Here is a 48,803-nt window from a genome sequence, read left to right on the forward strand (position 1 = left end):
AACGGACATCCATGTCCTTGCGGCGCTCTCGCGGCATCCATGCCGCTCGACCCACTCCGCGCCGCCTGCGTTCGGCCTGCACCCAAGTCGCGTTCGGCGGCGTCTGATCCATGGTGCTTGAAGAGCAACGGCATCTGGCTGGAGCTAACGCTCTTCGCAGGTTCGCAGATTTTTCTGACACACCTCAATTTCCCTGTGGGAGCGAATTTATTCGCGAAAGATGTTCAGGCGACAAAGATGCATCGTTTGTCCTCCCGATTCGCGAATGAATTCGCTCCTACAGCTCTAGCGCATGTGTCGCCTCAGGGCTGGGCAGTTAATCCTCGCAAAAAGACTGTGCTGTAGGACCTTTCCGAAATGCGACGCGAACGTGCGTTCAGCGGTCGCTCTGCCCTGTATTAGTGCGGCAAATAGGGTAGGCTACGCGCCATTTTGCAGGTCTGGCCCTCATAAGGGGCTACGGCATGCGGCGGGTCTGTCTCAGAAGGATGGGCCGCATTTCCCTCGACCCTTTGGGAAATCCTCTTCTTAATTCCGATTCAGCAGTGTGGTTTCTTTGATGAAAGTGTTGAAAGGTCAGGACATCCTGGCATTGGGTTTCATGACGTTTGCGTTGTTCGTGGGTGCTGGCAATATCATTTTCCCCCCTATCGTTGGCTTGCAGGCCGGTCCTCATGTGTGGATGGCGGCGCTGGGCTTTCTCGTCACGGCTGTTGGCCTGCCAGTGGTCACGGTGATTGCGCTGGCCAAGGTGGGCGGCGCGATGGACACGCTGAGCAGTCCCATCGGCAAAGTGGCCGGGACGATTCTCGCGGCGGTCTGTTATCTGTCGGTGGGTCCTTTGTTCGCCACCCCGCGCACTGCGACGGTGTCGTTCGAAGTGGGGCTGGCGCCGTTGACCGGCGAAAGCCCGCTGGCGCTCTTCCTTTATAGCCTCGTGTATTTCCTGCTGGTGTTCTGGGTCTCGCTGTACCCCGGCCGTTTGCTGGACACGGTCGGGCGTTTTCTGGCGCCGTTGAAAATCGTCGCCCTGGCCGTGCTGGGCATCGCTGCGTTCGCCTTGCCTGCGGGTGAGGTCGGGACGGCACAGCCTGCGTATGTGGCGGCGCCGTTCTCCCAAGGGTTCATCAATGGTTACCTGACCATGGACACCCTCGGTGCGCTGGTCTTTGGCATTGTCATCGTCAACGCGATCCGCTCCCGTGGCGTCGAATCGCCACGGCTGATCACCCGCTACGCGATCATCGCGGGTTTGATCGCCGGGGTAGGGCTGGCGCTGGTGTACATCAGCCTGTTCCGTCTGGGTTCCGGCAGTCATGCCGTCGCCGCGACGGCCACCAACGGCGCCGCAGTGCTCCACGCTTACGTTCAGCACACCTTCGGTTCGCTGGGCAGTGGTTTCCTGGCGGTACTGATTTCGCTGGCCTGTCTGGTCACGGCGGTGGGGCTGACCTGTGCCTGCGCCGAGTATTTCAGCCGCGTGTTGCCGCTGTCTTACAAAACCCTGGTGATCCTGCTGGCCGCGTTCTCGCTGCTCGTGTCGAACCTCGGCCTGACCAAACTGATCCAGTTCTCCATCCCGGTTCTGACGGCGATCTATCCACCGTGCATCGCATTGGTAGCCTTGAGCTTCTGCAAGGATTTCTGGCAGGCGCAGGGGCGTGTCGTTGCGCCGGTGATGTTGGTGTCGTTGTTGTTCGGGATGATCGATGCGATCAAGGGGTCGGGACTGGGTGACTACCTGCCTGACGCGGTGGCTCATCTGCCGTTGAGCGAGCAGGGGTTGGCGTGGTTGATTCCATCGCTGATCACGTTGTTCGGTGCGTTCGTGATCGACCGTGTGCTCGGCAAGCCCAGCGAAGCGCTGGCGTAAAGGGAAGGGCAGCACAGGCGCTGAGCCGCCGGGTTGCCCACTTTCTCGAAATAAAAATAAAGCCCGCTAAATGCGGGCTTTATTTTTTGGAAACTTTGGAACTTACGGCTTAGTTGGTGCAGGCGTTTGCTGGTTGGTCTCTTTGGCGCGCTCTTGAGCGGCTTCGGCATTCTTCTGCGCAGCTTCCTGACTTTCTTTGGCGGCGTCGTTCACTTTGTCCTGAGCCTTCTGCATCGACTCTTGAGACTGCTGGGCTGCCTTGTTGGCATCCTGTTGTTTATCCTCGGATTTTTTGTCGCAGGCGGCGAGGCCCAAGGTGGCAGAAAGCATGAGGGCAATGGCTAAAGTCTTACGCATGGGGTGTTTCTCCTTATTGAATATCTACGAGCCTTCGAACGCATGCTTATAACGTTAGTTCCATTATTGAGCAGGATTAATGAATGCCTGTTTCAGTCACGTTACGGCGCGTCTACACCACGCAGGTTAATCGTTTATGCTGCGTTATTCCCGGCGCTTCACGCAGAAACCCATTCACTCATGACACGTGAAGATTGTGATTCCCTGCCTCACAGGCTCTTGAAATCCCCCACCCAGCCCCCACCTTGATGACAACCCGTCGTCCAGCCCCCGGCAGACGCTTTGGACGGCCACCCCTATTTGTATGGACTGATTGGAGTTTGATGACCATGAGTGTGGAAACTCAAAAGGAAACCCTGGGCTTCCAGACCGAGGTGAAGCAGCTGCTGCACCTCATGATCCATTCGTTGTACTCGAACAAGGAGATCTTCCTCCGCGAGCTGATTTCCAACGCCTCCGACGCCGTGGACAAGCTGCGCTTCGAAGCGCTGTCCAGTCCGGAGTTGCTGGAAGGTGGCGCCGAGCTGAAAATCCGTGTGAGCTTCGACAAGGACGCGCAAACCGTCACCCTCGAAGACAACGGCATTGGCATGAACCGCGACGATGTGATCACCCACCTGGGCACCATCGCCAAATCCGGCACCGCTGATTTCATGAAGAACCTGACCGGTGATCAGAAGAAAGACTCGCACCTGATCGGTCAGTTCGGCGTGGGCTTCTATTCGGCCTTCATCGTCGCCGATAAGGTGGACGTGTACAGCCGTCGTGCCGGTACGCCTGCCAGCGAAGGCGTGCACTGGTCTTCGAAAGGCGAGGGCGACTTTGAAGTGGCCACCGTCGAGAAGGCCGATCGTGGCACCCGTATCGTGCTGCACCTCAAACCGGCCGAAAACGAATTCGCTGACGGCTATCGTCTGCGCAACATCATCAAGAAGTACTCCGACCACATCGCCCTGCCGATCGAATTGCCGAAAGAGCAGAACGCCGTGGAAGGCGAGCCTGCCCCAGCGGAAGAATGGGAAACCGTCAACCGCGCCAGCGCCCTGTGGACCCGTCCTCGCACCGAGGTGAAGGACGAGGAATACCAGGAGTTCTACAAGCACATTGCCCACGATTTCGAGAACCCGCTGAGCTGGAGCCACAACAAGGTCGAAGGCAAGCTTGAGTACAACTCGCTGTTGTACGTCCCGGCCCGTGCGCCCTTCGACCTGTATCAGCGTGAAGCGCCGCGTGGTCTGAAGTTGTACGTGCAGCGCGTGTTCGTCATGGATCAGGCCGAGTCGTTCCTGCCGCTGTACCTGCGCTTCATCAAGGGTGTGGTGGACTCCAACGACCTGTCGCTGAACGTGTCTCGTGAAATTCTGCAGAAAGACCCGATCATCGATTCGATGAAGTCCGCACTGACCAAGCGCGTGCTGGACATGCTGGAAAAACTGGCGAAGAACCAGCCGGAAGAATACAAAGGCTTCTGGAAAAACTTCGGTCAGGTGATGAAAGAAGGCCCCGCCGAAGACTTCGCCAACAAAGAGAAGATCGCCGGCCTGCTGCGTTTCGCCGCGACTTCCGACGAGAATGGCGAGCAGAGCGTGTCGCTGGCTGACTACTTGGCACGCGCCAAGGAAGGTCAGGACAAGATTTACTACCTCACTGGCGAAAGCTATGCGCAGGTCAAGAACAGCCCGCACCTGGAAGTCTTCCGCAAGAAAGGCATCGAAGTGCTGCTGCTGACCGACCGCATCGACGAGTGGCTGATGAGCTACCTGAGCGACTTCGACGGCAAGGGTTTTGTCGACGTCGCCCGTGGCGATCTGGACCTGGGCAAGCTGGACTCGGAAGAGGACAAGAAGGCTCAGGAAGAAGTCGCCAAGGACAAGGAAGGTTTGATCGAGCGCCTGAAAGCCGCCTTGGGTGACGCCGTCAGCGAGGTGCGCGTTTCTCACCGCCTGACCGATTCGCCTGCGATTCTGGCCATCGGCGAGCAGGACCTTGGCCTGCAGATGCGCCAGATCCTGGAAGCCAGCGGTCAGAAAGTGCCAGACTCCAAGCCGATCTTCGAATTCAACCCGACTCATCCATTGATCGGCAAGCTGGACAACGAACAGAGCGAAGACCGCTTCAGCGAGTTGTCGCACATCCTGTTCGACCAGGCGGCACTGGCCGCGGGCGACAGCTTGAAAGACCCGGCGGCGTATGTGCGTCGTTTGAACAAGTTGTTGGTCGAGCTCTCGGTCTAACCTCGAAACCCGTCAAAACCCGCTTCGGCGGGTTTTGTCATTTGATTCCCCCACATTCTCAACAGCAGGAGTCAGCAATGAGCAACGTTACTGTGCAGTCCGTGGTGTATCAGATTGACGGCCAGAATTACGAAAGTCGTCTGGTGTTCAGCGAGGGCGCAAAAGCGGCTCCGGGTTTGGTCATGGCGCCAAACTGGATGGGCATCAGTGAAGACGCCGAGCAGATCGCCAAGCAAGTGGCCAGCAAGGGTTATGTGGTGTTGTTGGCTGACCTGTACGGGCAGGGCGTGCGTCCGACCAATGCCGATCAGGCGATCGCCGCGATGGGACCGCTGAAGGCTGATCGCACGCTGTTGAACAAGCGCATGCAGGCCGCGTTGGATCAATTGACCGCTCAATCCACGGCTGCCGTGGACACGGGCCGTCTGGCGACCTTCGGCTTCTGCTTCGGCGGTTGCTGTGCGCTGGAACTGGCGCGCACTGGCGCTCCGTTGAAGGCTGCGGTGTCGTTCCACGGCACGCTGGACACTACTAACCCGGCCGATGCCAAGAACATCAAAGGCAAAGTGCTGGTGCTGCACGGCGCGTCCGACCCATTGGTGCCAAAAGAGCAGCTGCCTGCCTTCGAAGCGGAAATGAATGCGGCCAACGTCGACTGGCAATTGCTGAGTTACGGCGGCGCGTTCCACTCGTTCACCGATCCGCACGCTAACAACCCGGGCGTCCAGATGTACAACCCGACCGTGTCGAAGCGCGCGTTTACCGCGATGCACAACCTGCTGGATGAGGTCTTCCAACAGCAGCCTTAAGCTTCAAGCTTCAAGCTTCAAGCTGCAAGTCAGATGGGCGCCGCTCCGACTTGCAGCTTGTAGCTCCCAACTGCTTTTATCTGCTCTTGGGGAGCTCTATCCGCGCCACTTCCCCTGGCACGGTTGGCCAATCTCCCGCTGCCCATTTTGCTCTCGCCTGATCGATCAACGCAGGGTCGCTGGCGACGAAGTTCCAGTTCATTCGCCGTGGCCCATCCAGCGGCGCGCCGCCGATCAGAACCGCGTGGGATTCACTGTTCGCGCACAGGGTCGGCTCGGTTCCCGGTTCCAGCACCACCAGCGTGTTAGGCGCCACCGGTTCGCCATCCAGCGCCATGTCCCCTTCAATCACGTACAACGCCCGCTGCTCATGGTCGGCCGGGATCAGCAGGGTCGTGGCTGTCTGCATGGTCAGCTCGGCATACAGCGTCGATGACAGCACGGGTACGGGCGAGGTGAGGCAGAAACCGGTGCCCGCAATCATCCGGATGGCGATGCCCATGCCGTCATTCACGGGCAGGCTGTCAGCCGGGTGATGACTGTAGTGGCCGACACCCTGCTCATGTTCCTTGGGCGAGGCGAGCCAGACTTGCAAGCCGTGCAGCCGCGAGCCGCTGTCGTGCAGCGCCTGCGGCGTGCGTTCGATGTGGGCGATGGCGCGACCTGCCGTCATCCAGCTGACATCGCCGGGCTTCACGTGTTGATCGCTGCCAAGGCTGTCCTTGTGATGAACCTCGCCCTCGAAGAGGTAGGTCAGGGTCGACAGGCCGATGTGAGGGTGCTGGCGGATGTCCATGCCGGTGCCAGGCGCGTAGGTCGTTTCCAGCATGTGATCAAAAAACACGAAGGGGCCGACGCTGCGGCATTGCGCAGAGGGCAGGGGGCGGAGGATCGGCTGGCCTTCGACGTCTTCTGCGCGGGGTGTGATGGTCAACATGTCAGGGCTCTCGATGAACGTGGAAACAGAGTACGCAGCATAAACCGTGGCGTCTGGATCGTCTGTGCTTCGGCAGAAGCGCTTGCGCATGAAAAAGGCGCCTCGAAAGGCGCCTTGTTCACATGCGGGGATCGGCTCGAATTACTTGCCGGTCCAGCGCTTCATGACCAGCGTGGCGTTGGTGCCGCCGAAGCCGAAGCTGTTGCTCATGACCAGGTTCAGCTCCGTGTTTTCACGGGTCTTGGTCAGGATCGGCAGGTCAGCGACAGCCGGGTCCAGCTCGTCGATGTTCGCCGAACCGGCCATGAAGTTGCCTTCCATCATCAGCATGCAGTAGATCGCTTCGTGAACGCCTGCGGCGCCCAGGGAGTGACCCGACAGGCTCTTGGTGGAGCTGATGGCCGGCGCGTCGGTGCCGAACACTTCACGCACGCCTTTCATTTCCGCGACGTCGCCGACCGGAGTCGAGGTGCCGTGGGTGTTCAGGTAGTCGATCTTGCCGTCAACGGTGGCCAGCGCCTGCTGCATGCAGCGGATGGCGCCTTCGCCGCTTGGGGCGACCATGTCGTAGCCGTCGGAGGTCGCGCCGTAACCGACCAGTTCCGCGTAGATTGTCGCGCCGCGAGCTAGAGCGTGTTCCAGCTCCTCGACCACGACCATGCCGCCGCCGCCCGCGATCACAAAACCGTCACGGTCTGCATCGTAGGCGCGGGAGGACTTTTCAGGGGTTTCGTTGCGCTTGGTCGACAGGGCGTTCATGGCATCGAACAGGAACGATTGGCTCCAGTGTTCTTCTTCACCACCACCGGCGAAAACGACATCCTGTTTGCCCAGCTGGATCTGTTCCATGGCTGCGCCGATGCAATGCGCGCTGGTGGCGCAGGCGGAAGCGATGGAATAGTTCAGGCCCTTGATCTTGAACGGCGTTGCCAGGCAAGCCGAAACGGTGCTGCTCATGGTGCGGGTCACGCGGTACGGACCGACGCGCTTGACGCCTTTTTCGCGCAGGATGTCCAACGCTTCCATCTGGTTCAGGGTCGAAGCGCCACCGGAACCGGCGATCAGGCCGGTGCGCGGGTTGGACACTTGCTCTTCGGTCAGACCGGAATCCTTGATCGCGTCCTTCATCGCCAGGTAGGCGTACCCGGCAGCGTGGCCAACGAAGCGGACGACCTTGCGGTCGATCAATCGCTCAAGGTTTTTATCGACCGACACCGGCTCTTCGCCTGGCACGTTCAGATCGACGGAACCGGACACCTGGCTGCGCAGGCCCATTTCGGCATATTCCGGGTTGAAACGGATGCCAGGGCGGCTTGCACGCAGGTTGGCGGAAACGGTGTCTTTGTCATTGCCCAAGCAGGAAACAATGCCCAGACCAGTGATAACGACGCGGCGCATGCGAATACCCTTAGAAATTGTCAGTGGAGGTGAACACGCCGACCCGAAGGCCTTCGGCGGTGTAGATTTCGCGGCCGTCGACACTGACCGAACCGTCGGCGATGGCCAGGTTCAGCTTGCCTTTGAGGACGCGCTTGATGTGAATGTTGTAGGTGACCTTCTTGGCGGTCGGCAGGACTTGGCCGAAGAATTTCACTTCGCCCGAACCCAGCGCACGGCCACGGCCCGGCAGGCCTTGCCAGCCCAGGAAAAAACCGACCAGTTGCCACATGGCGTCGAGGCCCAGGCAGCCTGGCATCACCGGATCGCCTTCGAAGTGACAGCCGAAGAACCACAGGTCTGGAGTGATATCCAGTTCGGCGACCAATTCACCTTTGCCGAACTTGCCGCCTTCTTCACTGATATGAACGATGCGGTCCATCATCAGCATGTTAGGGGCGGGCAGTTGCGCGTTACCTGGGCCGAACAGCTCACCGCGACTGCAGCGCAGCAAGTCTTCCCGGGTAAAGGCGTTTTGTTTGGTCATGCGAGCTCCTCGATAATCCTGTGCGGCAGGGTGTGGCAGTTCTTACCCAATCTGGCCATGAGGGTTGATCCCCCGCTGGCAGCCTACTCATAGACTATTGCGTTGTGGTGAAAGTCACAGCACAGGCGAAATGAATGTACACCTGTGCACTGAAATTGTCCGTCCGCGCGTTGTCGCGGGTCGATCACGGCACACAAGACTGCCGCAATTTATCATTTATCGCCAGTCGCAGATGGCTTAATGGTCAGCCAGCGCTGTAAAACCTGCTGTAAATCAGCACGTTTGAAGGGTTTGGCCAGGTAATCGTTCATGCCGGATTGCAGACAAAGGTCCCGATCGCCGTGCCGGGCATTGGCAGTCAGCGCGATGATGGGCAGCGTGTCGAGGCCCGGAAGTTCACGAATCCGTCGTGTCGCTTCATAGCCGTCCATGACCGGCAGTCGGCAATCCATCAGGATCAGCGCGTATTTTTCCTTGCTGGCCATGCTGACCGCTTCGGCGCCATCGCCGGCCACACTCACCTCCAGGCCCAGGCTGCGCAACATGGCTTCGACCACGGTGCGATTGACCGGGTTGTCCTCGACCAGCAGGACGCAGCCGTCACGTTCCGCAGGCAAATCGCCCACGGTGCCAGCCAGCGGGGGTGGCTCTTCGTGATGCACCCGCTGCAAGGGAATTTGCAGGGTAAACACCGAGCCGATGCCTTCGCTGCTTTCGGCCTCCAGCGACCCGCCCATGCGCTCGGCCAGGTTTCGCGCGATGGGCAGGCCCAGGCCGGTGCCGCCGTAGCGTCGGGAGATCGAGTTGTCGGCTTGCTGAAAAGCGTCGAACATCGATTCCAGCAGTTGCGCGGAAATACCGATACCGCTGTCACGCACGGCGCAAGTAAAGAGGATGTGCTGGGCGTCCTGCTCGTGCCATGAAGTCTCGATCCGCACGCTGCCAAATTCGGTGAATTTCAGGGCGTTGCCGATCAGGTTCACCAGAATCTGCCGGATACGGGTCGGGTCGCCCTTGACCCGTAACAGATCAAGCCCCGACGACAAGTCGAGCTCCAGTGCCAGTCCTCGCTGTTGGGCGTTGTGGGCAAACGCCTGCACCGAGGTGGCGATCAGGTCGGCGAGACCGAAGGAAATGTTCTCCAATTCCAGGGCATCACGTTCGAAGCGAGAGAAATCGAGGATGTCATTGATGACCCGCAGCAGGTGCTCCGTGGACTCGGTGGCGAGGGACGCGTATTCAGCCTGCTCCTCGGTCATCTTTGTGGTTTCCATCAACTGCAACATGCCCAACACGCCATTCATGGGGGTGCGCAGTTCGTGGCTCATCATGGCCAGAAATTCCGATTTCGCACTGTTGGCCCGCTCAGCTTCTTCCCGGGTGCGGATCAGTTCATCCATGGCTTTTTTCTGTTCGCGGCTTGCCTTTTCCAGCCCCAGCGCCAGGTTGTTGATGTGCCGCGCCAGATCCCCCAGTTCGGCGTCATCCGCGACCGGCAACGGCGCGGTGTAGTCGCCATGCTGAATGGCTTTGACCGCGTCGCTCATGGCGCTGATTGGTTGGGACAGGCTCAGTGACAGGCGCCGCGCCAGGATGTAGGTAAACAGCAGGGCGAACAGCGCGAGGATGCCCGCTTTCAGAAGGATTTCCTGTTCGCGTACGTTGAACGCATCGCTGGACATGCCCACCAGCACGCGTCCGAGGTAGTCCTCGACCGGCACACTGGCGAGGTCGTCGGCATCGTCGAGGCGATCGCTTTCGTTCTTGATCCGCTGCAACCGGATAGGCGCCTGAAAGACTTCAATCTGCTGGGCGTGAAGGGTCTCGGCCGCCTGCTCCACGTGCACCAGCACCTTCCCGGCGCTGTCCTGAACTTCGAGAAAGCGCACATGGGGCGTGTTCATGGTGGCTTTCATCAGGCTTTCGAGCACGTCATCGTTGCCCACGATCACGCCGTACTCGGACGCAGGGGCGAGCTGATTGGCAATCAACTGTCCGGTGTGGGTCAGCTCCTGTCGCAAGTCCTGAATACGAACCACGGTAAAGAAGCTGATCAGCAGCAGGGTCAGCAGCAGGGCGGGGCCGAGGCTGAGTATCTGCGTGCGGGTGCTGATGTTCCAGCCACGTTGCGAGGTCACGGCCGGACTCCTGTGGTCATGCGTGTCGCCATCGAATGTACGGGGCCGGGATCGGGAAATGGGGTGGGGTCATGGGCTGATCTCATCGGAAAGCGCCCTAACGATAGCTCATCGGCGCCGCAGTGGAATTTTCATCCGGTGCGCGCATCTTAAACGAGCCGTAGGCGATTTCCTCATGAAGAGTAGGGCATCGGCTTATGTGATGCGTCGTGGTGTTTTGCCGCTGGTGGCGGGCACAGCGCTCCGTATAATGCTGGCATCGCCAGATTCGATGGCTCTAGATGGATGCTTTTATGACCCAACAGCAACCGATCGCAGTTCTGGGTGGCGGCAGCTTCGGGACGGCGGTGGCCAATCTGCTGGCCGGGAACGGTCACCGGGTTCTGCAATGGATGCGTGACCCTGAGCAGGCCGAGGCGATTCGCGTCAATCGCGAGAACCCGCGCTACCTCAAAGGCATCAAGGTGCTCGACGCGGTGGAGCCGGTGACGGACCTGAAGAGCGTGCTGAGCGCCTGCCAGTTGGTGTTCGTGGCGTTGCCTTCCAGCGCCTTGCGCAGCGTGTTGACGCCCCATGTGGACTTACTGACCGGCAAGATGCTGGTCAGCCTGACCAAGGGCATCGAGGCGCAGACCTTCAAACTGATGAGCGAAATCCTCGAAGACATCGCGCCGAAGTCGCGGATTGGCGTGCTGTCCGGGCCGAACCTCGCCCGCGAGATCGCCGAGCATGCGCTGACCGCCACGGTGGTCGCCAGTGAAGACGAAGACCTCTGTCAGCAGGTTCAGGCCGCCTTGCACGGCCGCACCTTCCGCGTCTACGCGAGCGCCGACCGTTTTGGCGTGGAACTGGGCGGGGCGCTGAAAAACGTCTACGCGATCATTTCCGGCATGGCCGTCGCCCTGGGCATGGGTGAAAACACCAAAAGCATGTTGATCACCCGCGCGCTGGCCGAGATGACCCGGTTTGCCGTCAGCCAGGGGGCCAACCCGATGACCTTCCTGGGGCTGGCGGGGGTCGGTGACCTGATCGTGACGTGCTCGTCCCCGAAAAGTCGCAATTATCAGGTGGGTTTCGCGCTCGGGCAGGGCTTGAGCCTCGATGAGGCCGTGACCCGTCTGGGCGAGGTGGCCGAGGGCGTGAACACGCTGAAAGTGCTCAAGGCCAAGGCGCAGGAGGTGCAGGTGTACATGCCGCTGGTCGCCGGTCTGCATGCGATTCTCTTTGAAGGGCGCACGCTGGAGCAGGTCATCGAACTGCTGATGCGCGCCGAACCCAAGACCGACGTCGATTTCATTTCGACCAGCGGTTTCAACTGATTCAACGGCCTTTCGCTTCTGGCCCCGTGGAGAACACCTTGAACGAATCCAAATTCAAGCAACACGAATCGATCCTGCTGCGCATCCTGTGGATGGTGGTGTTTCTGGTGGTCTGGCAGGTCGCCGAGCTGGTGCTCGCCGTCGTGGTGCTGGTGCAGTTGGCCTACCGCCTGTTTTACGGAGCGCCAAGCCTGAGCATGATGTCGTTTGGCGACAGCCTGAGTCAGTTTCTGGCGCAGATCGGCCGCTTTGGCACGTTCCACACCGACCAGAAACCCTGGCCGTTTGCCGACTGGCCCGCGCCCCGTGCGCCCGAAGGCGAAGCGCCGCACACCGTGCCTGCAGCCAGCCATCCGGTGCGAGACGAGGAACCTAAGCTATGAACCTGTGGATTCTGCGTCACGGCGAGGCCCAGTCCCGGGCGCGCACGGATGCCGAACGTGAATTGACCGCCAACGGCCGTGAAGAGGTGCTGGTCAGCGCCGCGCATCTGCTGGGTCAGCCGCTGCGCTGGATCATCGCCAGCCCCTATGTCCGCGCTCAGCAGACGGCCGAACTGGTGCGTCAGGCGTTGGGCTTCACTGACGCCGTGGTGACCGTGCCGTGGTTGACGCCGGACAGCGACCCGCGCAAGGTGCTGGAAAATCTGGATCTGTACGCGTCGGACGACGTGCTGCTGGTCAGTCATCAGCCTCTGGTGGGGTCGTTGATTGGTCTGGCGGTGCACGGCAATCTGCAGCAGGCCGAGCCGATGCACACTGCCAGTCTCGCTCAGCTGGACGGGGACTTTCCGTTGGCCGGGGCGATGAGTCTGCTGGGTGTTCGGCATCCGGTTTGACCCCAGAATAGTGCTGACGGCGGATGATTCTGTGGGAGCGAATTACGCTCGTCGAAACCTTGTGGTGCGCTTCAATACCGCCTCAAATAATAAGGAAATATCATGAGCCTATGGCGTGAAACCCCTAACCTCGACGCCCTCAATGCCATGCAGAAAAACACCATCGGTGAGCTGCTGGACATCCGCTTTGAGGCGTTCGACGATCATTCCCTGACGGCTAGCATGGCGGTCGATCATCGCACCCATCAGCCTTATGGCCTGTTGCACGGGGGCGCGTCGGTGGTGTTGGCGGAAACCGTCGGCTCTTCGGCGAGCTACCTGGCCATCGACACCAGCAAATATTACTGCGTCGGCATCGAGGTCAACGCCAACCACCTCCGTGGCTTGCGCAGCGGACGTGTGACCGCCGTGGCCCACCCGGTGCACATCGGCCGCATGACCCACGTCTGGGACATCCGCCTGACCAGCGACGACGGCAAGGCCAGCTGCATCTCCCGCCTGACCGTCGCGGTCGTTCCCCTTGGCGAGCAGCCGCCCGCTCGCTGAATCTTGAGCCGTTGACCGGACTGTCATCACCGATGGCACTTCCGGTCATTGCTGTGACAGGAAGCCGGTGCGCACAATTGCCCCCTGATCAAGGTTCACGGGATGCGCGGGCATGGCCCAACACGTTTTTTTCGCTCACGCCAATGGCTTTCCTTCGGCCACGTACGGCAAATTGTTCGCCGCGCTGGGGGATGACTATGAAATCACCCATCTGGCGCAGCATGCCCACGACCCGCGTTTTCCGGTGACCGACAACTGGACGACGTTGGTGGATGAGCTGATTCACCATTTGCAGGCGCAGTCGCAACCGGTCTGGGGCGTGGGGCATTCCCTCGGCGGCGTGCTGCACTACCACGCGGCCTTGCGCCATCCCGAGCTGTATCGCGGGGTGGTGATGCTTGATTCGCCGGTGCTCACGCGCTTCGACCAATGGATGATTCGCGCCGCCAAACGGTTCGGTTTCATCGACCGCATCACCCCGGCCGGCCGCACGCTGGGGCGTCGTGAAGTGTTCAGCGACCTCGATGCGGCCCGCCATTATTTCTCGGGCAAGACGCTGTTTCGTCGGTTCGATCCCGAGTGTTTCGAGGCCTACCTGCTTCATGGCCTGCAACCTCATGGCGAGCAGTTGCGGCTGCGTTTCGACCCGGCCATCGAGATGAGCATTTACCGTAGCGTGCCTCACACCAGCCCCGGCATCGCCCGGCATTTGCGGGTGCCGCTGGCGATGGTGCGCGGCGAGCAGAGCGACGTGGTGCGCCGTCACCATGCGTTGTCGGTGAAAAGCATGCGCGAAGGGGAGTATCTTTCGGTGCCCGGCGGGCATATGTTTCCGCTGGAACACCCCGAGGACACCGCGCAGATGCTCAAGAGCCTGTTTTCCCGCTGGGATGCCCGCGCACAATCCGCCCTTGACGTGGCCTCTCGTCAACGGGCCCACGCATGACCTGTTCTGTCGAAGAAGTCCGTCTGAGCCTGCCGCACATCGAATTGGCGGCGCACCTGTTCGGACCGCAGGACGGCGAGCCGGTCATCGCCCTGCACGGCTGGCTGGACAACGCCAACAGCTTCGCCCGTCTGGCGCCAAAGCTCAAAGGCCTGCGCATTCTGGCGCTGGACATGGCGGGTCATGGCCACTCCGATCATCGTCCGGCCGGCGCTGGTTATGGTCTGCCGGATTACGCCCACGACGTGTTGCAGGTCGCGCAGCAGATGGGCTGGGACACTTTCTCGCTGATGGGGCATTCGTTGGGCGCCATCGTCTCTGTGATCGTCGCGGGCTCTCTGCCTGACCGGGTCAACCGTCTGGCGCTGATCGACGGATTGATCCCGCCACTGGGCGAACCCGAGGCCGCAGCCGAGCGCATGGGCGCGGCATTGCAGGCGCAACTGACGCAATCGAGCAAGCGCAAGCCGGTCTACGCGGAGATGGACCGGGCCGTCGAAGCACGAATGAGGGGCGCAGTGGCGGTCAGTCGCGAAGCCGCCGAACTGTTGGCGCAACGTGGCTTGATGCCGGTGCCCGGGGGCTATACTTGGCGCAGCGACAGCCGCCTGACCCTGGCGTCGCCGATCCGTCTGACACGTTCGCAGGCATTGTCTTTCGTCAATGCCATCCGCTGTCCTGCGCAGTTGATCGTGGCCGAAGAGGGAATCCTCGCGCAAAACAAAACCTTGCTCGAAAGCGTGCCTTTCGAGGTGACTGTGCTGCCCGGTGGCCATCATCTGCACCTCAATGACGACGGGGGCGCCACCTCTGTTGCAGACTGTTTCAATCGGTTCTTCGCCGTTTCTTGACTTGCGACCCGCAACTGCCGAGGCTGGGCGGGTTGAAACAGGAGACTGCACGATGGACCACCGCCCACGCTCGACCCGTTCACCTTTCCCACCGCCGCACGCCTGTGCGGCGTTCGTTTGCCTTTCGATTCACCTGCGATGAGATCCCCTATGCGTCTATCCCGTGCGCTGGGGTTGCTGTTGTGCCTGAGCGGTCCTGTGACGATGGCCCACGCTGCCGATGTCGCGGGCAGTCAGGACTTTCCGAATCTGCCTCGCCCCACCGATGCCGAGATCGTCGATTACAAACCGGCGTCCGAGCTGGAGCGTGTGTTCCCCATGGGGTCGATTCGCAAGATCAGCGGCCAACTGCGCTTCGACGGACAGGTGGCTGCTCGCGGCACCACTACGTCCGTGACCTATCAACTCCCCGCCGAGCGTTCTGCTGACGAAGCGTTCACCGAAACTCGCGAGGCGCTGCAAAAACAGGGGGCGCAGTTGCTCTTCTGGTGTCAGGCGCGGGACTGTGGCGAAAGCAGCCTGTGGGCCAATGAAGTGTTCGGCAATGCCCGACTGTATGGTGCCGACAATGGCCAGGCCTATCTGCTGCTGCGCCTCAAGCCGGACAACGACACCCTCGTCGCGCTGTACAGCATCACCCGGGGCAACCGCCGGGCCATGCTCCATGTCGAAGAGTTTCAGGCCGGTGCGCCGTTGGGCGAGTTGCTGCCGACCTCCGCGACCTTGTTACGCGAACTGAAAAGCTCCGGCGATCTCGAATTGCCGATGCTCACCGATGCGCCGAAGGAGCCGTGGATCACCTTACTGTCCAGAGGCCTGAATCTGGACAGCACGTTGCGTGTGACGGTTTCCGGTCCCCAAGGCGAGGCCTGGCGCGAATCCTTGGTCGGCAAGGGCGTACGGGCAGCGCGTCTGGAGGCTGGCAATAAACCGACTCAGGGGCTGACCCTCGAACTCATCCGCTGAAGCGCGTTCTACACCCAGGCATGACGCCATGACGAGGCGGGCCGCGAGGTTCGCCGTTATGCTCAGGTCTGCGGACTTCTTTTCTATGGACTGAACCCATGCTCAATAATGATCGCCTGTTGGTGCAGATCCTGCTGCTGGCGCTGCTCGGCGCCTGCCTGTGGGTGATGGCGCCGTTTTGGTCGGCGCTGTTCTGGGGCGCGGTGCTGGCGTTTGCCAGTTGGCCGCTGATGCGTCTGCTCACCCGTGTGCTCAAGGGGCGCGAGTCGCTGGCGGCAGCCATCTTGACCCTCGGCTGGATGCTGTTGGTGGCTGCGCCGCTGGTGTGGCTGGGGTTTAACCTCGCCGATCACGTTCGCGACGCGACGGTGTTCATCAAGGATGTGCAGGTCGACGGGTTGCCCGATCCGCCGACGTGGCTGGTCAGCGTCCCGTTCGTGGGGGAACGGCTGGTCGGTTACTGGAACACCATCGATCAGCAGGGCGCGGCGCTCTTGGCGAGCATCAAGCCGTATCTGGGTCAGGTCGGCAATTGGCTGCTGGCCCGCAGTGCGCAGATCGGCGGCGGCATTCTTGAACTGACGCTGAGTATTGTCTTCGTGTTCTTTTTCTACCGCGACGGCCCGCGACTGGCGGCGTTCGTGTTGAGCCTGCTGGAGCGGCTGATCGGCGACAAGGCGCAGTATTACGTCGATCTGGTGGCGGGAACGGTGCAGCGGGTGGTCAACGGGGTGATCGGCACGGCAGCGGCCCAGGCGATTCTGGCGTTGATCGGCTTCCTCATCGCAGGTGTGCCGGGGGCGTTGGTGCTGGGGATCGGGACGTTCTTGCTGAGCCTTGTGCCGATGGGGCCGCCACTGATCTGGATTCCCGCCACGGCCTGGCTGGCATGGAAGGGCGAATACGGAATGGCGATTTTCCTTGGGCTGTGGGGCACGTTCATCGTCAGTGGCGTGGATAACGTGCTCAAGCCGTACTTGATCAGCCGAGGCGGCAACCTGCCGTTGGTGATCGTGCTTCTGGGCGTGTTCGGCGGCTTGCTGGCGTTCGGATTCATCGGCCTGTTCATCGGTCCGACCTTGTTGGCCGTGGCGTATAGCCTGTTGTTGGATTGGGTGGCGGACAGCCGGGCGCGTCAGTTGCCCAAGTAAGGTGTTGAGGTTTCAACGAAACTGCCGCCGGGCTTGGGTCTGGCGGTAGTGATCGGGCGCGTTCCGAGGCGTTTGGCCAGGCGACATGTCTTCATCGGCTGGTCTATTTTTCGCGAATGAATTCGCTCCCACAGGGAATAACTATCGCCTTAAAAATTTAAACCCTTGGCAGATCGACGACAGCCGTCAGCCCACCGCCGGGGGTTTCTTCTAGGCGCAGGTCACCACCCATGCGTCGGGCAGCTTCGCGGGCGATGGTCATGCCGATACCGACGCCACCGGAGTTGCGGTTGCGCGAGCCTTCGACGCGGTAGAACGGCTCGAACACGGCTTCGCGCAGGTTTTCCGGAATGCCCGGCCCTTGATCGACGACCCGAACCCGCAGCCGTTCGCTAGAATCCTCGATCACCACCCGCGCATGGCCGGCGTAGCGCAAGGCATTGTCGATCAGGTTGTGCAGGCACGAGCGCAGGGCCATCGGTTGGGACTTCAGCGGCTTGCAAGTGCCGCTCGCCTCGACATCATCGCCATTGTCCTGCGCGTTCTCGGTCAACGATTCGATCAGCGCCTGCACGTCGAAATATTGCAGGGCCTCGCTGGTGCGTTGTTCGTTGAGGTAGGTCAGGGTCGCGTCGAGCATGGCGATCATGTCGTTCAGGTCTTGGGTCATCTGACCGTGCAGCTTCGGCTCTTCGATCTGCTCGACCCGCAATTTCAGCCGCGCCAAGGGGGTGCGTAAATCGTGGGACACCGCGGCCAGCATGCGGCCCCGTTGCTGCACCTGATCGCGAATCCGCTCCTGCATCAGATTGAACGTGGCAGCCGCCTGCCGGGCTTCGCGGGGGCCGGTGATGGCCAGCGGCGGGCTGTCGAGGTTTTCGCTCAGGCGTTCGGCGGCGTCGCTGATGCGCTGCACCGGCCGACTCAGCGCCTTGGCGCCGAACCACGCGGCAATCACTAGCGTCACCAGTTGAAAAAACAGCGGAATCAGCGGAATGCCCAGAAACGGTGGGCGTCCCGGAGGGGGCGGTGGCGGGCGCAGGGCGTTAAGGGCCGAGGAGAATTCGCTTCTTTCCCCGGACGGTTCGGTGGGGTGGGCGTTCTGATAGCTCGACGGCGGGGGCGGCATGGCCGGACCGTAATGGTGAAACCAGATGAACGCCAACAGGTGCGCGAGGATGATCGCCAGCACCGCGCCACCGAACAGCCGGGCGAAGAGGGTGTCAGCCGAGCGAATCAACCAATCTCCCTGGCGTCGAACATATAGCCTTCGCCGCGTACGGTCTTGATCAGTTGCGGGGATTTCGGGTCGTCGCCGAGCTTCTGCCGCAAACGCGACACCAACAAATCGATGCTGCGATCAAACGCTTCGATGGAGCGGCCACGGGCGGCGTCCAGGAGTTGCTCGCGATTGAGCACCCGACGCGGACGTTCAAGAAACACGCGCAGCAGGCGGAATTCGGCGTTGGACAGCGGCACTACAAGGCCATCAGGGGCCGTCAGTTGGCGCAGGACGCTGTTCAGGCGCCAGTTGTCGAAGCGCAACGTGGTGCGCTCTTCGGTGCGGTCGTCCCGGACGCGGCGCAGGATGGTCTGGATACGCGCCACCAGTTCCCGGGGCTCGAACGGCTTGGCCATATAGTCGTCGGCGCCCAGTTCCAGGCCGATGATGCGGTCGGTGGGTTCGCAACGGGCGGTCAGCATCAGGATCGGAATGTCCGACGAACCGCGCAGCCAGCGGCAGAGGGACAGGCCATCTTCACCGGGAAGCATCAGGTCAAGGACCACGACGTCGTAGGTTTCTTCAGCCAGCGCCTGACGCATGGCGTTGCCGTCGGTGACACCGGTGCTCTGAATGTTGAAGCGGGCAAGGTAGTCGCACAGCAGCTCGCGGATTGGCACGTCGTCATCGACGATCAGGGCGCGAGTGTTCCAGCGCCGCTCTTCAGTCGGTGCGGTGGCGGTGTTGCTGTCAGGGGTCGTGTGCATGTTGCTGCCGCCATGTGATGCCGCCGGGAAGGGCCGCGAAATGAGGAACGACGCTGCCATGCTACTTCGCAGGCGAGCGGGGCGGAAGGGTGAGCGGCTGAGGTGTCGGCGGGTTGTCGTGAATGTATCAGGAAAGCTACAAGCCGTTGTGATGGGGGAGCGTCACGCCAATCCCTCTTTTAGCCGCCCGGCCGGGCCGCTAAAAGAGGGGGCATTCACGATCAGATGACCGCGAGGATCGCCTGGGTCACGGCTTCAATGTTGCGTTTGTTCAACGCCGCCACGCAGATACGGCCGGTGTCCAGCGCATAGATGCCGAACTCATTGCGCAGACGATGGACCTGCGGTGTGGTCAGGCCCGAGTACGAGAACATGCCACGCTGGCGCGCCACGAAGCTGAAGTCCTGACCCGCGGCGTTGTTCGCCAGACGTTGGGTCATTTCTTCGCGCATGCCTTTGATCCGCACACGCATTTCAGCCAGCTCGTCTTCCCACTTCTGACGCAACTCAGGGTTGTTCAGCACTGCGGCGACGATGGTCGCGCCGTGGGTCGGCGGGTTGGAGTAGTTGGTGCGGATGACACGCTTGACCTGCGACAGTACCCGCGAGGTCTCTTCTTGCGAATCGGTGACGATGGACAGCGCGCCGACACGCTCGCCGTACAGCGAAAACGACTTGGAGAACGAGCTGGAGGCGAAGAAGGTCAGGCCGGAATCGGCGAACAGACGCACAGCGGCGGCGTCTTCGTCGATGCCGTCGCCAAAGCCCTGATAGGCCATGTCGAGGAACGGCACGTGGCCCTTGGCTTTCAGCACGTCGAGGACTTTTTTCCAGTCTTCGAGGGTCAGGTCCACGCCGGTCGGGTTGTGGCAGCAGGCGTGCAGCACGACGATGGAGCCGGACGGCAGGTTCTGCAGGTCTTCCAGCATGCCTGCGCGATTCACGTCGTGGGTCGCGGCGTCGTAGTAGCGGTAGTTCTGCACCGGGAAACCGGCGGTTTCGAACAGCGCGCGGTGGTTTTCCCAGCTCGGGTCGCTGATGGCCACAACGGCGTTCGGCGACAGTTGCTTGAGGAAGTCAGCACCGATTTTCAGGGCGCCCGTGCCGCCAACGGCCTGCACGGTCACGACACGGCCCGAGGCCAGCAGTGGCGACTCGGCACCGAACAGCAGGGTTTGCACGGCCTTGTCGTAGGCGGCGATGCCGTCAATCGGCAGGTAGCCACGCGGGACGTGTTGAGCGACGCGAATTTCCTCTGCTTCGGCAACGGCACGCAGCAGCGGAATTTTCCCTTCTTCGTTGCTGTAAACGCCCACACCCAGGTTGACCTTGTTGGTACGGGTATCGGCGTTGAATGCTTCGTTGAGGCCCAGGATAGGATCGCGTGGTGCCATTTCGACAGCGGAAAACAGGCTCATTTTTGCAGGGGCTCTGAATGGGAGTGAATGGATTGCATCGCTCCGGCCGAGTGCACTAGAGCGGTGCGCAAACGGGGAGTCAGTATAGAGAGCATCGTGGACGGGGGCGACAGGCGGGGGGCGGTTTTTTCCGGGTTTTTCAGATTATTTTTGACCATTAGTCATGTCACGGGGACTAATGTCCTGATGATGGCTTGAAAGCTGGCGTTGGCGACTCCATTTGTAGTCCCATCACACCTTCATGTACGTCTTTTCTCCTGGCGAGATCAGCCGTCCGCGCTCATTACGCCTTGGCTCCGAATCTTCCTGCGAGCGAGGGCGAACACAGAGGTACGTCATGTCCGAGTTTCAACTCGTTACCCGTTTTGAGCCGGCCGGTGATCAACCGGAGGCGATTCGTCAGTTGGTAGAAGGCATCGACGCCGGTTTGTCGCACCAGACCCTGCTCGGGGTGACCGGTTCAGGCAAGACCTTCAGCATCGCCAACGTCATTCAGCAGGTGCAGCGCCCGACCATGGTGCTGGCGCCGAACAAGACCCTGGCCGCGCAGTTGTATGGCGAGTTCAAGGCGTTTTTTCCGAACAACGCCGTCGAATACTTCGTCTCTTATTACGACTACTACCAGCCCGAAGCCTACGTGCCGTCGTCGGACACCTTCATCGAGAAGGATGCGTCGATCAACGACCACATCGAGCAGATGCGTTTGTCCGCGACCAAGGCGCTGCTGGAGCGAAAGGACGCAATCATCGTCACCACGGTGTCGTGCATCTACGGCCTGGGCAGCCCGGAAACTTACTTGCGGATGGTGCTGCACGTCGATCGCGGCGACAAAATGGACCAGCGCGCCTTGCTGCGCCGTCTCGCCGACTTGCAATACACCCGCAATGACATGGACTTTGCTCGTGCGACCTTCCGCGTGCGCGGCGATGTGATTGATATCTTCCCGGCGGAATCCGACCTGGAAGCCATCCGCATCGAGCTGTTCGACGATGAGGTCGAGAGCCTGTCGGCCTTCGACCCGTTGACCGGCGAGGTGATCCGCAAGCTGCCGCGTTTCACCTTCTACCCGAAAAGCCACTACGTGACCCCGCGCGAAACGCTGCTGGACGCGATGGAAGGGATCAAGGTCGAGTTGCAGGAACGTCTGGAATATTTGCGCGGCGCGAACAAACTGGTGGAAGCGCAGCGGCTGGAGCAGCGCACTCGGTTCGACCTGGAAATGATCCTCGAACTCGGCTACTGCAACGGCATCGAGAACTATTCGCGCTACCTGTCGGGCCGTCCCGCCGGGGCGCCGCCGCCGACCCTCTACGACTACCTTCCGGCCGACGCGCTGCTGGTGATCGACGAATCCCACGTCAGCGTGCCCCAGGTCGGTGCGATGTACAAAGGCGACCGTTCGCGCAAGGAAACGCTGGTGGAATACGGCTTCCGGCTGCCGTCGGCGCTGGACAACCGGCCCATGCGCTTCGATGAATGGGAAGGTGTCAGTCCGCAGACCATTTTCGTCTCGGCGACCCCCGGTCCGTACGAAGGCGAGCACGCTGGCCGGACGGTCGAACAGGTGGTACGCCCCACCGGTCTGGTGGACCCGCAGATCGAGATCCGCCCCGCGCTGACTCAGGTCGACGATTTGCTGTCCGAGATTCACAAACGTGTGGCGGTGGAAGAGCGGGTGCTGGTCACCACGCTGACCAAGCGCATGTCCGAAGACCTCACCGATTACCTGGCTGACCACGGCGTGCGTGTGCGCTATCTGCACTCCGACATTGACACGGTGGAGCGGGTCGAGATTATCCGCGACCTGCGTTTGGGCACTTTCGACGTGTTGGTGGGGATCAACCTGCTGCGCGAAGGCCTGGACATGCCGGAAGTGTCGCTGGTGGCGATTCTCGACGCTGACAAAGAAGGCTTCCTGCGTTCCGAACGCTCGCTGATTCAGACCATTGGCCGTGCGGCGCGGAACCTCAACGGCCGGGCGATTCTTTACGCCGACAACATCACCGGCTCCATGGAACGGGCGATTGGCGAGACCGAGCGCCGTCGCGACAAGCAGATCGCGTTCAACCTGGCCAACGGCATCACCCCGAAAGGCGTGTTCAAGGACGTCGCCGACATCATGGAAGGCGCCACCGTGCCAGGCTCGCGCAGCAAGAAGCGTAAAGGCATGGCCAAGGCCGCCGAAGAAAACGCCAAGTACGAGGCCGAACTGCGCTCACCGAGCGAAATCACCAAACGCATTCGCCAGTTGGAAGAAAAGATGTATCAGCTCGCCCGCGACCTGGAATTCGAAGCCGCCGCACAGATGCGCGACGAAATCACCAAATTGCGGGAGCGGTTGTTGGCGGTTTGATTCACCGCATGGCTATTGGCTAAACGGCGATCACCTGTAGGAGCGAATTCATTCGCGAAAAATCGTTCAGGCGACAGGGATTTGTCGCCTGTACCGGCCCATCATCGGAATGCCATCCAGAATGCACCCGCCCCTGCAGCAGGGATGCGTGCGTTCAACCGACTGAGAACAAGAAAGGCCCCCATCGATGCAACGAACCACCGAACGCTTGATCCTCAGACCCCCCACCCGCGACGACCTCGCCAGCCTGTTCGCCATCTACGGCGACCCGGCGACTCACCAGTTCAACCCTTTCGGACCTTTGACCCAGCTTGATCAGGCGCAATCCCTGCTCGACGGTTGGCTGGCTCACTGGGAGGAAAAGGGCTATGGGCAATGGGCGATCTGCACGTGTGAGTCCCCCGATGAAGTGATCGGCTTCGGCGGCCTCGACGCCCGTCGTTATGGCGACGTTCTGCGGTTGAATCTGGGCTACCGCTTCGGCCCCAAGGCTTGGGGGAAGGGGTTCGCCACCGAACTCAGTCAGGCGGCGCTGGCGTTCGGGTTCGTTGAGCTACGAGTGCCCGAGGTCTACGCGGTGGTCAGACCCCTGCACCATGCGTCGATCCGCGTGCTGGAGAAGGTTGGCATGCACCGCATCGATACCCTCGACGACGTACCGGGGCAGGCGCCGAGCCTGGTGTATCGGTCGGCGCGGCCGGCCTGACACACCGTTGGCGGTTGACAGGGCTTCAGTCGTCGGACAGCTCGCAAAATCGCAGCCGATTGCCAAACGGGTCGGCGATTTCCATCACTTTGCCCCAGCCTTGTTCCTGAATGCCCGGTCGGGCGTGTTTGTAGCGTTTGGCGTTGAGTTCGGCGTGAAGGCTGTCGATGTCGTTTACCGGCACAAAGACCGTCGAACCCGGCGTGGCGTCGCCATGGTGGCCGGTCAGGTGAATCACCAGATCGCCTCGACGTGCTTGGGCATACAGCGGGAGGTCGTCTTCGAAGCGATGCTCCCATTCAATCTGAAAGCCGAGAAAGTCCACATAAAACGCCTTGGCCTGTTCTTCGGAAAAGATCCGCAACAGCGGAATGGCCCCTGAAATCTGCATGACACCCTGCTTCCTTGAAGGTTGAAGAGGGGCGATTCTAGCCCAATCGACGCGCCAGGCCAGCGTCGACTTTCCGACAGACAGCGGTGTTTGCGCAAACAGGTTGCCAAGCAACGGCACATTGCCATATGTATAGTGCCGTTATCACCGCTTCCGGGCATCGTCCATGAAATTCCTGTGCCCTTTGTGGTTGATGTGCTGCTGCCTGTTCGCGTCCTTGCACGCCAACGGCGCCGAGCAAACGCTGCGCGTTCTGGCCTGGCCGGGTTATGCCGACAGCGATCTGGTGAGCGTGTTCGAAAAGCGCTTCAAAGTGAAGGTCGAGGTCACGCTGGTGGGCAGCGACGAGGTGCTGCGCAGCAAATTGGCGGAAAATCATGGCGGCGATTTTGACGTCATCGCGGCCAACACGGCCGAGATTCATAACTACGCGAATCTGGGCCTGCTGCAGCCCGTGCACCCGGAACGGATCGCCAATACTGCGCGTCAGTTGCCGCGTTTTCGAGATTATTCCCGGCTGCCCGACATCATCGTGAAGGGCCAGACGTATGCCATCCCCTACCTGTGGTCTGACATGGGGCTGATTTACGACCGCAAGCAATTCAGCCAGCCGCCGGACTCGATCACCAGCATGTGGGACCCGCGATTTCAGGGGCGAGTGCTGGCGTTCAACACCAGTAACCACAATTTCTCCATCGCGAGCCTGGCGTTGGGCGGTGACCCGTTTCAGATCTCACCGGAAGATTTTCCGCGGGTTACCGACAAACTGATCGCCTTGCGCCGCAATGTGCTGACGTTTTACGCCCTGCCGGAAGAGGCTGCCGAGTTGTTCCGCAGCCATTCCGTGGCGTTGATATTTGCCAATTACGGTCGTCAGCAGCTCAAACAGCTGCGCGACGACGGCGCCGATGTCGGCTACGTCGTGCCGCGCGAGGGCGCGCTGGCGTGGCTCGATTGCTGGGCCATCAGCAGCGGGGCGCGGGACCCGGTACTGGCGGCGGCGTGGATCAATTACATGCTCGAACCTGAGGTCAGCCGCGTCATCACCGAGCGTCAGGACCTTTCCAACACCTTGCAGGAACCCAAGGACGCCAGCCCGTCGAACCGTCTCATCTGGCTGCGCCCGGTAGAGGACGACCAGCGGCGAGCGGCGTTATGGCAACGCATCGTGTCCGGCGAACGGCCGCCGTTGGGGGAGTCGCGATGAGGTTTGGCATAGCGTTCAAGCTCGGCTGTTTAATGGCGCTGTTCGGCATGCTGCCGACAGGGCTGGCGGGTTATTACATTTACCACAGCAGCCGGGACCTGCTGCTGCAGGCGGCCGAGCGCGACTTGCTGACCTCGGTACAAGTGCTGGGGCGCAACTTGCACGCCAGCCTGCGTAACATTTCTCTGGACGCTCAGGTGTTGACCAATGGCCCGCAGGTTCATGACTTGGACGCGATCCAGGACCCGGCACTGCGCACGACGGTGCAGGACAACCTGGCCGAGTCGTTCCGGGCGATGCTGCTGGCCCACCCCGACTATATGCAGATTCGTCTGATCAGCACCACCGACCACGGGCTTGAGCTGGTGCGGCAGGACCGCGACGGGTCGAATATCGTCAGGGTCGAGGGCGCGGACCTGCAAGAGAAGGGGCATTACGGCTACGTTTTCGAGGCGCTGCACATGCCGGTGGGCGAGGTGCGGATTTCGCCCATCGTCATTAACCATGAGCAGGGCGCGCATTCGGGCCTCGGCAAGCCGACGTTGCATGTGTCGACACCGGTGGCAAACGCCGACGGCAAGGTGTTTGCGCTGCTGGTGATCAACGTCGATCTGGATCAGTTATTCACACAGTTGCAGGGCGATCTGCCGAAGGAATACCAGGTGTACCTGAGCAACCGCTGGGGCGATCTGCTGGTGCATCCCGACCATCGACGCACGTTTGGCTTTGATCAGGGGCGTCGTCTGTTTTTGCAGGATGAGTTTCCCGAAGTGTCCCGTCTGTTGGCCGACACCGGGCCGACGGCGTTGATCGGTCGCAGCGTGGAAGGTGATCGGCGCGACAAGCTGGTCGCCGCCTTCGTCAAGCTGTCCGACAATGCCGCCTCGGCCCCTTTCGTGGTGTTGGGGCTTGGCCAGCCGCAGAGCCACGTGCTGGCACAGACCTCGCGGGCGGGCACCAGCATCCTGCAGATTGCGTTGCTGTTCAGCGTCCTGGCGCTGTTGGCCGCGGTGATCGCGTCTCGCGCATTGATTCGGCCGCTGCGCAGCATGACCGATGCCGTGGAGTTGTTTTCCCGGGAGCGCAAGATCAGCGAACTGCCGCCCCGGGCGGACGAATTGGGCGTGTTGGCTCACCGTTTTCATGCGATGAAACAAGAAATCCTCACCCAGCTGGGTGACCTGACCAGCAGCCGCGCGGCATTCGAACACTTGGCCCGGCATGACCCCCTGACCGAACTGCCAAATCGGCGTATGTGTTTTGAGCAACTGGAGCAGGCGTTGGTCGCGGCGCGGGTGAACGACCGGAAAATGGCGCTGGTGTTCGTCGATCTGGATCACTTCAAGGAAATCAACGACGAGCACGGGCACCGCTTTGGCGATCTGGTGTTGCAGGCCGTGGCCAAACTGTTGACCTCATCCAGCGAGGGGGCCGACTGTGTCGCGCGTCTGGGCGGTGATGAATTCGTGATGTGTTTCAGCGACCTTAAGGACCCGCAGAAAATCATCGGGCTGCTGGAAAAACTGCACCAGTGCTTCCAGTTGCCGCTGTTTATCGAGGGTCATCGGGTAAAAATCCACGCCAGCATGGGCGTCAGCCTGTTCCCACGGGATGGCGACGACATCGGGACATTGATTCAACACGCCGACCACGCGATGTACCGGGCCAAAAGTGCGGGACGCAACCGGTATTCGTTCGAGGTGTTGGGCGGGGACTGACGCGATTTGCCCCGGCGACGTTCTCGGTCACCGGGGCAATCCGTCATTCCGTTACACCGAATCGCTGCTGCCGAAGGTCCGTACGCAGGTCCAGATCGCCACCAGAATTGGCAGGCCCACCACCAGCGCGAACACGGGCAACGCCAGCAGTTTGGCCAGCGCCCCCGACGTGCCGTGAACGATGCTCACGCCGAGGGTCACGAAGTTGCCGGTGACATGCGCGGTGAACAGGCCCTGCAATGCGAGAAAGCCGATGGTGTCGACGAAACCGCCGTTAAAGCTGAGGGCCGGGGCCATGGAGCGGTGGAGGGTGGGCATGAAAAAGCTCCTTGTCGGGTCATCGGTTCAAGGGGCGGGGGCCTGATCGAGTGGTTTTTTCAGACTGTCCTGCGGTTGTGGGACATAGATCGCCAGCAGCATCGCCCCCAGGCTCAGCCCGGCCAGCGCCACTGAGCCGACGTCAATCGCCAGGTCCAGGCCCCACGCGGTCGCGGCTCGACCGAGCAGCATCGCAACCACCCCTTGCATCAGGTACGCCACCAGAAACAGCGCGGACAATGTTCCGGCCCGGTGATGGATCGGCGCGTGAGCATTGATCAGGTTCAGCCCGCCCATGAACAGCAGGCTGTAACCGGCGCCACTGGCGGCGCTGGACATCAGGAAAACCGGCAGCGCGTGAGTGGCCGTCGCCAGCATCAGCAACAACAGGCTGACCATGGAAAAGCCCGCGCCCGCGATGATCGACAGCTTCGAGGTGAACCGCTTGGCGACGATACCGGTGAAGCCCAGCACGATGGCAAACAGCGATATCGCGCCGCCGTTGACCAGCGCGTTGCTGGAGCCGATCAGGTCGTGGGCGATCTGCGAACCCAGCGACAGCATCGTCGCGCCCACTGAGTACGCACTCAGCACGGCGCTCACCGACACCAGAAAAGTGCGGCGCAGCGGGGGATGAATTCGGGGCAGTTTCAAGGTCCAGCGTTGGCGGCTTTCCGCTTTGGTGTGCCGGGGCAAGTGCCAGGCGCCGTACAGCGTGGCGAGCAGCACGATCACCAACACCCAGAAACTCAGGCGGGTGGGGAAGGGCGCGTATTGAATCAGCCCGCCGCCGAGAATCAAGGCCGCTGCCAGCCCGAACGCCTGTGCAGCGGTGGTGATCGCCCCGGCGAGTTTCGCCTTGCCGGGTGCGCTGAATTCCACCACCGCTGCGGCTGAAGGCCCGGCGGACAGGCCGACCCCGATGCCCATGAAAGCACGGCCGATCAACAGCCAGATCACGTTGGGCGCGACGGCAAACAACAGCACGCCGATCAGCGAGGCCGTCAGCCCCAGCAGCATGGCGGCGCGACGGCCGATGTAATCGGAGAGATCGCCGAGGGCAATCAGGGTGGCGACGACGAACACCGGAAACACGGCGAAAATCAGTGTGGTGATCGTGGGCGTCAGTTGCCATTGGTGAGCGTAAAGCGGGTACATCATGGCCGGGGCGGCGCTGGTCCAGAGGGTATGGACGACCACGGCGGCGGCGACCCAGAAACTGCGCTGGCGGCCCCAGGTGTTCAGGGAATGGCTCATGTCAGTGGCCTCGATGGGGTCAGTGATGACGTTAAGGTCGGAAAAGGGTTAAGGCCTGGTACGGGTGTGCGGTTTTTCATGAGTTCGGGGTTCGGTGCGGCAGCGACAGCGGTGGGTCAATCGAAGGTGCGTTGTCTAACCCACCGCCTTCGCGGCCGTCGCAAGCTCCGGCAGCTCCCACAGGTTCTGCGTCAGGCCTGATTCTCGACACGGCACCACCTTTGTGGGAGACGCCGGAGGTACGACGGCAGCGACAGCGTCGGGTCAGTTGCCGATGTGACACCTGACCCTCTGCCGTCGCGGCGGGCGATCCTCAGTTCAGGTGCGCTTTCAACTCGCCGGCCGCCTGACGCATCGCTGCCTTGACCTCTGGGATGTTGCTCAACGGGTTGAGCAGGCCATAGTCGTGAACCATGCCGTTGTAGCGCACGGCAGTGACATCCACCCCGGCAGCGTCCAGCTTGCGGGCGTAGGCTTCGCCTTCGTCACGCAACACATCCAGACCGGCCGTCTGCACCAGCGCAGGTGGCAGGCCTTTCAATTGCTCGGTGGTCGCACGCAGCGGCGAGGCATAGATCTCGGCGCGTTGCTTGGCGTCAGTGGTATAGCTGTCCCAGAACCAGGTCATCATGTTCTTGGTCAGGAAATGGCCTTCAGCGTAGGTCTGGTAGGACCCGGTGTCGAAGTTGGCGTCAGTCACCGGCCACAGCAGCAATTGGAAGCGCAGTTTCGGTGTGCCCTGTTCCTTGGCTTTCAGGGCCACTACTGCCGCCATGTTGCCGCCGACGCTGTTCCCGGCCACGGCCAGACGCGAGCTGTCCACGTTGATCTCTTTGCCGTGTTGCGCCACCCACTGGGTCGCTGCGTAGGCCTGGTTGATTGCCGTCGGATAATGCGCTTCCGGCGACGGCGTGTAATCCACGTAGACCGCCACGGCGCCCGAGCCCACCACCAGATCGCGGATCAGACGGGCATGGGTCGGGTAATCGCCCAACACCCAGCCACCGCCGTGAAAGTACATGAACACCGGCAGCTCACCTTTAAGACCCGCTGGACGCACGATGGTCAGTTTGATGCTCTGGCCGCTGGCCTGAATGGTCTTCTCGCTGACCTGAATCCCCGACATGTCCACCTTCACCGAGTTTTGCGCGCCGGTCAGGACCGCACGGGCATCCTTTGGGCTCAACTGTTCGATCGGCTTGCCACCACCCGCGGCCAGTGCGTTGAGGAACGCCTGGGTCTGATGTTCTGGCACGCCCGTCTCGGCGGCGAACGCGTTGCCGATGGACAGGGCCAGTGCGGCGGCGGTGAGGGCTTTCTTGAACGGGGTCAGTGAGCGAGTGGACATGGTGTGTTCCCTTCAATGTCGAAATGGTCAGTAGTGAGTCGCCATGTGCAGCGCGTCTGGCTGCGTGTTGGCTGGCTTGGGACTCAATGTACGGACTGAACAGTGAGGGAACAATTAGGCTAAAACGAGACTCATTGTTTCTTTTTTAGGGACGCTCACGTGAGGCGGTTTCACTGGCGACGCGCCCGCAGGTGCACAACGGCGCCGTCCTCAACGCCGCGTCGTGCCATGAACGCTCCAGTGAAAGCGCGTCTGCATTTCCCAGACGATGGTGAGCCATGCACCGATGGCGTTGGCAAGGTGATGGGCGCGACTGGGTTGGCGATGTTCTGGCGTGGTGTGCATGGGGGAATCCTCGGAAAGCGGGCGCTGAGTGGGTATGGCGGCATCTTCGCTGATCGAGGCTTACTGCATAAAGGCGAGGAATCAGGTAGCACTTTCACCCTGGCGGTGAAAATGGCGCGAAGGGTCTGCAGCGGGAGGGGCCGCCGCACACCCTTCGGGATGCGCCATGTCAGCGGGGCAGGCCGCTGACGGGGCGTGATCTTAGGTGTCGAGTTCATCCAGAGTATTGACATAGCGCAAGCCTTTTTCGGCCAGGCGTGTCCGCATGTCGTAAATGTCCAGGCCCAGTTCACCGCTGGCCAGGCGCAGCGTTTTTTGTGCTTCCAGGTCAGCGCGTGCCCGGCTGGCCTCGACGACGCGCTGGATTTCGCCGCGCCGCACGACAACCACCCCATCGTCGTCGGCCACCACCACGTCGCCGGGCTCGACCCACTGGCCGCCGCACACCAGCGGCACGTTCACGGAACCGAGGGTTTCCTTGATGGTGCCTTGGGCGCAAACGGCCCGCGACCAGACCGGGAACCCCATCTCGCGCAGCGCCTGAGTGTCGCGTACCCCCGCGTCGATGATCAGCGCACGCACGCCCCGGGCCTTGACGGACGTTGCCAGCAAGTCACCGAAATAGCCGTCGCTGCACGGCGAGCTGGGCGCGACCACCAGGATATCGCCGGGTTGGCACTGTTCCACCGCCACATGGAACATCCAGTTGTCACCGGGGGACACCAGCACGGTGACCGCCGAACCGCTGATGGTCGTGCCGCGCTGAATGGGGCTGATCAAGGTGGACAACAGGCCTTTGCGCCCCTGGGCCTCGTGCACGGTCGCCACGCCGAAGCGTTGCAGCTCATCGATCAATGTGGCATCGGCACGCTCGACATGACGCACCACGACCCCGGTCTTGCCGATCCATTGGCTCATGACAGGTTCTCCGTGATGCGCGGGAAGACGCTTTGGTAACCCTCGGCGTAAACGATGTCGCGACTGGAGGTGATACCGACGTTGCGTTTGGCCTGCACGCCCCGTTGCAGGGCCACGCGGGTGTAGTACTCCCAGAGGTGTTCCTGACCGGCCATGCATTGGATCGCGGCGTATTTCTTGTCCCAGACCTGAGTGATGTCGAGCAGCACGTCCGGACGCCACTCGCTCTGTTCCGGCTGATGGGGTTCGAAGCTGTACACCGGTGGCGCACCGACGATTTTCTCCCCGGGCCGGTAGCCTTCGGCCTGGGCGATGATGCGCGCCTCCTGGGTCAGGTTCATGGCCAGCGGGTGGTCGTAGTTGTACGGGTCTTTGGGCGAGTGACTGAGAACGAACTCGGGCTGGACGCGACGAAACACGTCTGCGAGGCGAAACAGCGTCTCTTTGTCCGCCCGCATCGGGTAGTCGCCCATGTCGAAGAACTCCACGCTCGCGCCGAGCACATCGGCCGCGGCCTGGGCTTCCTGGCGCCGAGCGGCTTTCACTTTCTCTTCGTTCATCTCGCCCTTGCGCCAGAGTTTGGCGGATTCACCGCGCTCGCCGAAGGACAGACAGACGATGTGCACGGCGTACCCCTGAAGGGTGTGCAGGGCGATGGCGCCGCCCGCGCGCCAGACGAAATCGGCGGAGTGGGCGCTGACGACCAGCGCGGTTTTGGATGATGCGCTCATGTTGGACGATCCTCTTGCTTGCAAAAAAAGGGACGGGGGCCGCAGTCGAACCCCGCATCAGTCATCACGCTCAGTCGCCGCCGGACGGCGAAGCGAGGCCGAACATGCCGCCGAAACTCAACTGAACGTTGAGCCCGTACGCCAGCATGTTCTTGGGCAGCGTGGCGGTTTTGGGGATGCCGGAGTTGTCCGGGTTCATGATGTATTGCACGTTGGGCATGAGGATCACGCCGGGGATCACGTGCCAGCCGTAGTTGAGTTCGAACGAGTATTCGTGGGGGTTGTTGCTGCCGTGGCCACCGGCGCGGACGCGAGAGTCGTGCAGGAAATCCCGCTCCTTGTCGGTGAGGTTGAACATCGAGGCCGACAACCCGATGGTGTCCTGGGGCCGGGACGCGGTCGGGCCGGTGAGCACGAAGCCGCCGAGGAACTGCTGCTTCATGATTTCCTCGTCTTCCAGTTGCTGCACGACGCCGCCGAACACCGTGAGGTTGCGCGAGGATTTCGGGTCCGGTCGCCAGATCACTTTGTCCCCCAACAGATAAACGCCCTTGCGTTCCTGATTGACCGTTTCGGCGGTGCCCCCGAAACGTCCTAGGGAACGGCCTGCGGTGTTGTAGTACGGGTCCGGGCGCGGTGCGGTGCTGACGTACCCGCCGACCTTGACCTCGAAATTGCCTTTCTCCACCCAGCCCCATTCCAGCGGAATCGTCACGCCGTTCGCTTCGCCAATCGAGAAGTCCATGCCGTTGCTGGCGGAGGTAGTCGGATTGACCTCATAGACGCCGGTTTCGATGTAGGTGTTGGGCGTCGTGCGGTAGCGGGCGTTGATGCCCCAGGTCGCTGACGGCAACAGGCTGTAACCCGCCTCGGAGTTGATCAGCCGGGGCACGCCACAGGTGTTGCCCGCCTGAAACTGACAGTTGGTGCTCAGCTTGGCGTAGTAGCTGGTGGTGCCCAGCCGCCCGAGGATGATGTCGAGCCGGTCGTCCAGCAGCTTTTGCTCGAAAGCGAAAGTGCCCAAGTGCCAGCGCGGAAACTCGTTTTTGTAGATGTGCTGCTGCTTGGGAAACGTGCCAGTGATGTCGTGGTTGAGCCCGTAGCCATAATCCTTGTAGACCGTGAAGTGGAAGCTGCTGCCGGTGGTGCCGATCAGCTTGTCCAGGTTCAGGTCTGCGCCAAGGTTGAACTGGCCGACGTTGCTGTGGCCCTGCGCGACAGCGCCGGTGGTGTTGCGGGCGTACTGATTGATCAGGTTGGCGCGCAAAAAGATGCCTCGGTCGGCCAGGTCCCTGAGTGCCCCTGCAATGCCCGTGGGCCGGGTTTGCGGGGCGTCGGTGGAGGCGGGGGATTCGCTGACGCTCGCGTCGGGCGTGCCCGGCAGGCGGGTCGAACCGGGATTATCCGCACCGGGCAACGGGGCCGCCAGTGCGACGCCGTGGGCCATCGAAACCATGACCCCAAGGGCCAGTATCTGTGTTGTTTTTGTTTTCATGAGTCGTGTGTCCTCGCCGAATGTCGGGTGCGCGTCTCTCTTGCGCCCCCGCAATCCGGTGGTGGTTATTGTTTTTGTTGTGGTGGGACGGGTGTCAGGCGGCTCGGTAGCCCGCGTCCAGCTCGCTGTGCAGACGCGGTCGGTCGATGGCGTTTTCCCATTTGCCGACCACCAGCGTTGCCACGCAGTTACCGGCGATGTTGGTGAAGACAAACGCCGAGGCGAGGATGCGATGCACGCCCAGAATCAGCGCGATGCTGGCGACGGGAATCGCGTGGGTGGCGGCCAGGGTCATGGCCAGTACCGCAATGGCCGACCCCGCCACGCCCGCGCCGCCTTTGGAGGTGACCAGCAACACGAACAGCAGCGACAGTTGTTGCTCCCATCCCAGTGCCGTGCCGGTGGCCTGGGCGAGGAACACCGAGACTGCCGCGAAGTACAGGCAGGTGCCGTCGTGGTTGAAGCTGTAGCCGGTGGGCAATACCAGACCGACGACGGATTCCTCCACGCCCAGCCGCTTGAGCTTGGCGATCAGTTGCGGGAAGACACTTTCCGAGGAGTTGGTGCCGATCACCAGAATCAGCTCTTCGCGGATGTAGCGCATGAGTTTCAGCAGGCTGAACCCGGCATACCAGGCCACCGGCGCCAGTACGATGAGGAAGAAGATCGCGCAGGTCAGGTAGAACTCGCCCACCAGCGCCGCCAAGGGGATAAGGGACTTCAGCCCGAATTTCGCGACGGTGAAGGCGATGGCACCAAAGGCGGCGATGGGCGCCAGCTTCATCGCCAGACGAATGACCCAGAACAGCGCCTGCGACACCGTTTCCACAACGTTCAACACCGGCTGAGCTTTATCGCCCAACGACGCCAGGCCACAGGCGAACAGCACCGAGAACACGAGGATTTGCAGGATTTCACCTTCGGCAAACGCGCCGGTGGCGGTCTTCGGCACAAGGTTGAGCATGAACTCCCCGAGGCTCATGTTCGCAGCGGGGTGCACGGCTTCGCCGGCGGTACGCAGCAGGTCCGGGTCAATGTTCATGCCCACGCCGGGCTTGAGTACGTTGATGGTGACCAGGCCGATCACCAGCGCCAGGGTCGTAATCACCTCAAAATAGACGATGGCTTTGATCGCGATCCTGCCCACTTTGCCGAGGTCCCTGACACTGGCGATGCCGTGGGTGACGGTGCAGAAGATGATCAGGCCGACCACCATCTGGATCAGGCGAATGAACACATCGCCCAAGGGTTTGAGGCTCTGGCCAATATCGGGGGCGAGGGCGCCGACGGCGACGCCCAGCACCATGCCGGTCAGCACTTGAAAGGTCAGGTCCTCGTAGAACCGGGTCTTGCGCCGGGCAGCAGCGCCAGCAGCAGGTGAAATGATACGAGTCATGACGGACTCCACGATAAGGGGTGAAGCGGCCGGGAGCCGCTTATTCGGTGTCGCTGCCCAACAGCTTGCGCGCTGGGGCGAACACTTCTTGTAAGGTCAGGCGACGGGGCAACAGCCCCTGCTTCACACAGGCTTCGATCGTGAATTCCAGCGGCCCTGCCAGGCTGTCGAAGCCAAATATCGTCGGGCAGGGTTGGTCAGTGTCGCGCAATACGCCATGGGTCTGGCGATCGGCCTCGCGCATCAGCTGATAGGCTCGCCTGATGGCGTCGGGTTGATCTTCGCAAGCCTGGGCCCCGGCGACCACCAAATGGTTGATGGGCATGAAACGATGGGTGCGCCACCAGGCCAGATCGCGGTTCGCAGCGTCTTTGATCAAGGGCACGAATTCCTCGCCCGAGGGTAAGTCATTGCCGAGGATCGCGGCCTGGACGTCGCCGTCCTTGAGCATTTGCAGCGAGCCTTTGGTGCCGGGAATCTGCTCGACGAAGGCCGGGTTATGGTACTGCTCGACGTGGGCCGGGTCGTGGGTGATCCAGTGCACGCGGGCGATGTCTAGCCCGTGATCCTCGGCCAGATGGGCGCGCACCCACATGCCGGTGGTCTGGGTGTAGGCGCGTACGCCGATGCGCTGGCCGATCAGGTCGGCTTCGTCGGGCACGCCGTTGGGGCCGTAACCGATCAGGCAACCCCGCTGAAAGCGCGAGGCGACCACCGCAGGTAGCAGGACCACCGGGCGGCCGTAGGCAATGGCTTGCAGCGCCGTCACCACGGCCAGTTCGCAGAGGTCATACGCCTGATCGCGAACCATCGGCGCGAACGCTTTGTGCACCACCGGAAAATCCTGGAAATCCAGATTCACCGCAGGGTCAGTCAGCGTCTTGGCATGCAGTGCCTCGGTGTGGCGGTAGCGACCGAGGACGGTGCGCAGACTCGCGACGGGCTTCATCAGCGAGCTCCCGACGACTGAAACGGGTACAGGCGTCGCGCGGTTCCTCTGGCGATGGCCTGTTGCTCGTCGGATGACAGCTCGCTCAGCACGGAGCGGGCGGTGTCGGCCAGTTCTGCCAGCGTGCCAGCAGCGGCAGGGAAGTTCGAACCCCAGGCGATGTGATCCGCGCCGAAGGCGGCAATGATCGTGCGCAGAAAGTCGACGGGGGTGGATTGGCCTTCCGCCGACGCCGCCAGGGTGCGGTTGGTGAGTTTCAGGTGCACGCCGGGGAAGGTCGCCAGGTCGAGCAGCGCCTTGGACGCTGCGTAGGGCGCGCCTTCGTTCAGCACCGGGCGGGCGCAATGATCGAGCAGCACGATGGCCTTCGGGAAACGTTCGAGCAGGCTGCGCAGGGCGGGTATGCCTTCCATGGTCATTTGCAGGCAGACCGGAATGCCGTGGGCTTCGGCATACGCCCACGCCGGATAGGAATCGGCGTGCCCCAGCCAGTCGCCCTGACCCGGCATGGTGCTGCCGGTGGTGAACAGGCGGAAGCCCGACAGGCCCTGGTCTTGCCAGTAAGCGATCTTGTCGACGGCATCGGCGGCCAGCGCATCCAGCGAGTACACCCCCACCAGACGATCGCGATGAGCACGCACGGTTTCAGTGACGTAGCGGTTGTCGTGGCCGTAGACCGTCGAGGCCTGGACCACCACGGCCTGTTCGATGTCGGCAGCGTCCATGGCGCGCAGCAGGCCCTCGGCATCGACCGGACGGGCACGGGACCATTCCGATTGGTGGCCGCCGATGGGATCGGTGGGGTAAAGGGCGCTGTCGGGGGAAATGACGTGGGTGTGGGTATCAAGCAGCTTCACAAGTGCCTCGACTCTTGAAATGACGGGTATTCGGATTAGCTATTGAATTGAATTTTTTGTCGTTCGCTAACGTATCCGCTCCCGAGCAACTATCCATGGATGTATACGACAGGGGAAATTCGAATTACGCTCCAGCCATTGGTTTTGGCTAAAGAACAGAAAAATGGATCAGGTCTGGTCATTCAATCTTCGTCACCTTGGCGCGCTGCTGGAAGTCGCGCAGGCCTGCAACATCAGCCTGGCGGCGAGAACCGTGAACCTGTCGCAGCCGGCATTGGCGCAGGCGATCTCCCGCATCGAGCGTCTGCTGGATGCCCGCTTGTTCGAGCGCCGATCGGGGGGCGTGACCATCACCGCCGCAGGCAGCCAGTTCGTGCCCCGCACCGAGCGAGCGCTGGCCTTTCTGGCCCGGGGTGTCGCGCACATTCGCCGCAGCCACGGCATGCCGACGCTGCCACGGCTTGAGCAGCGGGTGACCATGAGCCAGCTTCGGGCGCTGGTGTCGGTGGTGGGCGTGGGCAGCTACACCCGTGCGGCAAGCGAACTGGGCCTGTCGCAGCCATCGTTGCACCGGGCGATGCGCGAATTGCAGGACATCATCGACATCCCGTTGCTGGAACGCTCCGGACGAGCGATACGCGCCACCGTGCCCGCCGAACGGCTGGTGCATTTTGTCCGACTGATGCTGGCAGAACTGCGTGCCGGGATTGACGAACTCTCCACCCGGGACGAAGGGCTGGGCGGCACTTTGCACATCGGCGTACTGCCTGTAGCGCGAGCGTGGTTTTTGCCCAAAGTGCTCGCCGAGTTCTGCACCCGCTGGCCGGCCGCGTCCGTCGACATCCTCGAAGGCCCGTATGCCGAACTGCTGACGCACTTGCGCCAGGGCGACGTGGATCTGTTGATCGGCTCCCAACGCGAATCCGTGCCCGAACAGGACGTCGTCCAACAGGCACTGTTCGACGACGAACTGGTCATCGTCGGCCGCGCCGGGCATCCCCTGCACGGAAAAACCGCGCTGGATACCGCCGACCTGCTGAACCACCACTGGGTCATGCCCGCGCCCGGCACCCCCATGCGCGTGAGCTGGGAACGCATGTTTCAGGTGCGCGGCCAGACCCCGCCGGTGCTCCGCGTGCAATGCGGATCGTTGACCATCAAGCGCGGCCTCATGATGGAAGGCGACTGGCTGACCCTCATGTCCCGAGACCAGTTCCGGCTGGAAAGTCAGGTGGGACAACTGGTGGAAATCGGCTCCCCCGGGCAAGGCTTCTGGCGCACCATCGCACTGACCCGCCGCACCGATTGGCGGCCTACGTTGTTGCAGGCTTCGTTTATTGAATTGCTGGGGAGTGTGGCGGGGGAGATGGGGGATGGGGAGGGTGGGGTTGGTCGGTGAGCGTGGCGAAAAGCAAAGAAGAGTGCGAGATATGCCACTGCGGTAAGTTTCTATGGATCTGTTTTCTGGATGTGCGGATTGAGGTCGCGATGTTTTAGCCCATAGCCACATCCGTGGCTACCCACCTAACGGAAGCGCGCCTGCGTGATTATGCAGGTCGCGACGATATATACGTTGATGCGATCTCCATGGGCCGACTACATCAGGAATGATATTTCAACAGTATTTAGATCGACGCGACAAGGAGGCTCACGGTAGCGGTTGAAGGTCGAATAATTGTTCAACTATCCTCCCTCCCGTCGATATAAGTGTTGCATCCCTGAAAGTTAAAGTTTCCAACCGTGACGTCAAATGCCCAATTCGCTTCGCGAGCAGTGATGCGAATGTCATCACCTTCTTTTGAAAAATCAAAAAAAGCGAAATCGGCATTTATCCAGTTCTCGAAACTAATATTTTTTGCCTCGCACCCTAAGAGCCTGATCACGATGACGTCATAGTGATCGCCATACTTGCCCCATCTGGCGACCTTTATTGCTGGCTTCTGTTGGATATGTATGTTCATGCTAAATCTGCCAGCGACATCCAGGCCGAATTGACCAATATAAATAGGCTCAGTCAGACCTTCAGGGAATAGCTTCGTCAAAAATAGGTTGCTGCAGATCATGTCGATTGCATTCATGAATTAATCACCAGGTCGTTCCCAGTATTTGAGCAGTTCTAGTTCGCGTTCAATATCATCCATATCATCACTGCCCAATTCATCATCAAATTTTTCTGAAATGATTCGCCTGACTTTGGCCAGGCGCCGTGTTATTTCATTTTGGTCAATAAAGTGTGTTGTTTCGAGTGCGTAATCTAATGCCGTATTTTCCGAGGGCTTTAGTTGTTCGTTGTTGTAATGGTACTCGGCTATTTTGTTTAAAGAGATTAATAGGTACTCAATTTCCTTTATTATAGAAATTGCTTCTGCACCGGAAAGTTTAATAATTTCATTCTTTTTAAGCATGCTACTTCCTTTTAAAAAAGTCAGGGTTACTAAGCTGCAAGTCGCCTTTGACGGTAAGCTCGAGTCTGTGATATCTGGGATTATTTATCCATTTAAGCAGCTCTTCAGGTACATCAGTTTCTACATAGTCACGACCTTTATTTTTTGCAAGCTGGTATTTCTCCCAGGCAGCTGTTTCGCTCAAGGGTTTTTTACTAGCGGGCTCAAGATAGACATTGTTATTGTCATTTGCCTTGATATATCCGCTCTCTTTAATTCCGTTTAAGCCTTTTCTACTTGTGTAGTGACGAACACGAACACAACTCCACCCCCACGGATCCACCCACCCCACCGGGTTCGGCGCGTACTGATATAAATTCAGCCCGCCCGCCAACCCGATCGGATCGGGGGTGGTGAAGCGCCCTATGTCCGGGTCGTAGTACCTGAAGGTGTTGTAGTGCAGTCCGGTCTCGCGATCAAGGTATTGGCCCTGGAAGCGCAGGTTCTGGTGTTCGAGGAAGTAGGGTTCGCGGGTTTCTTCGGTGGTGTTGCCCCAGACCTGGTAACGCGCCTGCCAGACGAGGTGGCCGTCGGGTTCGGTGAGATGTTCGGGCAGGCCGTTGAGGTCGTTGTGGTAGTGGCGGATTTTCTGGTGTTCGCCTCGGCCGTCGACGCGGGCCACGGGTTCGTGGCTGTCGTCGGCGTAGAGGTAGAGGGTGAGCAGGGTGTTTTGTTCTTCCTGCAATAAACGCAGGCCGTCCCAAGTGAATCGGGTGTCGTTGAGGAGGTGGCCGTCGGGGTGGTGCAGGGTTTTGCGGGTACGTCGGCCCAGCGGGTCGTAGGCCATGCGCACGACGTAGCGGTCGGGGTTTCTGACTTCGATCAGGCGGCTTTCGGCGTCGTAGCGGAAACGCTGGAGACCGCGGCGGGTGCTGCGTTTTTCGATGAGGCGGCCGAAGCGGTCGTAGCGGTAGTGTTTGTCCTGCCAGGTCAGCAGTTGGTTGTGGGTGACCCGCGCGTTGCCGGGCTCACCGACCACGAGGTTGGCGGCGGGGTCATAGGTAAATCGCTCCACCCTTCGGCTGATGCTGTCCTGTGCGCAGAGGATCCGGCTGCTGCTGTCGTAACCGAGCCAGGTCTGGTGGTCGCCATGGCGTTGCTGCTCGACCCGGCCAATCAGGTTGTCAGTGAGGTCGTATTCGTAGGTTTTGGTGATGTCCGCTGGCAAGGGCCGGGGGCGACTGTCGTGTCGGCGAGCGCGTGATTGAAGTCGACCGCTGCGGTCGTAGGCGCTGCGGGTGTGGACCTGGCCCTGGGTGCGCAGCACTTCGCGGTGCAGGCGGTCCCGTTCGACGTCGCAGATGACCTGGCCATCGAGGTTGAGTTGGTGCAGATGGCCACTGCCGTACAGCAGGCGATTGATCCAGTGCCCGTCGGGGGTTTGGGTCTGAATCAGGTTGCCGAGTTCGTCGTAGCGATGCTGAACGGTGCCGGCGTTGGTGGTTTCGCTGAGCAACTGACCCAGCGCGTCGTAGGTGAAGCTCACGCTGTGCTGCGTGCCGTCCAGACCGGTGAAGGTCGCGTCGATCAGGTTGTCGAGCGGGTCATAGGCGTAAACCGTGCGACCGTCATCGGTCACCTTGGCAATCAGGCGCCCAACCGCATCGCGCTCGAAGGCATGCACGATGGCATCCTGCCCCGACACGTGCGTGACGACCATCACATCACCCAGCGAGGCGTATCGATAGTGCCGCTGGCTGCCGTCCAAGTCCTGTTGGGTGATCAGCCGATCCCCGGCGTCCCAGCCGAAGCGGTAGCGTTCGCCGTTCTCGTTGGTCAGCGTGTCCAGCCGACCATACGCGTCGTGGCGATACTCAACCGTGCGCTCATGCGGGTCTTGATGCCGCTCCAGCCGCCCGCACCGGTCGTAGCCGTAACGCGAGATGTCCCCGGCGGCGTTGACGTAGCCGATCAGTGCACCGCTGTCGTCGCGTAAAAAGCGCTCGACGCGTCCAACGGGGAGGTCGCGTCTTAGCAAGCGGCCTTGAGCGTCATATCCATATTCCGTTCGCTCACCGAGCGCATCAGTGCTCTGGTCGAGAAAGCCGCGCCGGTCGTAGCGGAATTCAGTCTTGTAACCCGAGCAATCGATGTAATCGGTCAGTTGGCCGAATGCGTTCCAGCGCAGGGTTTTGCTTTTGCCACTGGCGTCGAGGATTTCAACGACCCGGCCCCGTTCGTCGAAGCGATAGCGCGTGACATGCCCCAACGGATCGACTTCGTGGGTGCGGTTGCCGCGCGCGTCGTAGCGGTAGTACCACTGATGGCCCGCTGCATCGGTTTGCACCTTCGGCAGCGACCAATGCTCCAACCACAGCGTGCAGTCGATGCGTCCAAGGGGGTCTTCAGTCGAGCTCAGATTGCCTGCGTCGTCATAAGCAAAGGCCCATCGGCCCTGCCGAGGATCAACGGCACCCAGCAACTGACGCTCGTCGTTCCAGAAAAACTGCCACGTCTGGCCAAGGGCGTCGGTGCAGTCGGTGATCTGGTGCTGAGGGTTCCAGCGTCGGACGCTGCGGCGATTCAGGCCGTCGGTAATGACAGAAACACCGGCGCTCAGGTCGTAGGCGAAGCGGTATTCATCCCCCGCGTCGGTCCAGTGATGCACCACACGCCACTCGCGTTCATCGATCAGTGCCCATTCATAAAAACAACGCAGTCCGGTGGGCCGTTGGTGCTCGACCATGCGCGGATGCGCGTCGTAGCTGAATCGCCGCTGTACCTTGTCCAGCGCGTCCCGCACCTCACTCAGATCGCCGTGATCGTCATAGGCATAACTGACCAGCACCTCGGACGCGTCGTCATCGAACACCCGCTCGATCCGCGCCACACGACCCGGCCATTGCGCTGAATAGACCAGCCTCACGCGCATCACATCGAGGGCGTCATGCAAATGGGACAGGCGCCCCTCGGCGTCGTAAATCAGATGAATCCGGTTGTCGTTGCGGTCGCCGAGCTGGCTCAGACGCAAGCGGGACGGATGAACGAGGTTTGGCTCGAACAGCCGATAAATCCCGTTTTCACTTTCGATCAACACACGACCATCGTGATGCCGCTTGACCGCCAGCCCTTCGCCCGCACTGAACACCGCGCTACCCAACGCAATCGATCCCATGTCGATGCGCCGGGCCTGCTCATCGATGTAGGCCAGTCGCTCGCCACCGTCCGCGAGCGCTTCGACCTCGATGCGGACCTCGAACCCCACGCTCCAGCCCGCGCCCAACAGCCCGTCGCGCCGCTCATCGCGACTGCTGTAAAACCGCTGCCACTCGATCGGCAACACGCCCGGCAAGACGAAATCCAGCTCTTCAGACCCACCCAACACCTTGGCGCCAGTGGCCGCATGCACCGGATTTGGCGACCCGGACACCGCCCGACCCAAAGCACTCGCGACCGCTCCGACGACATATCCCGTAGCGCCGCCGATCAGCAGACACGGCAAGTTGCTGACGAATTTCACAGGCCGACCGCGCAGCATCATCAACGCCGACACCGCCAGCCCCACGCCCGGCGTCTTGCCGCTGCGAATGGTGCGCACCACCGCCGTGCCGCCGCCGATGCGAACGTTGGGTGAAATCAATCCGGAAGACACCACCGTCGCGTCACAGGTGCTGCGATCCCCGCTACGCACGGCGGGCTGACCGTTGAGGAACACCGTGCTCGACCCTTCCGCCAGGTATTGGCCTGGCGTGCCGGGGTGCTTGTCGCAGGCGATCAAGTCGTTGGGCAGTGGCGAGGCGCCGGGGTCGGGCGTGGCGACGGTGGGTCGCCACAGTTCGGAGAAAAACCCGGCGGCCATGTCGAGGAAGGTGCCTTCGGGCGCTGCGTCCTCGGGCAGAGGGGACGGTCTGTCCGATATCGCCCCAGCGGCCCGTGCAGCGGGCAATCCATTGATGAAGACGTTGTGCGAGCCGCTGATGATGTGCGCGCAGACGGTCGGGGGAAACAGGTCGTTGGCCAGGCCCTGGCAGAAATCACTGAGCTGGCTATCGGCGCCCGTGAGCTGCATGCCGACGGTCACCGCCACCCCAACGACCACGCCCAATACACAGGCGCCCAGCCCGCCCGTGGCAACGGTCAGCCCCGTCGCCGCGACGATGGCTGTGGTCGCCAAGACGCCGACCGCCACGGTGGCCACCACTTCGAGGGCACCGCCGAACACGTCGGCCATCATTGAGGTGTGAGCGAGGGCATCGCCCTGACGGGCAGCCCATAAGGCGTCAGACATTCCCTGATCCGCGCTGAGAAAAACGCGGAATCTAGGGGTTTAAAAGGTGGCTGTCTGGGCGCTGAAACACAAAAAGGAGGGACTGCGAAGTTTTCAGAAAAGGACTACAGAGGCGGGTGTTTGGGTCCTGCTTGAGAGGGGAAGGTGTACGACGTAATGCCCCATAACCGATCAGACCCGCGCCTTGATAGCAATCAAACCAACGGCCACAAAAAAGCCCCGCATCTCTCGACGCAGGGCTTTTCGCTCAAACCAGATGAATCAGGTGTCGCCCATCAGGCGTCACAGCTCTTTGACAGTACGCACCTGGTCTTTATTGATGCGGGTTTCTTTGCCGTCCAGCTGTTTGAATTCATAGAAACCGGATTCTTCGTCGTACTTCGGCTGGTCAGTGGCCTGGATTTCGCGGCCATCGTTCAGGGTGATCACAGTCGGCGAAGAGCAACCGGCGAGGGTGGCGAGGCCGAGTGCGAGCAGGAAGGCTGCGGGAATAGTCCGTTGTTTCATTACTGTGTCTCCGAGGGTCATTCTTTATGTAGTGAAGTTTCTGACGCGGGGGCTGTCAGCAAAGTTCCATGAAACTTGCCCGGCACCTGCAGTCTGACCGAATCAGCGTTCAACGGCGGACAGCAAATACGGTGTGTTGAGGTTCGCCAGGCGAGGATCGCCGTCGTCACATTGCAACGCCACGGCGCCCAGCTCGGCCATGGTCCGGCGTGGGCTGCGCTGGCCCTGTTGCCAGTGTTGCTCGAAGACGGGGGCGTGGAGGGTTGGGATGCAGCACAGCAGCGGTTCCCATTGCTCGCCCTCACGCACCATCACCGGTTGGCCGGGGTGTTCGACGGCCTTTCGCCGCAGCGCGTTGAGCAGGGCGAGGTCCAGCAGCGGCTGGTCGCAGGGCATCACCAGCAGATAGGCGTGCCGCGCCACGGCGATCCCTGCACGAATCCCCGCGTAAGGGCCGGGAAAGCCGCTTTCATCATCCTGAACCAGTCGATCGGCGAGCGGCGCGTACCGGTCCTGATTGCGATTGCAGGAGATGATCAGGTCGTCGGTCAACGGGCGGGTCAGGCGATGCAGGTGTTGAATCAGTGGCTCGCCGCGCCATTCGATCAGGCCCTTGTCGCGGCCGCCCATGCGCTGGCCCTGACCGCCAGCCAGCAGCAGGATCGAGCAAGGGGGCAGGGTGTCGGAAGGCGTCATTGTGCTCTCGTCCAGCGGAGAAAAAAGGGGTGCTGTGATATAACACCGGACTGTTTTCCCTACAACCGGACCACGCCGATGAAATCCAAGGCTGACACCCCCTTCGTGCCGCTGAACATTGCCGTTTTGACCGTGAGCGACACCCGTACCTTTGAAAACGATACCTCCGGGCAGATGTTCGTCGATCGCCTGACCGCTGCCGGTCATGGCTTGATCGAGCGCGTGTTGCTCAAGGACGACCTCTACAAGATCCGCGCCCAGGTCGCCACCTGGATTGCCGACGATGAAGTGCAGGTGGTGCTGATCACCGGCGGCACGGGCTTCACCGGCCGCGACAGCACCCCTGAAGCCGTGGCGTGCCTGCTGGACAAGCAGGTCGACGGTTTCGGCGAGCTGTTCCGGCAGATTTCGGTGCCGGACATCGGCAGCTCCACCATTCAATCCCGCGCCTTGGCGGGCCTGGCCAACGGCACGCTGGTCTGCTGCCTGCCGGGTTCGACCAATGCCGTGCGCACCGGTTGGGACGGGATCCTGGCCGATCAGTTGAACAACAGCTTCCGCCCGTGCAATTTCGTGCCGCACCTGAAGAAAGCCGAGCCGTGCGCAACCCGTGGGTGATGACCGATGAGCAATCCTGAACCCCGTGGCCTGATCCCGGTGGAGGAGGCCATGGAGCGGTTGATGGCCCTCGCCGCCGAAGCGCCGATCACCGAGCGCGAAACCGTGACGCTGGCCGACGCCCAGGGTCGCATCCTCGCCGATGACCTGATTTCCACCCTGGACTTGCCGCCGTGGCCCAACAGCGCCATGGACGGCTACGCCTTGCGCGTCGCCGACTGGACCGGCGAGCCATTGCCGGTCAGCCAGCGGATTTTCGCCGGGCAGGCGCCGCTGCCGTTGCAGCCCGGCACCTGCGCGCGGATTTTTACCGGTGCTCCGGTGCCGGAAGGCGCGGACTGCGTGGAAATGCAGGAAAACGCCGTGGTCCAGCCCGACGAGCGTGTGCATTTCCTTGAACCGTTGAGCATCGACCTGAACATCCGCCCCAAAGGCCAGGAAACCACCGTAGGCGACAAGGTGCTGGACGCGGGCACCGTGATGACCCCCATCGAGCTGGGTCTGGCCGCGACCATGGGGCTGGGCGAGTTGCAGGTGATGCGGCGGGCGCGGGTTGCGGTGCTTTCGACGGGCGACGAATTGATCGAACCGGGCCAGCCGCTGGGGCCGGGGCAGATCTACAACAGCAACCGCGTGTTGCTGTGCAGTTGGCTCAAACGCCTGGGCTGCGAGGTCGTCGATGCCGGGATTCTGGCAGACGATCTGGAGAAAACCCGCGCCGCGCTGGGGGCCTTGGGTGACGTTGACCTGATCCTTTCCACCGGCGGTGTTTCAGTGGGCGAGGCAGACTTTCTCGGTCACGCGCTGCGTGAAGAGGGTGAAATCTCGCTGTGGAAGCTGGCGATCAAGCCGGGCAAGCCCCTGACGTTTGGCCGTTTTCGCGGCGTGCCGGTGATCGGCCTGCCGGGCAATCCGGCGTCTACGCTGGTGACCTTCGCCTTGCTGGCGCGGCCCTATCTTTTGCGGCGTCTGGGCGTGGGCGAGGTCAAACCCCTGCAGTTCAAGGTGCCCGCCGGTTTCGTCTGGACCAAACCCGGCAACCGTCGCGAATACTTGCGCGGACGTCTGGAGCAGGGCCGCCTGGTCGCCTACCGCAACCAGAGCTCTGGCGTGTTGCGCAGTGCGGCGTGGGCCGACGGACTGATCGAGGTCATGGAAGGCACCACGGTGGCGGAAGGTGATCTGCTGAATTTCATCCCCTTGAGTGAGGTGATGGGCTGACCGGCGGCGGGATCCAATCGCGAGAAGCTGAGCTACGCTGAAAGTGCGTCATGACAAATGGGTATTCAGTCTTTGCCCCGGAGTATTGTTATGCAGGCTTTGCGCGTTGCGTGTGTGATCCCGACGTACAACGGCCGCAGAGAGCTTGAGCGGCTGCTCGATTCGCTCTCTGCCCAGACCGCCGTTTTCGACACCCTGATCGTCGATTCCAGCTCCACCGATGGCACGTGGGAGCTGGCCCGCGCCCGCTGCGAGAATGTCGTCCAGATCGCCGGCAAGGACTTCAACCACGGCGGGACGCGGCAGATGATGGCCGAGACCCATCCCCGTTACGACGTCTTTGTCTACCTGACTCAGGACGCCTACCTCGAAGATCCTCGCGCGGTGGAAAACATTATTCAGCCGTTCGAAGACCCCTTGGTCGGCGCCGTGTGTGGCCGCCAGTTGCCGCACCTCGACGCCACCGTGCTGGCGCAACACGCCCGCTGGTTCAACTACCCGCCGGTGTCCCGCATCAAGACCCTCGCCGACGTACCTGAAATGGGCATCAAGGTGCCGTTCATGTCCAATTCCTTCGCGGCGTACCGGCGTGACGCGCTGCGTGCCGTGGGCGGGTTTCCTCGACACGTGATCCTCTCCGAAGACATGTACGTTGCGGCCCGTATGTTGCTGTCCCACTGGAAAGTCGCCTACCAAGGCTCGGCAGTCTGTCGGCATTCCCATAACTACAGCTTGCGTGAAGAGTTTCGGCGCTACTTCGACATCGGCGTGTTCCAGGCACGGGAATCGTGGATTCATGCCCGGTTCGGCGGGGCTCGCAAGGAAGGCTTTCGCTACGTGAGGTCCGAGCTGGATTTCCTTGGCGCTCGACGCTGGTACCTCTGGCCCGCTTCCTTCCTGCGCAATGGCTTGAAGCTGCTGGCGTTCAAGCTGGGCAAGGAGGAGGCGCGGTTGTCGCGGCCCTTGAAGCGGCGGTTGGGGATGTACAAGCGGTTTTGGGACAGTGAGCACGCCTGAGGCGTTGGCGCTTGCCTTTAATCAAGGAGTGAATCGGCGCTGGATTTCCGTGCCGGATAGCCGACAATGACGCGACTTTTTTCAGACAAGAAAGGGCACGTCATGCAAAAGCCACTGCAAGGGATTCGGGTCATCGAACTCGGGCAGCTGATCGCCGGGCCGTTCGCGGCGAAGATTCTCGGCGAATTCGGCGCCGATGTGATCAAGGTCGAGCCGCCAGGCACCGGCGACCCCCTGCGCAAATGGCGTCTGCTGCACGAAGGCACGTCGGTGTGGTGGGCCGTGTCGTCGCGCAACAAGCGTTCGGTGACCCTCGATCTGCGTGAGCCCGAAGGCCAGGACGTGGTGCGCAAATTGCTTGCCGAAGCCGACGTTTTGGTCGAGAACTTTCGCCCCGGCACGCTGGAAGGCTGGGGCCTGGGCTGGAAAGAATTGCACGCGTTGAACCCGAAACTGGTGATGCTGCGGGTCTCCGGTTATGGCCAGACCGGCCCTTATCGGGATCGCCCCGGTTTTGGCGTGGTGGGCGAAGCTATGGGCGGGCTGCGGCATTTGTCCGGCGAACCGGAACGCACGCCGGTGCGCGTCGGGGTTTCAATAGGCGATTCGCTGTCGGCGCTGCACGGGGTGATCGGCGTCTTGCTGGCCCTGCGGCACCGCGACCAGAACGGCGGCGAGGGGCAGGAAATCGACGTTGCGCTGTACGAGTCGGTGTTCAACATGATGGAAAGCCTGATCCCCGAATATTCCGTGTTCGGCGCCGTGCGTCAGCCTGCGGGCAGCAGCCTGCCGGGCATCGCGCCGTCCAACGCCTACCGCTGCCGCGATGGCCGTTACGCGCTGATCGCGGGCAATGGCGACAGCATTTATCAACGCTTGATGGCGCTGATCGAACGGCCCGATCTGGCATCCGACCCGGCACTGGCGCACAACGACGGGCGGGTCAAGCAGGTCGAACTGATCGACGCGGCGATCTCCGCTTGGGCCGCGAGCCTTGACCTGGATGACGTGCTGGCCAAACTCACGGCGGCGCGGATTCCTGCCGGGAAAATCTACGACGCCGCCGACATCGCCAGCGACCCTCACTACAAGGCTCGGGACATGCTCCTCGACAGCGAGCTCGACGACGGCACGCCCGTCATGCTGCCGGGCATCGTGCCGAAACTGGGTACCACGCCGGGAGGTGTGAGTCGTCCGGCCCCGACCCTCGGGCAGCACACCGATGAAGTGCTTGCGGAGTTGGGCATCGACGCCGAACAGCGCGCGGCGTGGCGCGCAAGGGGCCTCATTTGAACAGCGTTTGGAGCGCGACATGATCGATCACCTTGACCATCTGGTCCTCACCGCCGTGGACGCTGACGCCACGGTGGACTTCTACACCCGTGTGCTGGGCATGAAGCTGGAAACTTTCGGCGCCGGACGCATGGCCTTCACCTTCGGCCACCAAAAAATCAACCTGCATATCCGTGGCAAAGAGTTCGAACCCAAGGCCCACGTCCCGGTCCCCGGCGCGCTGGACTTGTGCTTCATCGCGTCGATCCCGCTGGACGACGTCATCGCCCGCCTCAACGCCGCGCCCTGGCCGATCATCGAAGGGCCGGTGATGCGTACCGGAGCGACCGGGCCAATCCGGTCGGTGTATGTGCGGGACCCGGATTTGAATCTGATCGAGATATCGGAAGTGGCCGGTCGTGATTGAGGGCGCGGTCTGAGCTTTTGATTCTGCCAGGAGGGCGTAGGACTGCCGGGGTCGCGTCCGACCGGAGCAGTCGTGAAACCAAACGATG

44 protein-coding genes and 2 pseudogenes are annotated in these 48,803 nt (G+C 61.5%); 21 read left to right on the forward strand and 25 right to left on the reverse strand.

From position 1 onward, the window contains the following. Positions 1-559 precede the first annotated feature (559 nt). Positions 560-1,873 (forward strand): branched-chain amino acid transport system II carrier protein, encoded by a 1,314-nt coding sequence (gene brnQ, locus ACIQAL_RS26640; RefSeq protein ID WP_401150608.1) that lies wholly within the window; start codon positions 560-562, stop codon positions 1,871-1,873. A gap of 102 nt (positions 1,874-1,975) precedes the next feature. On the opposite strand, the gene ACIQAL_RS26645 is transcribed toward brnQ, so the two are convergent. Further along, positions 1,976-2,230 (reverse strand): hypothetical protein, encoded by a 255-nt coding sequence (locus tag ACIQAL_RS26645; protein WP_166598597.1) that lies wholly within the window; start codon positions 2,228-2,230, stop codon positions 1,976-1,978. A gap of 329 nt (positions 2,231-2,559) precedes the next feature. Between ACIQAL_RS26645 and htpG the strand changes: the two genes are divergently transcribed. Both htpG and ACIQAL_RS26655 read left to right on the forward strand, forming a co-directional pair. Further along, complete coding sequence (gene htpG / locus ACIQAL_RS26650; RefSeq protein WP_401150610.1) at positions 2,560-4,464, forward strand: molecular chaperone HtpG; 1,905 nt, start codon at positions 2,560-2,562, stop codon at positions 4,462-4,464. 77 nt (positions 4,465-4,541) lie between these two features. Beyond that, entirely contained in the window at positions 4,542-5,273 is a 732-nt protein-coding gene (locus ACIQAL_RS26655; protein ID WP_401150612.1) for a dienelactone hydrolase family protein, read from the forward strand. 76 nt (positions 5,274-5,349) lie between these two features. Here the strand turns inward: ACIQAL_RS26655 and ACIQAL_RS26660 are convergent, their stop codons facing one another. From ACIQAL_RS26660 to ACIQAL_RS26680, 5 genes and pseudogenes are all read right to left on the reverse strand, one after another. Next, positions 5,350-6,210 carry a pirin family protein gene (locus ACIQAL_RS26660; protein ID WP_401150615.1) on the reverse strand — a complete coding sequence of 287 codons (861 nt, stop codon included), beginning with the start codon at positions 6,208-6,210 and terminating at the stop codon, positions 5,350-5,352. 141 nt (positions 6,211-6,351) lie between these two features. Then, positions 6,352-7,608: a beta-ketoacyl-ACP synthase I gene (gene fabB, locus ACIQAL_RS26665; RefSeq protein ID WP_401150618.1), complete on the reverse strand. Its 1,257-nt coding sequence runs from the start codon at positions 7,606-7,608 to the stop codon at positions 6,352-6,354. Between the two features lie 10 nt (positions 7,609-7,618). Further along, on the reverse strand, positions 7,619-8,134 hold the full coding sequence (gene fabA / locus ACIQAL_RS26670) for a 3-hydroxyacyl-[acyl-carrier-protein] dehydratase FabA (protein WP_166598593.1): 516 nt from the start codon (positions 8,132-8,134) through the stop codon (positions 7,619-7,621). A gap of 212 nt (positions 8,135-8,346) precedes the next feature. Next, positions 8,347-8,730 (reverse strand): annotated as a pseudogene (locus tag ACIQAL_RS26675) (response regulator); the annotation flags it as partial. 68 nt (positions 8,731-8,798) lie between these two features. Then, positions 8,799-10,272: pseudogene (locus ACIQAL_RS26680) on the reverse strand (ATP-binding protein); the annotation flags it as partial. 293 nt (positions 10,273-10,565) lie between these two features. Between ACIQAL_RS26680 and ACIQAL_RS26685 the strand changes: the two are divergent. From ACIQAL_RS26685 to ACIQAL_RS26720, 8 genes are all read left to right on the forward strand, one after another. Further along, positions 10,566-11,591, forward strand: coding sequence for an NAD(P)H-dependent glycerol-3-phosphate dehydrogenase (locus ACIQAL_RS26685; protein ID WP_401150621.1), 1,026 nt, complete (start codon positions 10,566-10,568; stop codon positions 11,589-11,591). A 38-nt stretch (positions 11,592-11,629) separates the two neighbouring features. Beyond that, positions 11,630-11,974: a DUF4389 domain-containing protein gene (locus ACIQAL_RS26690; protein ID WP_341958766.1), complete on the forward strand. Its 345-nt coding sequence runs from the start codon at positions 11,630-11,632 to the stop codon at positions 11,972-11,974. Beyond that, the gene (gene sixA / locus ACIQAL_RS26695; protein WP_401150625.1) at positions 11,971-12,429 is read left to right on the forward strand and encodes a phosphohistidine phosphatase SixA; all 459 of its coding nucleotides are present in this window, start codon (positions 11,971-11,973) and stop codon (positions 12,427-12,429) included. Before ACIQAL_RS26690 ends, sixA begins: the two co-directional genes overlap by 4 nt. Before the next feature lie 102 nt (positions 12,430-12,531). After that, the gene (locus ACIQAL_RS26700; protein ID WP_401150628.1) at positions 12,532-12,975 is read left to right on the forward strand and encodes a hotdog fold thioesterase; all 444 of its coding nucleotides are present in this window, start codon (positions 12,532-12,534) and stop codon (positions 12,973-12,975) included. Positions 12,976-13,087: 112 nt separating this feature from the next. Beyond that, positions 13,088-13,921 (forward strand): alpha/beta fold hydrolase, encoded by an 834-nt coding sequence (locus tag ACIQAL_RS26705; protein WP_401150630.1) that lies wholly within the window; start codon positions 13,088-13,090, stop codon positions 13,919-13,921. After that, positions 13,918-14,772 carry an alpha/beta fold hydrolase gene (locus ACIQAL_RS26710; RefSeq protein ID WP_401150633.1) on the forward strand — a complete coding sequence of 285 codons (855 nt, stop codon included), beginning with the start codon at positions 13,918-13,920 and terminating at the stop codon, positions 14,770-14,772. The genes ACIQAL_RS26705 and ACIQAL_RS26710 overlap by 4 nt, the downstream gene beginning before the upstream one ends. Before the next feature lie 150 nt (positions 14,773-14,922). Next, positions 14,923-15,738: a DUF4892 domain-containing protein gene (locus ACIQAL_RS26715; protein WP_401150636.1), complete on the forward strand. Its 816-nt coding sequence runs from the start codon at positions 14,923-14,925 to the stop codon at positions 15,736-15,738. Between the two features lie 98 nt (positions 15,739-15,836). Then, positions 15,837-16,889 carry an AI-2E family transporter gene (locus ACIQAL_RS26720; RefSeq protein ID WP_401150638.1) on the forward strand — a complete coding sequence of 351 codons (1,053 nt, stop codon included), beginning with the start codon at positions 15,837-15,839 and terminating at the stop codon, positions 16,887-16,889. Between the two features lie 157 nt (positions 16,890-17,046). Here the strand turns inward: ACIQAL_RS26720 and ACIQAL_RS26725 are convergent, their stop codons facing one another. The 3 genes from ACIQAL_RS26725 to ACIQAL_RS26735 form a co-directional block, all read right to left on the reverse strand. Continuing rightward, entirely contained in the window at positions 17,047-18,129 is a 1,083-nt protein-coding gene (locus ACIQAL_RS26725; RefSeq protein WP_401150641.1) for a sensor histidine kinase, read from the reverse strand. Then, positions 18,126-18,878 carry a response regulator gene (locus ACIQAL_RS26730; protein WP_401150644.1) on the reverse strand — a complete coding sequence of 251 codons (753 nt, stop codon included), beginning with the start codon at positions 18,876-18,878 and terminating at the stop codon, positions 18,126-18,128. Before ACIQAL_RS26730 ends, ACIQAL_RS26725 begins: the two co-directional genes overlap by 4 nt. Positions 18,879-19,099: 221 nt before the next feature. Next, entirely contained in the window at positions 19,100-20,296 is a 1,197-nt protein-coding gene (locus tag ACIQAL_RS26735) for an amino acid aminotransferase (RefSeq protein WP_401150646.1), read from the reverse strand. A 337-nt stretch (positions 20,297-20,633) separates the two neighbouring features. Between ACIQAL_RS26735 and uvrB the strand changes: the two genes are divergently transcribed. Together uvrB and ACIQAL_RS26745 are read left to right on the forward strand one after the other, a co-directional pair. Then, positions 20,634-22,649, forward strand: coding sequence for an excinuclease ABC subunit UvrB (uvrB, locus tag ACIQAL_RS26740; protein ID WP_341958757.1), 2,016 nt, complete (start codon positions 20,634-20,636; stop codon positions 22,647-22,649). A 187-nt stretch (positions 22,650-22,836) separates the two neighbouring features. After that, the gene (locus ACIQAL_RS26745) at positions 22,837-23,355 is read left to right on the forward strand and encodes a GNAT family N-acetyltransferase (protein WP_401150650.1); all 519 of its coding nucleotides are present in this window, start codon (positions 22,837-22,839) and stop codon (positions 23,353-23,355) included. 25 nt (positions 23,356-23,380) lie between these two features. Here ACIQAL_RS26745 and ACIQAL_RS26750 read toward each other — a convergent pair whose 3' ends face one another. Next, positions 23,381-23,746, reverse strand: coding sequence for a glyoxalase superfamily protein (locus ACIQAL_RS26750; protein ID WP_401150653.1), 366 nt, complete (start codon positions 23,744-23,746; stop codon positions 23,381-23,383). Positions 23,747-23,912: 166 nt separating this feature from the next. Here ACIQAL_RS26750 and ACIQAL_RS26755 point away from each other — a divergent pair, with 166 nt between their 5' ends. Continuing rightward, positions 23,913-24,953 (forward strand): PotD/PotF family extracellular solute-binding protein, encoded by a 1,041-nt coding sequence (locus ACIQAL_RS26755; RefSeq protein WP_401150656.1) that lies wholly within the window; start codon positions 23,913-23,915, stop codon positions 24,951-24,953. Next, positions 24,950-26,671 carry a diguanylate cyclase domain-containing protein gene (locus tag ACIQAL_RS26760; protein WP_401150659.1) on the forward strand — a complete coding sequence of 574 codons (1,722 nt, stop codon included), beginning with the start codon at positions 24,950-24,952 and terminating at the stop codon, positions 26,669-26,671. The genes ACIQAL_RS26755 and ACIQAL_RS26760 overlap by 4 nt, the downstream gene beginning before the upstream one ends. A 51-nt stretch (positions 26,672-26,722) precedes the next feature. Here the strand turns inward: ACIQAL_RS26760 and ACIQAL_RS26765 are convergent, their stop codons facing one another. The 10 genes from ACIQAL_RS26765 to ACIQAL_RS26810 all read right to left on the reverse strand — a co-directional run bounded on the left by ACIQAL_RS26765 (position 26,723) and on the right by ACIQAL_RS26810 (position 36,285). Further along, positions 26,723-26,989: a DUF1275 family protein gene (locus tag ACIQAL_RS26765; RefSeq protein ID WP_401150661.1), complete on the reverse strand. Its 267-nt coding sequence runs from the start codon at positions 26,987-26,989 to the stop codon at positions 26,723-26,725. A 27-nt stretch (positions 26,990-27,016) separates the two neighbouring features. Beyond that, positions 27,017-28,246 carry an MFS transporter gene (locus ACIQAL_RS26770; RefSeq protein WP_401150664.1) on the reverse strand — a complete coding sequence of 410 codons (1,230 nt, stop codon included), beginning with the start codon at positions 28,244-28,246 and terminating at the stop codon, positions 27,017-27,019. A gap of 313 nt (positions 28,247-28,559) precedes the next feature. After that, positions 28,560-29,594, reverse strand: a complete 1,035-nt coding sequence (locus ACIQAL_RS26775) for an alpha/beta hydrolase (RefSeq protein ID WP_401150666.1) — start codon at positions 29,592-29,594, stop codon at positions 28,560-28,562. A 210-nt stretch (positions 29,595-29,804) separates the two neighbouring features. Continuing rightward, positions 29,805-29,939, reverse strand: coding sequence for a hypothetical protein (locus ACIQAL_RS26780; RefSeq protein ID WP_401150669.1), 135 nt, complete (start codon positions 29,937-29,939; stop codon positions 29,805-29,807). A gap of 201 nt (positions 29,940-30,140) precedes the next feature. Then, a complete protein-coding gene (locus tag ACIQAL_RS26785) occupies positions 30,141-30,857 on the reverse strand; it encodes a 4-carboxy-4-hydroxy-2-oxoadipate aldolase/oxaloacetate decarboxylase (protein ID WP_401150672.1) in 717 nt (238 codons plus the stop codon). After that, positions 30,854-31,588 carry a 4-oxalmesaconate hydratase gene (galB, locus tag ACIQAL_RS26790; RefSeq protein WP_401150674.1) on the reverse strand — a complete coding sequence of 245 codons (735 nt, stop codon included), beginning with the start codon at positions 31,586-31,588 and terminating at the stop codon, positions 30,854-30,856. The genes ACIQAL_RS26785 and galB overlap by 4 nt, the downstream gene beginning before the upstream one ends. A gap of 70 nt (positions 31,589-31,658) precedes the next feature. Next, complete coding sequence (locus ACIQAL_RS26795; protein ID WP_401150677.1) at positions 31,659-33,083, reverse strand: carbohydrate porin; 1,425 nt, start codon at positions 33,081-33,083, stop codon at positions 31,659-31,661. 94 nt (positions 33,084-33,177) lie between these two features. Next, the gene (gene dctA / locus ACIQAL_RS26800) at positions 33,178-34,479 is read right to left on the reverse strand and encodes a C4-dicarboxylate transporter DctA (RefSeq protein ID WP_401150679.1); all 1,302 of its coding nucleotides are present in this window, start codon (positions 34,477-34,479) and stop codon (positions 33,178-33,180) included. 40 nt (positions 34,480-34,519) lie between these two features. Next, positions 34,520-35,428, reverse strand: a complete 909-nt coding sequence (locus tag ACIQAL_RS26805) for a hypothetical protein (RefSeq protein WP_401150681.1) — start codon at positions 35,426-35,428, stop codon at positions 34,520-34,522. Beyond that, complete coding sequence (locus ACIQAL_RS26810) at positions 35,428-36,285, reverse strand: amidohydrolase family protein (RefSeq protein WP_401150683.1); 858 nt, start codon at positions 36,283-36,285, stop codon at positions 35,428-35,430. Before ACIQAL_RS26810 ends, ACIQAL_RS26805 begins: the two co-directional genes overlap by 1 nt. Positions 36,286-36,448: 163 nt before the next feature. Here ACIQAL_RS26810 and ACIQAL_RS26815 point away from each other — a divergent pair, with 163 nt between their 5' ends. Then, positions 36,449-37,684, forward strand: coding sequence for a LysR substrate-binding domain-containing protein (locus tag ACIQAL_RS26815; protein WP_401150685.1), 1,236 nt, complete (start codon positions 36,449-36,451; stop codon positions 37,682-37,684). 280 nt (positions 37,685-37,964) lie between these two features. Here ACIQAL_RS26815 and ACIQAL_RS26820 read toward each other — a convergent pair whose 3' ends face one another. The 5 genes from ACIQAL_RS26820 to mobA all read right to left on the reverse strand — a co-directional run bounded on the left by ACIQAL_RS26820 (position 37,965) and on the right by mobA (position 44,160). After that, positions 37,965-38,363: a hypothetical protein gene (locus ACIQAL_RS26820; protein WP_401150688.1), complete on the reverse strand. Its 399-nt coding sequence runs from the start codon at positions 38,361-38,363 to the stop codon at positions 37,965-37,967. Positions 38,364-38,366: 3 nt separating this feature from the next. Next, on the reverse strand, positions 38,367-38,690 hold the full coding sequence (locus ACIQAL_RS26825; protein ID WP_401150691.1) for a hypothetical protein: 324 nt from the start codon (positions 38,688-38,690) through the stop codon (positions 38,367-38,369). Between the two features lies 1 nt (position 38,691). After that, positions 38,692-42,957, reverse strand: a complete 4,266-nt coding sequence (locus ACIQAL_RS26830) for an RHS repeat-associated core domain-containing protein (RefSeq protein ID WP_401150693.1) — start codon at positions 42,955-42,957, stop codon at positions 38,692-38,694. 282 nt (positions 42,958-43,239) lie between these two features. Then, positions 43,240-43,464, reverse strand: coding sequence for a YgdI/YgdR family lipoprotein (locus ACIQAL_RS26835; RefSeq protein WP_166598218.1), 225 nt, complete (start codon positions 43,462-43,464; stop codon positions 43,240-43,242). Positions 43,465-43,566: 102 nt separating this feature from the next. Further along, the gene (gene mobA, locus ACIQAL_RS26840; protein WP_401150696.1) at positions 43,567-44,160 is read right to left on the reverse strand and encodes a molybdenum cofactor guanylyltransferase MobA; all 594 of its coding nucleotides are present in this window, start codon (positions 44,158-44,160) and stop codon (positions 43,567-43,569) included. A 78-nt stretch (positions 44,161-44,238) separates the two neighbouring features. Between mobA and moaB the strand changes: the two genes are divergently transcribed. From moaB to ACIQAL_RS26865, 5 genes are all read left to right on the forward strand, one after another. Further along, positions 44,239-44,778 carry a molybdenum cofactor biosynthesis protein B gene (moaB, locus tag ACIQAL_RS26845; protein ID WP_166598220.1) on the forward strand — a complete coding sequence of 180 codons (540 nt, stop codon included), beginning with the start codon at positions 44,239-44,241 and terminating at the stop codon, positions 44,776-44,778. A gap of 6 nt (positions 44,779-44,784) precedes the next feature. After that, positions 44,785-45,999 (forward strand): gephyrin-like molybdotransferase Glp, encoded by a 1,215-nt coding sequence (glp, locus tag ACIQAL_RS26850; RefSeq protein ID WP_401150699.1) that lies wholly within the window; start codon positions 44,785-44,787, stop codon positions 45,997-45,999. A 90-nt stretch (positions 46,000-46,089) separates the two neighbouring features. Further along, entirely contained in the window at positions 46,090-47,016 is a 927-nt protein-coding gene (locus ACIQAL_RS26855) for a glycosyltransferase (protein ID WP_401150702.1), read from the forward strand. Positions 47,017-47,118: 102 nt separating this feature from the next. After that, entirely contained in the window at positions 47,119-48,309 is a 1,191-nt protein-coding gene (locus ACIQAL_RS26860; RefSeq protein WP_401150705.1) for a CaiB/BaiF CoA transferase family protein, read from the forward strand. 19 nt (positions 48,310-48,328) lie between these two features. Next, positions 48,329-48,715 carry a VOC family protein gene (locus ACIQAL_RS26865; RefSeq protein ID WP_401150708.1) on the forward strand — a complete coding sequence of 129 codons (387 nt, stop codon included), beginning with the start codon at positions 48,329-48,331 and terminating at the stop codon, positions 48,713-48,715. Positions 48,716-48,803: the final 88 nt, after the last annotated feature.

The organism is Pseudomonas sp. NPDC088368 (assembly GCF_044753445.1).
GTDB classification, from domain to species: domain Bacteria; phylum Pseudomonadota; class Gammaproteobacteria; order Pseudomonadales; family Pseudomonadaceae; genus Aquipseudomonas; species Aquipseudomonas bambusae.

Coding starts and splice junctions, on each gene's coding strand:
- ACIQAL_RS26855 (WP_401150702.1), top strand. CDS start 46,090: ATGCAGGCTTTGCGCGTTGCGTGTGTGATCCCGACGTACAACGGCCGC.
- ACIQAL_RS26750 (WP_401150653.1), bottom strand. CDS start 23,746: ATGCAGATTTCAGGGGCCATTCCGCTGTTGCGGATCTTTTCCGAAGAA.
- ACIQAL_RS26865 (WP_401150708.1), top strand. CDS start 48,329: ATGATCGATCACCTTGACCATCTGGTCCTCACCGCCGTGGACGCTGAC.
- ACIQAL_RS26645 (WP_166598597.1), bottom strand. CDS start 2,230: ATGCGTAAGACTTTAGCCATTGCCCTCATGCTTTCTGCCACCTTGGGC.
- ACIQAL_RS26780 (WP_401150669.1), bottom strand. CDS start 29,939: ATGCACACCACGCCAGAACATCGCCAACCCAGTCGCGCCCATCACCTT.
- ACIQAL_RS26710 (WP_401150633.1), top strand. CDS start 13,918: ATGACCTGTTCTGTCGAAGAAGTCCGTCTGAGCCTGCCGCACATCGAA.
- glp (WP_401150699.1), top strand. CDS start 44,785: ATGAGCAATCCTGAACCCCGTGGCCTGATCCCGGTGGAGGAGGCCATG.
- ACIQAL_RS26730 (WP_401150644.1), bottom strand. CDS start 18,878: ATGCACACGACCCCTGACAGCAACACCGCCACCGCACCGACTGAAGAG.
- fabB (WP_401150618.1), bottom strand. CDS start 7,608: ATGCGCCGCGTCGTTATCACTGGTCTGGGCATTGTTTCCTGCTTGGGC.
- ACIQAL_RS26700 (WP_401150628.1), top strand. CDS start 12,532: ATGAGCCTATGGCGTGAAACCCCTAACCTCGACGCCCTCAATGCCATG.
- ACIQAL_RS26745 (WP_401150650.1), top strand. CDS start 22,837: ATGCAACGAACCACCGAACGCTTGATCCTCAGACCCCCCACCCGCGAC.
- ACIQAL_RS26685 (WP_401150621.1), top strand. CDS start 10,566: ATGACCCAACAGCAACCGATCGCAGTTCTGGGTGGCGGCAGCTTCGGG.
- moaB (WP_166598220.1), top strand. CDS start 44,239: ATGAAATCCAAGGCTGACACCCCCTTCGTGCCGCTGAACATTGCCGTT.
- ACIQAL_RS26720 (WP_401150638.1), top strand. CDS start 15,837: ATGCTCAATAATGATCGCCTGTTGGTGCAGATCCTGCTGCTGGCGCTG.
- ACIQAL_RS26860 (WP_401150705.1), top strand. CDS start 47,119: ATGCAAAAGCCACTGCAAGGGATTCGGGTCATCGAACTCGGGCAGCTG.
- ACIQAL_RS26715 (WP_401150636.1), top strand. CDS start 14,923: ATGCGTCTATCCCGTGCGCTGGGGTTGCTGTTGTGCCTGAGCGGTCCT.
- ACIQAL_RS26805 (WP_401150681.1), bottom strand. CDS start 35,428: ATGAAGCCCGTCGCGAGTCTGCGCACCGTCCTCGGTCGCTACCGCCAC.
- ACIQAL_RS26835 (WP_166598218.1), bottom strand. CDS start 43,464: ATGAAACAACGGACTATTCCCGCAGCCTTCCTGCTCGCACTCGGCCTC.
- ACIQAL_RS26760 (WP_401150659.1), top strand. CDS start 24,950: ATGAGGTTTGGCATAGCGTTCAAGCTCGGCTGTTTAATGGCGCTGTTC.
- ACIQAL_RS26735 (WP_401150646.1), bottom strand. CDS start 20,296: ATGAGCCTGTTTTCCGCTGTCGAAATGGCACCACGCGATCCTATCCTG.
- ACIQAL_RS26815 (WP_401150685.1), top strand. CDS start 36,449: ATGGATCAGGTCTGGTCATTCAATCTTCGTCACCTTGGCGCGCTGCTG.
- ACIQAL_RS26795 (WP_401150677.1), bottom strand. CDS start 33,083: ATGAAAACAAAAACAACACAGATACTGGCCCTTGGGGTCATGGTTTCG.
- ACIQAL_RS26770 (WP_401150664.1), bottom strand. CDS start 28,246: ATGAGCCATTCCCTGAACACCTGGGGCCGCCAGCGCAGTTTCTGGGTC.
- ACIQAL_RS26655 (WP_401150612.1), top strand. CDS start 4,542: ATGAGCAACGTTACTGTGCAGTCCGTGGTGTATCAGATTGACGGCCAG.
- ACIQAL_RS26705 (WP_401150630.1), top strand. CDS start 13,088: ATGGCCCAACACGTTTTTTTCGCTCACGCCAATGGCTTTCCTTCGGCC.
- ACIQAL_RS26830 (WP_401150693.1), bottom strand. CDS start 42,957: ATGTCTGACGCCTTATGGGCTGCCCGTCAGGGCGATGCCCTCGCTCAC.
- ACIQAL_RS26825 (WP_401150691.1), bottom strand. CDS start 38,690: ATGCTTAAAAAGAATGAAATTATTAAACTTTCCGGTGCAGAAGCAATT.
- htpG (WP_401150610.1), top strand. CDS start 2,560: ATGAGTGTGGAAACTCAAAAGGAAACCCTGGGCTTCCAGACCGAGGTG.
- mobA (WP_401150696.1), bottom strand. CDS start 44,160: ATGACGCCTTCCGACACCCTGCCCCCTTGCTCGATCCTGCTGCTGGCT.
- ACIQAL_RS26660 (WP_401150615.1), bottom strand. CDS start 6,210: ATGTTGACCATCACACCCCGCGCAGAAGACGTCGAAGGCCAGCCGATC.
- ACIQAL_RS26820 (WP_401150688.1), bottom strand. CDS start 38,363: ATGAATGCAATCGACATGATCTGCAGCAACCTATTTTTGACGAAGCTA.
- dctA (WP_401150679.1), bottom strand. CDS start 34,479: ATGACTCGTATCATTTCACCTGCTGCTGGCGCTGCTGCCCGGCGCAAG.
- fabA (WP_166598593.1), bottom strand. CDS start 8,134: ATGACCAAACAAAACGCCTTTACCCGGGAAGACTTGCTGCGCTGCAGT.
- ACIQAL_RS26775 (WP_401150666.1), bottom strand. CDS start 29,594: ATGTCCACTCGCTCACTGACCCCGTTCAAGAAAGCCCTCACCGCCGCC.
- galB (WP_401150674.1), bottom strand. CDS start 31,588: ATGAGCGCATCATCCAAAACCGCGCTGGTCGTCAGCGCCCACTCCGCC.
- uvrB (WP_341958757.1), top strand. CDS start 20,634: ATGTCCGAGTTTCAACTCGTTACCCGTTTTGAGCCGGCCGGTGATCAA.
- ACIQAL_RS26785 (WP_401150672.1), bottom strand. CDS start 30,857: ATGAGCCAATGGATCGGCAAGACCGGGGTCGTGGTGCGTCATGTCGAG.
- ACIQAL_RS26765 (WP_401150661.1), bottom strand. CDS start 26,989: ATGCCCACCCTCCACCGCTCCATGGCCCCGGCCCTCAGCTTTAACGGC.
- ACIQAL_RS26755 (WP_401150656.1), top strand. CDS start 23,913: ATGAAATTCCTGTGCCCTTTGTGGTTGATGTGCTGCTGCCTGTTCGCG.
- brnQ (WP_401150608.1), top strand. CDS start 560: ATGAAAGTGTTGAAAGGTCAGGACATCCTGGCATTGGGTTTCATGACG.
- sixA (WP_401150625.1), top strand. CDS start 11,971: ATGAACCTGTGGATTCTGCGTCACGGCGAGGCCCAGTCCCGGGCGCGC.